A 55,993-nucleotide genomic window follows, 5' to 3' on the forward strand; every position below is an offset into this window, starting at 1 on the left:
GCCGGTGCCGTTCTGGCCCTGGCCCTGGGTGGTGCCGTTGCCGCCCTGCTGGTTCTGGCCGAAGCCGCCACCGCCCATACCGCCGCCGAAGCCGCCGGTGCCGCCCGGGAAGCCGCCGGTGCCGTTCTGGCCCTGGCCCTGGGTGGTGCCGTTGCCGCCCTGCTGGTTCTGGCCGAAGCCGCCACCGCCCATACCGCCGCCGAAGCCGCCCCGGCCACCACCGGGACCGCCACCGCCGCCGAAGCCCATCATGCTGGCACCGGCGGGACCGGCCGTCGGGATGGAACCGGTGTGCGCGGAGTTCACCGTGCTCAGGGTGTACGCCGTCGGACCCGCGAGCGCGGCCAGCAGGCCCACCGCGGCCGCGCCGAGGGCGAGCTGCCGCGAGATCCGGCCCGCGAAGACCAGGCCGAGCGCGGCGGCCAGACCGCCGATCAGGACCAGGTACTTCAGCCAGGGCAGGTAGGTGGAGGTGCGGTTGAGAAGGACGTAACCCCAGACCGCGGCCGAGACCACGGCGGCGGCGAGGGTGATCGACGCCCACAGTTCGGCGCGCTTCTCCCACAGCAGCCCCGCACCCATGCCGACCACGGCGGCGATGTAGGGGGCGAGGGCGACCGTGTAGTACTGGTGGAAGATGCCCGCCATGTAGCTGAACACGATCATGGTCATCAGCAGCGAGCCGCCCCAGACCAGGAACGAGGCCCGGGTCACCGAGGTCCGCTGCAGCCTGCGGGTCGCCACCAGACCGGCGACCAGGAGGATCAGCGCGGCCGGGATCAGCCAGGAGATCTGGCTGCCGATCTCGGAGTTGAACATCCGGTCCCAGCCGGTCTCGCCCCACTGGCCCGAGCCGGTGCCGCCGCCACCGCCGCCGACGCTGCCGGTCTCGTCGCCGCTGATGCGGCCGAGGCCGTTGTAGCCGAAGGTCAGCGACAGGAAGCTGTTGTCCTGGGAGCCGCCGATGTAGGGGCGGGAGGACGCCGGCCACAGCTCGACGATCGCCACCCACCAGCCGCCGGAGACGACCAGCGCGCCGGTCGCCAGGGCCAGCTGCCCGAGCCGCTTCCTCCACGTGTGCGGGCCGACGGCCGCGTACACGAACGCCAGCGCCGGCAGGATCAGGAAGGCCTGGAGCGTCTTGGCGAGGAAGGCGAAGCCGATCGCCACGCCCGCCCACACCAGCCACCTGGTACGCCCGTCCTCGACGGCGCGGACCACGAAGTAGCAGGCCAGCGCCATCAGCAGGGCCAGCATCGCGTCCGGGTTGTTGAACCGGAACATCAGCGCCGCGACGGGGGTGAGCGCGAGCACGGCGCCCGCGATCAGGCCGGCCGCGGGGCTGAACCGGCGGCGCACGGAGGCGTAGACGACCGCGACCGTGCCGACGCCCATGAGGACCTCGGGGCCGAGGATCGTCCAGGAGTTCAGGCCGAAGATCCGGGCCGCGATCTCCATCGGCCACATGAACGCCGAGGGCTTGTCGACGGTGATCGCGTTGCCCGCGTCCAGCGAGCCGAAGAACATCGCCTTCCAGCTCTTGGTGCCGGCCTGGACGGCGGCCGAGTAGAAGGAGTTGGAGTAGCCGTTGACGCTCAGGTTGTAGAAGTACAGCACCGCGGTGGCGACCAGCAGGCCGAGGAAGGCCGGGCGCACCCAGCGGGGGTCCTCGGGGCGGCCGCGCCACAGTCTCCGTACGAAGGGCTGCTTCGGTTCACCGGAGCCGGGGGCGGGCGCCACCGGGACGTCGGGGGCCTGCTGCGGCTGCGGGGGAGCCGTGGGGGGCGCGGTCGGGGGTGGGCCCCACTGGGCCGGATGCTCGGTGTCGGTGCTCATCGGGGTTCCCCCGGCTCGGTGTCGTGGGGGCGCACCGGCTGCAACTGCATGGTGGCGTCCCTCCAGGTGCCGTCCGCGGCTTCACCGGCGCGGAACTGAGTGGTCGTGGCGCCGTTCTGGGCGTACGGCGGGTGCGCCGGGCGCTGCGGGAGCGGGCCCTGCGGCTGGAACGGCGGCTGGTACGGCTGGTGTCCGCCGGTCGTGTAGGTCGGGGACGACGGGTTGTGCTGGGCCACCACCGTCGACTCCTGCCGGTCGGTGCCGTCGCGGTCCGGGAAGACCCAGGCGCGGAAGAGCAGGAAGCGCAGCACGGTCGCCGCGAGGTTGGCGGCGATCAGCACCGCCAGCTCGGTGGAGTGCGAGGGGTCGCTGCTCGCCGCGTTCAGGGCGGCGAGGGAGCCACTGGTGAGTGCGAGGCCGATACCGAAGACGACCAGGCCCTGCGCCTGGTGCCGGACCGCCCCGCCCCGGCCGCGCACCCCGAAGGTGAGACGCCGGTTGGCGGCCGTGTTCGCCACCGCCGACACCAGCAGCGCGAGCGCGTTGGCGATCTGCGAGCCGGAGAACTCCCGGAAGAGGCTGTAGAGGACCAGGTAGAAGAGGGTCGACAGGCCGCCGACCACGCAGAACCCGACGAGCTGCTGGGCCAGGCCCTTCGGCACGTCCTGGATGTCGCGGTCACGCGGGTCGTCACCGAACGGGCGGGTGATGCGGTCCAGCGGCAGCGAACCGGTGGCCAGCGCCTTGCCGACCCGCCACACGCCCTTGAGGTCCTCGGTGGCCGTCTTCACGATGTGCACGGTCGAGTTCGGGTCGTCGACCCAGTCGACGGGCACCTCGTGGATGCGCAGCCCCGCGCGCTCGGCGATCACCAGCATCTCGGTGTCGAAGAACCAGCCGGTGTCCTCGACCATCGGCAGCAGCACCTGCGCGACATCGCGCCGGATCGCCTTGAAGCCGCACTGCGCGTCCGAGAAGCGGGCCTGCAGCGAGCCGCGCAGGATCAGGTTGTAGGAGCGGCTGATGAACTCCCGCTTGGCGCCGCGCACCACGCGCGACGAGCGGGCCAGCCGGGAACCGATCGCCAGGTCGGAGTGGCCGGAGATGAGCGGCGCCACCAGCGGCAGCAGCGCGTTCAGGTCGGTCGACAGGTCCACGTCCATGTACGCGAGGATCGGCGCGTCCGAGGCCGACCAGACGGTCCGCAGCGCACGGCCGCGGCCCTTCTGCTCCAGCCGGAACGACTTGACCTCGGCGATCTCCGCCTCCAGCTGCTTGGCCACCTGGGGCGTGGTGTCCGTGGACGCGTTGTCCGCGATGGTGATGCGGTACGCGTACGGGAACGTGCGCTTGAGGTGGTCATGCAGTCTGAGGACGCATGGGCCGAGGTCCTTCTCCTCGTTGTAGACGGGGATCACTACGTCCAGGACAGGCGTACCGGCGTTACCGGCCGGGAGGTGCTCCCGCGCCGGCAGGGTGCCGGGAGAAGAGTCGGTTCGCATGGCATCGACTCTCGTCAAGCGCCCTGTCGCACCCATGTGGTGGCACTGTGCTGTGCCTGTGAGTGCGATTGCCAGTTGGTTTCGGGGTCCGGCTGGGGAGCGGCCGGGGCCAGCGCGGGCAGATACAGGGTGAACACCGTGCGGCCGGGAACACTGTCCACGGTGACGGCACCGCCGTGCGCGGACGCCACCGCCTGCACGATGGCGAGCCCCAGACCTGTGGATCCCGTGGACCGCGACCGCGCCGAGTCGCCGCGCGCGAACCGCTCGAAGACGTGCGGCAGCAGATCCGGCGGAATGCCCTGCCCGTTGTCCTCCACGTCGACGCACATCCACGGACCGCGGCGCTGGATGCGAGCGGTGACGGTGGTCCCGGCCGGGGTGTGCTTGCGCGCGTTGCCGAGCAGGTTGATCAGCACCTGCTGGATCCGGGCCGCGTCGGCGGCGACCAGCGCCGGCTCGTCGGGCAGGTCGAGGCGCCAGTTGTGGTCCATGCCGGCGGCACGCGTGTCGCTGATCGTGTCGACGACGAGCGGGATGAGGTCGGTGTGCTCGAACTGCAGCGGGCGCCCCGCGTCCAGCCGGGCGAGCAGCAGCAGGTCCTCCACGAGGAGGGTCATCCGCCCGGCCTCGGACTCGATACGGCCGAGGGCGTGCCGGGTGTCGGGCCCGACCTGCTCCCTGCCCCGCCGGGTCAGCTCGGCGTAGCCGCGGATGGAGGCGAGCGGGGTCCTGAGCTCGTGACTGGCGTCGGCGACGAACTGCCGTACCCGCATCTCGCTCTGCTGGCGGGCGTGCAGGGCGCCGTGCACGTGGTTGAGCATCCGGTTGAGCGCGGAGCCGACCTGGCCGACCTCGGTGTGCGGGTCGCACTCGGTGTCCGGCACCCGCTCGCTGAGGTTCACCTCGCCGGTGTGCAGCGGAAGCTCGGAGACCCGGGTGGCGGTGGCGGCGACCCGGCGCAGGGGGCGGGTGGCGACGTTGACCATCACGGTGCCGGCCAGGGTGGCGGCGATGAGACCGGAGGCGGTGAGGCTGATCTCGACGATGATCAGGGTGTTGATGGTGCCGTCGACGTCGGCGGTCGGGATACCGACGTAGTAGCCGGTGGTCCCGTCGGTCGCGTACTTGACGAGGTACGTGCCGAGGCCCGGCATCTCCACGCTGTGGATCCTCTGGTCCTGGGAGACGGAGTTGAGCACCTTGAGCTGGGCGTCCGTGAGCGCCTTGGCACTCATCGAGAAGTCGTCGCTGGACTTCACGCCCCGCTTGGAGTCGGTGATGCTGCCGTTCTGGACCGTGGCCGCGATGGTGCCGTCCGGCTGCGGGCCCGTCACGAACTTGGAGAGGTCGGTGGTGCCGTCGGCGTTCTGATCCTGATTGGGCCCGGCGCTGCCGGTGGCGGAGCCGGTCCCGGTGCCGTTGGTCTTGAGCCGGTTGCCGAGCGGGCCGCCGAAGTCGCGAGGCGCCACACGCGCCGCGACCTCGCCCAGCTTGCCTTCCAGCTGCCCGTACAGGTGGTCCCGCAGAACGAGGGTGGTGACCGTCCCGATCACCGCGCAGACCACGGCGATCAGGGTCACGGACACGACGACGAGCCGGGTCCGCAGGGTGCGCGGTTTTCCCGCTAGTCGCTTCTGCGTACGCGGCCGTCGTCGCCCGCTCATGAGGCGGCGGGCTTGATGAGGTACCCGGCGCCACGCCGGGTGTGGATCATCGGCTCCCGGCCGGCGTCGATCTTCCGTCGCAGGTACGAGATGTAGAGCTCGACCACGTTGGCCTGGCCGCCGAAGTCGTACGACCACACGCGGTCGAGGATCTGGGCCTTGCTGAGCACCCGCCGCGGGTTGCGCATCAGGAAGCGCAGCAGCTCGAACTCGGTGGCGGTGAGGTGGATCGACTCCCCGGCCCGCGAGACCTCGTGGCTGTCCTCGTCCAGGGTGAGGTCACCGACGACGAGCACGGAGTCGGACCGCCGGTCGGCCGCGCCGGAGCGGCGGATGAGCCCGCGCAGCCGGGCCACGACCTCTTCGAGGCTGAAGGGCTTGGTGACGTAGTCGTCACCGCCGGCCGTGAGACCCGCGATCCGGTCCTCGACCGCGTCCTTCGCGGTCAGGAACAGCACCGGCACGTCCGGCAGTTCGCGCCGCAGGCGCCCCAGCACGGTGAGGCCGTCCATGTCGGGCAGCATCATGTCGAGGACGACGGCGTCGGGGCGGAACTCCCGGGCGGTCTGTATGGCGCCCTGGCCGTCGCCCGCACTCCTGATCTGCCAGCCCTCGTAGCGAAGGGCCATGGAAAGGAGTTCGGTGATCGACAGCTCGTCGTCCACCACAAGCACTCGGACGGGGCTCCCGTCCGGCCTCAGCAGTTCGGTGCGCCCCTGGGGCGAGGTCGTGGTCATGGTGGACACCTTGTCGGTGTCCTCTGAGAACACGCTTTCACTAATCTGTGATTTCCCTAAGAAACACACAGGCGCCTCTCAGGGAACGCCTGGGAATCCCATCGCGTGTGCATGAACTCGTGACCGCGCTCGTGCCGGGCTGTGCGGATCATGTACGTCCGGGCCACGTCCCGGACCGTTGATGAGGTGCCGATGAGCCGTTGATGAGAGCGTACCGAGCCGGGGCGGGTTCCGCGCGGCGAGGCTTCCGGGGTACTGCCGGCGCTCAGAAGAGCCCGTCCTGGGGGACCTCGAACTCCCGGACCGGCACCTGCAGTTGGCCTTCCTCCCCGACCCGGGCGGCGGTCAGTTCCCACCCGGGCAGCAAGCGCGTGTCCAGGACGACGACACCGCGCCGGGTCGCGAGGTGCAGATCCGGCCCGGCCGCCGCGACCAGCTCACCGCTCACCACGCCGCCCGGCACCAGCTCGGCCACCTCACCGACGGCGGCGGCCACCCCGTCCAGTCCGAACACCCCCATGTGATCGACGACTTGGCACGGCTCGGGGACGAGCGACTCGGGCCAGCCGCCGAGCGCGACAGCAAGCGCGTGCAGTCCCTCGACCTCGGCCGCCCGCTCGGCCGGGGCGGTCGGCAGCAGGGCGCGTACGACGCGCTTGTCGCCGTACGGGATCCGGTCCGGCACCCGGAGCGCGGCCCGCAACAGCTCCTCGGCCCGCCGGGCTGCCATCAGGGGCCCGGCGCCCAGCCAGCTGAAGCACACGGCCCCCTGCTCCAGCAGCCGGGCCGGCCCCCTCTCGACCGCCGTGATCCCCACCTTGACCATGCCGGGCCCGAACCACGCCAGATACACGTGGTACGGCCGGGGATCGTCGGCGACGGTGTCGGCGGCCACGGAGTGCGCCCGGTCCAGCCGCGCACACTCCTCGCACCGGGCACCGGTACTCCTGCCGGACACGGGTGCCCGGGTCGGACAGGCGTGCCCGCGCGCTCCCACGCACTCCCGCACACCCCCTTCGGCCACCCCGAAGGCCACCCGCTTCCCCCGGGTGAGCGGACTGCGCCGCCCGCCGCTCCACCTCAGCACGGGTCCGTCGTCCGACCACCGCAGCCCCGAGCATTTCCACACCTGTGCCATCACCCGCGAGGGTAGAGGGCGGCACTGACAACGGCCCGGGGCGGCCGAGTTGTGGTCCTCGGTCCCTCCGGGTCAGCCGCCGGCCTCCGCGGTCGCCGGCTCCGCCTCACCGACGGCGGACACCGGCCGGAGCTCCGACGCGGTACGCCGTCCCCGGCCCGCCAGCCGGCACGAGACGCATCCGGGGTGGCCGTCGCGGGCGCCGGTGTCCCGCACCCGGAGGGGCCACTGCGCCCGGGGCCGCGGACCCGGCGGCTTGCCCCACCCCGCGAGATGCAGATACCAGGTGACCAGGACGCTCACGGCACACACCGCGAGCCCCGCGACCAGGGCGGCGGCCGAGACCGTACACACCCCCAGCCCCAGCAGACCGCTTCCGACGGTCGCGATCGCGGTACCGGTCCACCCTGCCATCGTGTGGCCTTCGTCGTGCTGACTCACGTACCCGTCTCCCCTTCATAGGCAGCGGAACACCCAGTCCGACGCGAGGGCGACTAGAATCCCTCACCGAGTGAGAAATTTACCCCCCATACCTCTCACACGCTAAGGGAATCTTCGGATCTCCACGGAAACGGGAACGACCATGCACGGCAAGCCGCGACCGCCCGCGAACCCGGCCCTGGCGCTGGCCGCCATGGACCACCTCATCGCGGCCCATGTGATCGGCCAGCAGGAGCTGGCCCGGCGGCTCGGGGTGAACGTCACGGACCTCACCTGCTTCGCCTTCGTCCTGGAGGCGGGCGACGACCTGCTGACCGCGGGCGACCTGGCCGCTCGCGCCCACGTGACGACCGGCGCGGTGACGGGCATCCTCAACCGCCTGGAACGCGCGGGCTACGTCACCCGCCGCCCCGACCCCGACGACCGCCGCCGGGTCCGCGTCGCCGCGGTACCGGAAGCCGTCAGCCGCGTCGAGGCGGTCTACGCCGGCCACTACGCCCGCCTCACCGAACTGTTCGCCGACTACACCCCCGACGAACTCGCCATCCTCACCGACTGGTTCACCCGCGCGACCGCCCTCGCCCACGAATATCTGGAGAAGCTCAACGGGAACGACTCGGCGGAGCCCTGCTGATTCAGCCGGGCTCCGGCAGGAATTCTGGGGCTGTACGGGGGAAAAGGGGGGCGCTGCAGCGCGCCTAGTATTCGTCCGACACTGGCCGTTCGTCATCCTGTCCGTTAAAGCCCGAGATTCGGCACCAGGGACGACGAAAGGTCGGTCGATTGAAGCTCGCCAAGCGTTTTGCCACGATCAGCGCCGCCGTGACGGCGGCGATTCTCTTCAGCGCCGGCGGCGCCCAGGCCCAGAGCGGCGGGGGCCTCCTCTCACTCCTGAGCGACATTCCGCTCCTGGGGACGTCCTACCCGCTGGGACTGGCCGGAGAGGGCGGTACCTCGACCGGAGCCCAGACCACCAATAACAACAACAATAACAACAACGGGGGTGGTCCGAACAATAATAATAACAACAACGGGGGTGGCACGAACAACAACAATAACAACAACAACGGCGACAGCCAGACCCAGACCGGCGGGGCAGGCGTCCTCCCGATTCTGGGCAAGTCACTCATCAACTTCCAGATCTGCTTGCCGAAGGGGCAGGTCGGGTCGAGCAACACCCTGACGGGAAACCAGAACATCAACTGCCACCAGAGCTGAGGCGCCACCCCACACAACAGCCCGGCGACCGAGTGACCATTCACCGGCCGCCGAGCTGCGAAGTTCAGCCGTTGTTGTTATTGTTGTTGTTGTTCGCGCCCCCGCCGTTGTTGTTGTTATTGTTGTTGTTGTTCGCACCTCCGCCGTTGTTGTTGTTATTGTTGTTGTTGTTCGCACCTCCGCCGTTGTTGTTGTTATTGTTGTTGTTGTTCGCGCCCCCGCCGTTGTTGTTGTTATTGTTGTTGTTGTTCGCGCCCCCGCCGTTGTTGTTGTTGTTGTTGTTCGCGCCCCCGCCGTTGTTGTTGTTATTGTTGTTGTTGTTGTGGCGCCCACCCTTGTGGTGACCGCTGTTGTTATTGTTGTTATTGTTGTTGTTTCCACCTCCGCCGTTGTTGTTGTTATTGTTGTTGTTGTTCCCGCCTCCGGTGTCATCCGGCGCCACCACGTGCGCGACTGTCGGCGTCGGGGCCGCGAAGGCGGCGGTGGGGGCCAGAGCGCCTCCTGCGGCCAGTGCGGCCGATGCCGTCAGCACCGCTGTACGCTTTGCGATCTTCTTGAGCATGGTGATCCCTTTTCGATGAGTACGGATCGGGCCGGTTTTCCAGTCGGTTCGACCTGAGGACTCGATTGGGCCGCGCCAATTCGGCCTCGAAGACGCCGGTTTGAGCCGCGTAAACCGGGAAATCCGGTAGCGGGACTCTTTCGCCAGCATGCCCCTGCCGTACTCGGGGCACATCGGGTGGACACCCCAAGTTCCAGCAGGCACACCCCACATCCCAGTCCGGAATTCCCCACATCACCCCACCTGCCGACCCGTCCTGATCGGTCTGGATCTTTTGCGCGGCTCCGGCCACGGAGGGAAAATGGCTGGTGATGGACCTGCTAGAGCGAGAGGCCGTACTCCAGGACCTCACCGGTCACCTGCAGGAAGCGGTGACCGGCCCTGGACGACTGGCCCTTGTGCGCGGCGAGGCCGGCATCGGCAAGACCAGCGTCGTCAACCGCCTGGCCCAACTGGCCGATCCCCGGATCCGGATCCTGGTCGGCGCCTGCGACCCGCTGGCCACACCCCGCCCCCTGGGTCCGCTGACGGACCTGGCCCCGCGCCTGGGCCAGGCGGTGCGCACCGCCCTGAGCAGGGCGCTGGCCGGCACCTGCCGGTCCGACGAGGTCTTCGACTGTCTGCTCGCCGATCTGAGCTCCTACCCCAGCCTGCTGGTCGTGGAGGACGTCCACTGGGCCGACGAGGCCACGACGGACCTGCTGCGTTACCTGGCCCGGCGCCTGCCGAGCGTTCCCGCGCTGGTGGTGGCCACCTACCGCGACGACGAGATCGGCCGTACCCACAACGTGACCGCGCTCCTGGGCACCCTGGCCGGCTATCCGTGGGTGCACCGCCACGACCTGGCCCCGTTGAGCCGCCGGGCCGTGGCCCGGCTGGCCGGCGGACACACCGTCGACACCGAACAGCTCTACCACGTCTCCGCCGGCAACCCGTTCATCGTCACCGAGATCCTGGCCGCCCCCGGGGAGTCCATCCCCGCCACGGTGCGCGAAGCCGCCGCCGGCCGCCTGGCCGGCCTGTCGGCCGCGGCCCGCAGGGTCGTCGACGTGCTGGCGGTCCTGGGGCGCCGGGTCCCGCTTCCGCTGCTGGCCGGCATGGTGCCGGCCCCGGAGGAGGCGCTCGACGAGGCCGTGGCCGGTGGAATCGTGCGGACCGACGGGCAGGTGGCCGAGTTCCGCCACGAGCTGACCCGGCTGGCGGTGCTGGAGTCCGTCCCGGCCGCCCACCGGCTGCGGACGCACCAGCAGGTGCTGGCGGCGATGCGGTCCCGCCCGGTCGTCGCGGACGATCTGTCGCTGCTGGCCGATCATGCCGAGGGTGCCGGGGATCCGATCGCCGTGCTGGAGTACGCGCCCGCCGCGGCCGCCCATGCCGCCGCGCTGGGCGCGCACCGGGAGGCGGCCGCCCAGTACGCCCGCGCCCTGCGGTATGCCGACCTCCTGCCGCTCGACCGGAGGACCTCCCTGCTGGAGGGCCACTCGCAGGCCTGTCTGCTGTCCAGCTGGCTGGACGAGGGGATCGCCTCCCGCCGTAAGGCGGTGAAGCTGCGCCGCGCCCTGGGCGACCGGCGGCGCGAAGGCGAGGACCTGCGCTGGCTGTCGTGCTGGCTGTGGCCGTTCGGGCGGACCGTCGAGGCCGGACGGACCGGCCTGGACGCGGTGCGGGTGCTCGAAGGGCTGGGGCCGAGCCGGGAGTTGGCCCGGGCGTACCTGAACCTCTGCCAGCTGGCCTGCTACGAGCACGAGGAGGTGCGGGTGACCGCCGCCTACGCCGAGCAGGCGATCGCTCTCGGCGAGCGCTTCGGCGACGCGGGGGTGGTCGTCCAGGCCCGTTTCCATGCGGCGGCGGCAGCCATGTTGAGCGGGGGGTCCGGCTGGGAGGAGTGCGAACAGGCGGTGGCCAGCGCGATGGCGCAGGATCTGCCGGAGGACGCGGGCTTCCTGGCGCTCATCATGTGCTGGTTCGCGGCCCTGCAACGCGATGCCGCCCGGACAGCCGAGGCCGTGAACCGGTCGGAGGCCTATTGCCTCGACCACGATCTGCTGTCCTACCTGCTGTGCACGAGGGCCTGGGGCAGCTGGGGGCTGCTGAGCCGGGGCTCGTGGGCCCAGGCCGCCGAGGCCGCGCAGGAGGTCCTCTCCCATCCCAGCTCGCCACCGGTCGTCGAGGCCCTGGCCCTGACCGTCCTGGGTCTGGTGCGGGCTCGCCAGGGCAGGGCCCAGGGGTGGCCGCTGCTGGAGCAGGCGGCGGGCCTGGTCGACCCGGGCTGCCTGCTGGACACGGGACTGGGGTGGGAGGCCCGGGTCGAGACGGCCTGGCTGGCCGGCGACCACGAGCTGGTGCGGACGGAGGCGCAACGCGGCCTGGACGCCCTGGCGGAGCGCAGCCATCCCTGGCTGTCCGGCCCCCTGGCCTGCTGGATCGGCCGCGTCGGAGGAACACCCCCGCAGGTGCCCGGGGCCGGACCCTACGCGCTGGAACTCGCCGGCGACTGGGCCGGTGCCGCGGCCCAGTGGGACAGACTCGGCTGCCCGTACCAGGCCGCGCTGGCCCGCATGTCCGGCGACGCCCCGGCGCTGCGCCAGGCTCTGGCCGCCTTCGAGGCCCTCGACGCCCGGCCGGTCGTGGCACGTACCCGCGCCGTGATGCGGGCCCGCGGTGTCCGCCCGGTCCGGCGCGGCCCGCGGGCGGCCACCCGGGCCAATCCGTACGGGCTGACCATCCGGGAGATGGACGTCCTCAAGCTGCTGAACGAGGGCCTGTCGGATGCGGAGATCGCCGCCCGCCTCTACATCACGCCCAAGACCGCCGGGCACCACGTGGGTGCGGTACTGGCCAAGCTCGGCGTCCACTCCCGTCAGGAGGCCGCCCGTAAACTCCACGACTCGAAATGCTGACAAACCTCCTCGAAAGGTGCGGCCGAGAATGCGGAGAGCAACTCTTCCGAACGTCTGCCTCGTGGTCGCGGTCTGCTGCTGTACCGCGCTTCTCCCGGCACCGGAATCGCGGGCCGAACGGTGTTATGCGGCACACCGCAGTCCGGACGTGGTCGTCTGTTACCGCAATTCGTGGAAGGCCGAGTACAGACACGGCGACGTGGTCTATGTGCCCATACTCGTCCAGGTGCCCACGCCCGCACATCCGTCCTCCGTGACGATCGTCGACAGCCTGGACGACATCCATCCGTCGGCAGCCTGACCCCGGACGCCGGGGACCGGCCCGGCCGACGGCGCCCCGGGGCCGGGTCGGCCTACTCGCCGGGAGGGCGGAAGCCGACCTGCCGGCGGGCGGCCTCGTCGATCTCGTCGAGGGTGAGGAGGGGAGTGGCCCGGGTGCGGAGCACGCCGCTGGCCTTGACGCTCAGGCTGACGGCGGCCATGGAGACCGCGTCGGGGAAGTCGAGGATGCACACGAAATCGTCCTCTCCGAAGGCGAAATACATGGCCTCGACAGTCCCGCCGAGGCCCGCGACGACCTGCTCGACGGCTGCGCGGCGGCCACTCGCGCCTTCCTTGAGCAAGCCCTTCGTCCCCTCGGGCGTGTAGGTGGCCTGGATGAGGAACTTCGGCATGGGGCGCTCCCTGCCCGTGCGGGGTCCGGTACGCACCATGGCCTTCCCGCCACCACGGCACGGGCCGATCAGCGAGCGGCTGGATTCACCCGTAAGGCACACAACGCGAAAGGCCCCGGATCTCTCCGGGGCCTTTCGTCTGTGTGCACTCGGCAGGATTCGAACCTGCAACCTTCTGATCCGTAGGCGTGTTCACCCTGGATGAGCGACCCGCCAACCAGCCTTTGAGCGCGCACAATCCACGGGGGTCAGCCCGCGTCGGTCCACCGTTGTACGCCGACGTCCGTGGCTGTTGATGTCAGCGGCTGATGTCAGAGCGTCGCACCGTTTTCCCTGGTCACGTCGCGGTTCGGCCCACTTGAGTCGGCACTTCGATGCGTGCACTATCGGCGCCCACCGGCAAGAGGTCTTCCGGCATGGCCAACTCTCCTGCCGGGCGTTGGGCAAGCCACCCTGAGAGCCTGTGCGGCGGCGCCTCGGTACGCACGTGCTCGAACCCCAACCGCTCGTAGTAGGCGTGCAGCCCGGTATTCGTCCGCCAGGTGTCGATGCGCACCCAAGAACGTCCCTCAAGCGCTGCCAGCCGGGACATCCAGTCGATGACGCGCGTGCCGAGGTGCCGGCCAGACGCGTCACGGGCAACGATCAGCTTGTACAGATAGAGCGCTGATTCGGGGTGATCCGCGTCCGTCCAGAAGTCCCGGTCAACGGGGCCGCGACTGACTGTCGCGAGCACCCGTTCGCCCTCGTCGACCACGACCCACGCGCGCCCCTCATCTATGCTGGCGCGCCATTTGCCGATGGCCCGTTCGCCCGTTTCCGGGTCGCTCCACTGATCCGTGCCTTTGGTGCGCAACCACCCCTCAGCCTCTGTTCGCAGAGTCAAGAGGGCGGGTACATCCTTTGCCGCTGCGGGGCGGAGGTACTCAGTCTGTGCCGACTTCATAGAGGATCTTGTGCCTGTCTCCGGGGAGGATTGTGACCATGCAGCGGAGGGGCCGACCGTCCGCGTCATAGCCCGTTCGGGTGTGCTCTGCGATCGGTGTTGCCGCAGGTAGAGCAAGTAGTTCGGCCTCCTGGCGAGTCGGCATGCGCACTGAGATTTCGTCCACGTACTTGTTCTGGATGAGCCCAACGGAAGCCAGGATGCCGCCAGGTGCGGAGACGTCTCGCGGCTCCATCAGGGGTGTACCAGTGACGAGTTCCTGAGGGAAGTACGAGTCAGCAAGGGCGTAAGGCCGGTTGTCTATGAACCGGACACGCTTGCGAGCCACAGCCAGCCCGTTTGGGGGCAGTTCAAGGCGCTCGCGGACGTGGGGTGGGGGCTCCACGATCGACACGGAGATGTCCTGCCGGGGGGCGTTCCCGTTCTCCGAAATCGCGCTCGCCCACTGGTCACCTGCGGTCCGTCCTTCAACCGCGTTGGCGTGGCGACTCCGGCTCTCCAGCGTCGTCCAGTTCCACACGACGGGCGGGTAGTCCTCGCGGACGTACTTGCCCTGGCCCTGGCCCGTGACGACTAGGCCTTCCTCGACCAGTTGACGGACGCCGGCGCGAACAGTCTCGCGGCTGTAGCCGTACTGGCTCATCATCTGCGTCTCGCTCGGGAGCGCATCGCCCCCGGCCAAGGCACCGGACTGGATCTGTTCGCGCAGGTCGTAGGCAATTTCCTGCGCCTTGGTCATACCGCGTCGCACCGGCAACGTCTCTCCTCCTCCGACTCCTCCGTACAAGTTAGACCAGGGGGCTTGACTATCCAAGCTCAACTGATGCAATCTCATGTCCAGGCACTCCTCCAGACAAGCTAGACGGGGTGTCACGTACGGTTCAACCGTACAGGTACGCCCGGAGGGCCCCGTGAAACGGGCTCGAAGGAAGCGAGAGCTGTTTGAGAACTCAACAGAGAGCTGATGAGGAAGACCGCCCCGCCTCTGCGAGCAAGAGGGCGGCGCCCGCGGGTTCTGTTCCTGCGTGCGAGTACAGCGCAATCCGACCTTTCCGCAGCTCACCGCTGCGGCCGGTTGCCTCCGCTGCACGTCTCGCACGTGCAGCGCTGAGGGGAGCCGCGAGGGCTTCACCGACAGTCGGGAGGACTGTTTATGGACCGCCTGAAGAAAGCCGCCGCCGACCACCGCCGCGCCGCCGCCGTGGTGCGCTCGCGCGGCAACGAAGCCAAGGCCAAGCGCATGGAGAACCGCGCGGACGAACTGGAGTCCGGCCGCGTCATCGACGTCACCGACCAGCTCAGCGCGCTCACCCGCTGGGCCTTCCGCCGCTAACCACTGCACCGCTCCAACCCTCAAACGGCGCGCGGCCCCGGTGCTGGAACACCGGGGCCGCTGTTCGGGCCGTTCCACTACGAAGGAGAACACGACCCTATGAGCACCATCGTGACTGTTCAGGACGCTGTTACCGCGTTCGCCGACTGGATCGAGCCGACGGACGCGGAACTGGACGCGATCGAGAACGAGATGCCCGTCATCCTGGCGGACGTCGACCTGTTGGACGCGCAGATCATCACCCTGGACCGCACCCCGACCGAGCTGGACGCCCGCCGGATCCGTCGGGCCCGCCGCCGGGCGCTCGCCGCCCGCGTCGCCCTGATCAACCGCACGGCCAGCGAGACCCTGCCCGGCGGTGCGGCATGAGGCACCTCAACGCCAAGCGCCTGTTGACCGTGCTGCCGGCGGTGGCGATGACCGGCGTGTCCATGGTCCTCACCCTGGCCGTGGTCATGATGTGGCTGGGTGCGGCCGTCCCCTGGTACGTCGCCCTGGTCGTCGGTCTGGGCATCGACGGCGGATGGCTCGCCACCCTCGCCTACGAGCGTCGGCTGGCCGCGCAGGGCGACCACAGCAACGCCGTTACCGCCGTCGGCTGGTCCTTCGGCGCGCTCGCCTCGGGTGTACTGGTCACCCACGCCGTGACCGCAGAGACGTCGATGGGGGCGTGGCTGGCGGTGGCGTGGCTGCCGATCGCCGCCAAGATGCTGTGGCTGGTCCACGGCCTGTGGGAGCGCACGGCGCTCACCCCGGCGGCGCTGGACATGATCCGGGGCATTCAGCAGGAAGCCCGCGACGACGCGGCCGTAGCCCGCGCCCGCCTGCGAGCGGAAGCGTCCACCGAGGAGACGCGGCTGACGGCCGTGACCGAGGCCGGTGCGCGCGTCGCACGCGTCCAGGCCAAGACCGCTGAGACCCTCGCTGGGGCGTGGTCGACGCTGGAGACGGCTCGCAAGGGCGAGAGCACCGGACGGGCCCTGACCAGCGTGACGAGCCGCGTCACACCCGACGTCACACCCTCGTGGGACCTGCCCGTGTGGGGTCCCTCCGAGTCGGTTGCGGCGCTGGAGCCGGCGCCCGCGCTCAGTGACGCGGCCCTGGACACGCTGGTCGATGAGATCCGGACCAGCGAGCAACCGCCCTTGTCGTACCGGGAGATGGCCACCCGCTTCCGCACGTCCGGCCACTCCGCCTCCGAAGTCCGCCTCAGGGCCGCCTGGAAGCGCGTCATCTGATGGCCGCGCTGCCGGTGTTCCGGTGGCACCTGGCACCGGACGGCTACGCCACCCGCCGCCAACTCCGGGCCCGCAACCTGCGCCCCGGTGGTCAGCAGGTGGCCGCGCAGCTCGAACGCCCCCGCCGCCGGCGGCCCCCGCTGGTCGCCTACCTGTACCGGGTCGACCTGGCCAAGCCGGTCCGGCCGATGACGGCGGCGCGGTGGGCGGCGCTCGCCAAGGCCAATGCCGCCCGCCGCACCTGCCCCGCCTGCCGGCGTGACGCCGGATACGTCATCCCCCCGTCGCTCGGCACCTGCGCGCCGTGCGCCTACCCCGACCCGCATGGGTCCGAAGGGACTGCCTGACATGGCCAGTTCTGAGATTCGCCGTATCGACCGTGAGATCCGCAAGACCACGAACAAGCTGGAAGCGGTCCGCCGGGGTGAGTGGTGGCCGCTGACCGGCCGCGAGCGCCGGGACATGCTCCGTGCGATGGCCGGCGGCGCCCGCAGCGTCTACAAGGGCCGCAGCACGGGCGGCGCGGACGACCGGATGGACTCCATCGGCACCGCCGCCGAGACCCGGCTGAACGCAGAGCTGCAGGCCCTGTACATCGAGCGGCGCCAACTGCTCACCGAGGCCAAGCGCGACAAGGCCGCGAAGAAGTCGTCGGGGTGGTGGTGAGCATGGACCGCCGTTGCCCCGCCGCTCACCCCGAGGACCCGACCGGCTGTGTCGGTCCGGTCGTGGTGACCGTGCTGGACGCGCACAACTCCGGCGCGAACGGGTGCGAGCACCACGGCGCCCGACTCCTGGCCAGCCTGGACGGGGCCCGCGTCTACGCCCTGCCCGACGCCCCGGCCGGCAGCGCCATCCGCGTCTTCACCGCCGCCGACACGATCCGCCCGTTCTGCTGGGTCGACGGCCCCCGCACCCGCCCGTCCCAGCTCAGCCGTGCCGAGAACCGTGCCCGGTGCGCCGATCTGCCCTCTCTCGCCTCCCGCACTGGAGACCTGCCGTCATGACCGAGAACGTCATCAACCTCCACAAGCCCACCGACCCGCCGACCGGCGCCAACGCCCCGACCGTCCTCACGGTCGTCCCCGACCCGGCGCCCGCCCCGCGGCTGCCGCTGTGGGTGCGCTCCGGCCGCGCCGTGAAGGCCGCTGCGACCGACGAGAGCACGAAGACCGTGGTCCGGGCGGTTGCCCGGCACGGCCTGTACACGTTCAACGGCGGGCGGATCGTGGCCCGCCGCACCTGGGACGGCCGTACCGGCGCCCGCTACGAGCGCATGATCCGGGCCGCCGAAGCCACCGGGAACCTGGAAGTTGCCGAGGAGTGGGAGGAGCGTCTCCAGCGCTTCCGCCAGGCACGCCACCACCGCCGCATGGACCTGCTCCACTCCCCGGTGGAAGCGGCCAAGGGAGTCGCCGTCGGCACCGGGATGAGCCTCGGGGTGCTGGTCGCGCTCGGGGTCGTGATGGCCATCAACACGAAGCACCCCGCGGACGTCATCACCCCGCTCGCCGCCACCATCGACTTCATCGCCACCCTGATCCGCATCGTGCAGATCGTGTGGGGCCCGGCGCTCACGATCGCCCCGTTCCTCGCTCTGCTGGCGCTGTGGTCGGTCGGCGCGCATCAGAAGGCGGCGCCGTCGTGGTCGATGCCGGAGCACCAGCGATCGAGCGAGGGTGAGCCGATCACCCCGTCCATCGTGGTCAAGGCCCTGCGCGACCTCGGAGTGCCCGCGCTGCGCAACGCCATCAAGGAGATGGGCGACGCCGGCGCGTCGATGCTCGGTCCAATCCGGATCGCCGGATGCGGCGTAGAGGTCGACGTCACGCTTCCGTCGGGGGTGTCCACGATCGAAGTGCAGCAGCGCCGGCGGAAGCTGGCGGAGAACCTGACCCGGCACGAGCACGAGGTGTTCATCACGATCCCCGAGGCCGCGCGCACGGTCCGCCTGTGGGTCGCCGACTCCGGGGCGCTGGATGAGCCGATCGGCCCGTCGCCGCTGGTCACTGACGAGACGGCGACCGCCGACTACAAGAAGGGCAAGGCCCCGTGGGGTCAGGACCTGCGCGGGGACGCGGCGCAGCTCAGCCTGTTCCAGCGTCACCTCCTGGTCACCGGTCTCTCCAACCAGGGCAAGACCGCCTCTCTGCGTGCGCTCGCGCTGTGGGCGGCGCTGGACAAGACGGTTGAGTTCCGGATCGCCGACCTCAAGGGCGTCGGGGACTGGGGCATGTTCGACGGGCTCGCCTCCGTCCTGATCCAGGGTCCGACCGATGACGACGTGGTCGAGGCGACGTGGATGGTTGAGGACGCCCTGGACGAGATGAACCGGCGGATCGGGGTCCGGCAGCAGGACCCCAAGGCCGTGTTCAACCCGCTGGTGGTCATCGTCGATGAAGCGCAGGTGGCGTTCATGTGCCCGGTCAAGGACGACCAGAAGAACCCCTACGGCGGCTCCAAGGCCACCAGCCGGTACTTCATGGCCGTGCGCCGCATCCACAACCAGGGCCGTGCCGTGGACGTGCTGATGTGGCAGGGCACCCAGGACCCCACCGACCAGAACCTTCCCAAGCTGGTCCGCGAGGGCGCCCACACCCGCGCCTCCCTCGCACTCGGCACCGAGCAGCAGGCCCGCATGGCGCTGGGGGACAAGGCCGTAGACGGCGGCGCCGCCCCGCACCTGCTCCGGCAGGGGCTGGACAAGGGAACGCTGGTCGTCGCCTCCGACGGGATCACGGTCCCGGCTGGCCAGGCGTCCATCACCGTGCGCACCCACTACATCGACGACGACGCGGCCAAGGCCATCTGCGAGCGGGCCAAGGCCCTGCGCAACGGTGTCACCACGCTGCGCGCCGTCGACCAGCGCGAGGAGCGCGACGCGCTCGCCGACATCCTCAGCGTGCTCGGGGACGCGCCGCGTCTGGTCACCCAGGACGTCCTCAAGCGGCTCGCCGTGCTCAGCGAGGACGCCTACGGGGCGTGGACGTTCGGCAACCTCAAGGGCGCGATGGAGGCCTACGGCGAGGAGCCTCGCAAGTCCCACGGGCGCATGGCCGTCCACCGCGATCACGTCCTGCGCGCCATCGCGATGCGCGACAACGAGGATTCCGCTTCTGCTTCCGAGTAGCGGGGAGGCAACCCTCCCGCGTCCGGGGAGGCGGGGAGAACTCCCCAACCGCCTCCCCACCCCGCCTCCCCCGCGTTGATCAGCGAAAACATCGCTTTGGGGAGGCGGGGAGGCGCCCAGCTCAGAGCCCCGAAACCCCCCTCTCAGCGCCCCCGGCAGGGGGTGTGCCCGCCTCCCCCGACCCGTACCGGAAGGGATTCCGCATGTACCCCGAGACCACCCCCGAAGCGCTCAACAAGGGCGTCCGGATGAGCGACGACGTGGCCGCCGCCGAAGCGCGCCGGATCATCGCCGACGCCTACCGGCCCGCCCCCGACACCCCGACCTCCTACCGCGACGACAGCCCGCTTCCCGCCTACGGCGACACGCCCCCGGTCATGCAGCCGGACCGGCGGATCGTGCCCGCGTGGGCCGCCGGGACCGCCGTCGCCGGCATCGGCGTCGGAGCCGCGTTCGTCGGCGTCGGGTGCGGTGTCTGGCTCGCGTGCCAGGGATTCGCTGCCGTCTCTCTGACCAGCGTTCTGTTCGTGACCCTCCCGATCGCCGCCGTCGCCGGCGTCTTCGCCGCCATCGGGACCGCACTGCGCTCGCTCAAGGGCGTCCACACCGAGACCCACCACCACTACCGGGGCCCGGTCAGCCAGCACCACACCACCAGCAAGACCTACGGACTGTCCGCCCGCACCCGCAACCAGCACACCAGCTAGCCACGCCAAGGGCGGCCCCCGTCTCGCCAAAGTCCGGGGCCGCCCTTGCTCAACCAGGACCAACCAAGGAACTGGAGACATCCAGAATGACGCAACCGACCGATATTCGGCGAGTGCCCGCCTCACTCGGTGGCGGCGTGAGCGAGCACCTGCGCACCGCGCTGCGCCTCGCGGCCGATGGCCTGCCGGTGCTGCCGCTGCGCCGGGGGAAGCTGCCGTTCGGGAACTGCCTGGCCTGCGCCCGGAACGCGTGCGGCGGGCGGCCGAACATGAAGGCGGCGGGCACCTGCAAGTGCGGGGCGCCGTGCCACGCGTGGGCCGCCGCGACCACCGACCCCGCCGTCATCGCCTCGCCCGCGTGGGCGCCGGCATGGCGGCACGCGGCGGCCGTGGCCTACCACCCCGGCGGCGCCGGCGTGACCGTGGTCGACCTGGACGACCCCGCCGCCATCGCATGGGCCCGCGCCACGCTTCCCGTCACCCGCACCGTTGCGACGACGCGGGGAGAGCACTGGATCTACCAGGGCACGATGCCGTCCGCCAACGCCGTCCGGCCCGGTGTCGACCTCAAGTCCCATGCCGCGTACGCTCGTTGGCTCGGAGAGGGCGTCGGCGTCACGGCGCCTCTGCCGGACTCTGTGCGCGCTCTGGCAGTAAAGGAGCCGCCCGCGCCCCGCAGGGCGGCACAGAGCCTCACAGGGCCCCTGGGGGCCCGTGGGGGTGTATGCCCGCACCGCACACCGACCTACTTGGACCGTGGCGTGTCCATGGCCGTACAGCGGATCACCGAGGCTCGCAGCGCGGTCCACGCGACCGTGTACCGCACGTTCCTCGCGGTGCTGTCCACGCACGGCCGGTGCGGCTGCCTCACCGACGCTCATGTCGGCCGGCTGTTCACCGCCGCGCAGGCCAAGGGCGAATCCCCGCGGCACTGCACCGACGCGTGGACCAACGCCCTGACCACGCTGGGACTGTGACCATGTCCGACGACGACAAGAGCCCGGCCCGCGAAATCATCACCGACTACGCGCAAGCGCACTTCCGGTACTTCCGCACCGCCGACGGGACCGTGTACGCGCAGCGCAACGGCCACCCCGTCGCCCGCCCCATCCGCTCCCAGGGCACCACCGGCAGCCACCGGCAGGAACTCATGGTGGGGCTGTTCCGGGACGGGATCGGCGTCTTCAACGGGACCGCGATGAAGGAGGCATTGGACCTGATCGAAGCACTCGCGCTCACCGAGGAGACGCAGGCCGTCTACATCCGCGTCGCTCCGGGGTTCGACGGAGCAACGTGGCTGGACCTGGGACGCGCCGACGGACAGTCCGTGCGCATCCACCCCACCGGGTGGGACATCGCCGTCCCCGACCCGCGTGAGGTGTGCTGGCGGCGCACCCAGCTCACCGGGGAACTCCCCATGCCGGTCAAGAACACCGACGGCAAGGGCATCGACCTGCTGATGCGGCTGTGCAACTTCGCCACCGCCGAAACCGAGTGCCTGGCCATCGCGTGGCTGGTCGGCTGCCTCGGTCCGTCCGTTCCCGTCCCCGCACCGTTCCTCACCGGCCCGCAGGGCGCCGGCAAGTCCACCGGCGGCCGGATGCTCGTACGGATCATCGAAGGCATGAGCGGTGACCTACGCCGGGCCCCGAAGGACGAGGAGAACCTGATCACCGCCGTGGCGGCCGGGTGGGTGACCGCGCTCGACAACCTCTCCCACATGAGCCCGGACCTGTCCGACGCCATGTGCTGCATCGTCACAGGGGCCGAGAACGTCAAGCGCTCGCTGTTCACCGACGGGGACGTCTTCCGCCTCGGCTACCGCCGCCCCCTGCTCCTGACCGGCATCGACGTCGGAGTCATCCGCCCCGACCTCGCCGAACGGCTCCTACCGCTTCGGCTGGAACGGCCCCGCGTGCGGCGCACCGAGCACGAGCTGTGGACGGAGTTCGCGGACGTCCTGCCCGTCATCCTCGGCTCCCTCCTGGACCTGACCGTGCAGGTCCGAGCAGTGGACGCGGAAACCCCGACCGACCTGCGCATGGCGGACTTCGCCCACCTGTGCGCGCAACTCGACGCGGCCACCGGCCTGGGAGCTCTCGCCGCCTACCGGGCCAGCCTGGACGACCTCAACGACGACGTGATCGAGGGCGACCTGATGGCACAGACCGTGCTCGCGCACGCCGCGACCATCGAACCGGGCACCGGACAGCGGATGACGTCCACGGAATGGCTGCACTGCCTCAGCCGCGTCTACACCGGCGACGACTTCCGCTCCCTGCCCAAGGGGTGGCCGACCACGGGCAAGGTGCTCTCCGACCGGCTCAAGCGGCTACAGCCCACCCTCGCCGCCCGGGGCGTGCTCATCGACTCCGGCCGCACCAAAACGGGCCGCTACATCGAGATGACCCGCACGCAGGCCGCGCCGCCGCACGAACAGCAGACGCTCTGACCGGCGTCACCGCTGTTCAAGCAAGAGGAGCACCACCGGCCCCGCGTGCTCCTCTTGCTGTTCGGCGCTCGCGCCGCCCAAAGGTCGCGCCGCGCAGCGGCCCCTCATTCACGCGCTGAGCCGCACCCAACCACCACAGACACCCCCCTCTTTTTCCTAAGTAGGGAAGGTCTGCGTCACCTGCGTCACCAGACCCCGGAAAGCGCGCCCTGAGCTGCGCGGACGGCGGTGACGCAGACGGCGAATTCTGCGTCACCCCTGCGTCATCTGCGTCACCGATGACGGAGAGCCTGCGTCACCGGTGACGCACCCCCAACCCTCTGCGTCACCCCAAACCCGCAGGTCAGAGGCACTAGATGACGCAGGTGACGCGGTGACGCAGAAATCCCCACCTCGGACACACGCAGGCTCCAACCACGGCCCGCCTCTCCTCACCCCAGGGAGATCAACGCATGACCACCGCCATGCCCCCGAGCCCCGAGGCGTTCAAGGTCCCCGAAGTCATGTCCGCGCTGCGCCTCAGCCGCAGCAAGGTCTACGACCTCATTCGCACCAAACAGCTCGAAAGCTTCACGTCCGGGCGCGCCCGTCGCGTCCCGGTCGACGCCGTACGCCGGTACATGCAGACCCGCATTGAGGAGACCGACTGATGCCCAAGCGCCGCGCCAACGGTGAAGGAACGATCACGAGCCGTTCGGACGGCCGGTACCAGGCCGCCGCCTACGTCTACCGCCCCGACGGGACCCGCACCCGAAAGTTCGTCTACGGCCAGACGCGGCGAGAGGTCGCCGACAAGCTCACGGAGTTGCAGGAGAAGACCCGTCGGGGCATCCCGGCGGCAGAGTCCACGATGGCGTTCGGCGACTACCTGACCTACTGGCTCGCCGCCATCGCGTCGGGGCGGCTCAAGCCGTCCACGCTCAACAGCTACGAGGGTCTGACCCGTCTGTACATCCGGCCCGCGCTCGGAAAGAAGCGTCTGAACCGGCTGTCGCCGGCCGACGTGCGCCGGTTCCTGTCGGAGTTCAAGGCCTCTTGCCTGTGCTGCCTCCGGGGCGCGGACCAGGAACGCCCGGAGGAGAAGCGCTCTTGCTGCGCGGTGGGACGTTGCTGCGAGCGCCGTCCGTCGGCCCGCACGGTCCAGTACGTCCACGCCGTTCTCCGGTCCGCGCTCCAGCAGGCGATGCGCGAGGAACTGATCGCACGGAACGTCGCCCGGATCGTGGAAACCCCGACAGTCACCCCGAAGGAGGTGCGTCCACTGGACGCCGCCGAAGTCCGCCTGTTGCTCAAGACCGCCCGACCCCACCGTCTCTACGCCCTGTGGTTGCTGCTCGTGTCGACGGGCCTGCGACGCGGCGAAGCTCTCGCACTCACCTGGGAGGACATCGACCTGAAGAACGGCCAACTCCGCGTCCGCCGGAACGTGCAGCGCATCCGGCGTGAGCTGATCTTCGGCACCCCCAAGACGACACGATCGGTCCGCAAGGTGTCGCTCCCGAAGGCCTGCGCGCGGGCACTCGCACAGCACCAGGCGCAGCAGGAGCGGGAACGCAAGGTCGCGGGCAAGAAGTGGCAGCCCATGACGGGCCAGCCCGCTGGACTGATCTTCACCACGACCACCGGCCGCGTCACCGACCCCCGCAGTCTGAACCGGATGCTCACCATCCTGTGCCGCGACGCCGGCGTACCGCGCGTGCGCGTGCACGACCTCCGACACACGTGCGCCTCGCTGCTGCTCGCCCAAGGCGTTGACGCTCGCACGATCATGGAAACGCTCGGACACAGCACGATCACCATGACGCTCGACACCTACGCTCACGTCATGAACACAACGCTCAGGGCCGCCGCCGATCGGATGGACGACGCTCTTGGGCTGGATGAGCCGACGGAAGATTCACAGGAAGAGCAGGAGCCTGACACCGAGGAGTGAGCAGCACTTTCACCCGCGTTGATGTCAGCGGTTGATGTCAAAGGCCCCCTGGGATGATCCCAGGGGGGCCTTTGACCTGTGTGCACTCGGCAGGATTCGAACCTGCAACCTTCTGATCCGTAGTCAGATGCTCTATCCGTTAAGCTACGAGTGCTTGTTGTTTTGTTTTCCTGCCCCCGCTCCCGGCCCTTCCGGCCCGCTCGCGGCGACAGGAAGAACATTACATGACTGCCGCCGCCATGTGAAATCCGTTAGGCGCACCCCTTGTGAGCTGCGAAAACGCCGTATCGGGCGGGTTCCGGAGGCATCGGCGGGGTGGGGGGCGCGGGAGGCGTGTGCCGTCCGGCCGGTGGGTGGGTTCGTGGTGGCGGGGGCCGTGAACGCGAATCAGGGAGCCCAGACCGAAACGGTTGGACTCCCTGAGTCAGGTGCGGAGGCGGAGGGATTTGAACCCTCGATGGGCTTTAAGGCCCAAACCGCATTAGCAGTGCGGCGCCATAGACCGGACTAGGCGACGCCTCCAGCACAGCCGCTCGCGTGAGCGCGAGTGGTGCGTGCAGATGATGACACAGTCGAGCGTGCTGTCACCAATCGGCTCCCACGGTACTAGGCAGCCGGGCCGCAGGGCAAAGCCCTTCCCTCCGGCGGGGGCGCCGCGCAACGTCCGGGCGGGGCGCGCGTTGGGCAGGGTATGTCGCACTTCGCCGTGCGGGGCGCCTTCGGGGCCGTCGCCGCCGTCCTCGGGTCCGTGCCCGCCCTGCCCGCCTCCGCCGCCGTCGCGGCCGACCACCTCACCGTCACCGTGCTCCACGTCGGGGGCGGGCGGGACGGCACGTACGAGCTGTCCTGTCACCCCGGCGCCGGCAGTCACCCGGACGTGGCGGGGGCCTGCCAGGTGCTGGACCGGAACACCCGCTGGGGCCGGGACACCTTCGCGCCGGTCGCCCCGGGCACCGCCTGCACCATGCTCTACGGCGGCCCGGCCACCGCCCATGTCACCGGGACCTGGGCCGGCCGCCCGGTCGACGCGACGTACGACCGCAGCAACGGCTGCGAGATCGGGCGCTGGGACCGGATGGTGCCCCTGCTGCCCGGTGTCGGCGCGCCAAGTGATCTCGGCTGAGGGACGGACCTCGGCCCAAAGGGCATGCACAGGCGTCTCAGGGGCACGGCCCCGCTTCCGTAAAAGCCCCGCGAAGGTATGGCGGAGGTGAGGCGTGTCGGTCACATGTTCGCCGTCACTTCGTCGTGCGACCTCCCTCTCATCCGGCGTCGCGAGCGCAATCGGTGCCTTTAGACTCCCTCGCGTGACACGCCGCGGGCCGGTTGGCAAGATGGCCCGAGCGGTCGGCAAGGTGCGGTAACAGGGAGGAAGCGTCTCGTGAGCAGCAGGCCATCCCGAGGCGCTGCTCGCCTCGCAGCCATACTGGACGCGCTGCCGGATGCGTTGGTGCTGGTCAACGCCAACGGCACCGTCGTCAACGCGAACACCATCGCCCTGGAGGCCTTCGAGGCCCCGGGCACCGCGCTGGTGGGGCGCGGGCTGCTCGACCTGCTCCCGCAGTTCGACTCCCGGCTGATCCCGGGCTCGATGCGGCGGCCCGACCACATGGATCCCCGCGGCCGGACGAAGCCGACGCGGATGATCGCGCGGCGCACCGACGGGACCGAGTTCCCGGTCGAGGTCACCAGCGCCAACCTGGAGAACGGGCAGCAGGCCTACGACGGTTACGGCTACAGCGGCGACGAGCTGCTGATGCTCGTCGTCCGCGACCTGACCGGCACCGTGGACACCGAGGCCGAGCTGGCCCGCTCGCAGCGGCAGACCGAGATGATCCTGCGGGCGGCGAGCGAGGGCGTCGTAGGGACGGACACCGACGGACGGATCGTCCTCGTGAACCCGGCCGCCGCCCAGATACTGGGGTACCGGGCCGGTGAGCTCGGCGGCAAGGAGCTGCACAACCTCGTGCTGCACTCGCGCGCCGACGGCTCCCCCTTCCCGTACGCCGAGTCGCCGCTCGCCGACACCCTGCGCTCCGGGCGCAAGCACCGGGTGCGCGGCCAGGTGCTGTGGGCCAAGGGCGACAAGAAGGTGCCGGTCGACCTGACGACGGCACCGGTGCGCGACGGCGACCAGCTGGTCGGCGCCGTGATGACGTTCACCGACCGGCGGCCGTACGACTCCGTCGTCGACGAGAAGACGGCCCAGGAGAAGGCGCACGCCGACGAGCTGGAGCGGCTCTCCGAGGAGCATGCCTCCGACCTGACCGCACTGCGCCAGAAGCACGTCACCGAGGTCGAGGAGCTGCTCGAACGGCACGCCGAGGAACTGGCGGCCGGCGAGGACCGGTACGCGGCCCTCGGCGAGCGCGAGAAGGACCGGTACGAGGCCCTCTCCGGGCGCCACGAGCAGCTGCTGACGCTGCTCGCGCAGTCGCTGCGCGGCCCCCTCGACGAGCTGCGCCGGGAACTCGCCGCGCTCGCCGCCGACGACGCCGGGCAGCTGTGGCCCGAGGCCAACCAGGTGCTCCACCATCTCTCGGCCGGGTACTCGCGGATCACCCAGCTCATCGACAACGTGCTCGGGTACCAGCGGCTGGACGCGGGGTCGGAGGACATCAACCGCACGAAGGTCATGCTCGACGCCGTCGTCGCCGCCGGCGTGGAAGGGGCGGTGGAGCTGATCGGGCCCGGCCGGGTGCAGTTCGCCGTGCACGCGCCGCCCATCGAGGCCGAGGTCGACCCGCAGCGGCTCGCCGTCGCGCTCGCGCACCTCATCGCGGATGTCGCGGGGGTCGACGCGACCGGCAACGCGCCCGTCTCCGCGGGCGGCTACATGGACAACACGGTCGTGGTCGCGGCGGCGCAGCGTGGCGAGGTCGTCCGTATCGAGGTGCGCGGGCCCTACGCCGGGGGAGACCCGGTGCACGAGCCGATCGTGCGCGGGATCGTCCGGGCCCACGGCGGGGTGCTGCAGACCCACGAGGTGCCGGGCATGAGCGGCAGCGCGTTCGTGCTGGAGGTGCCGATCGGGGGCGGCGCCGGAGCGGTGCCCCCGCCGCCCGGTACCGAGGTGGCCGTCGTCCCGGCCGCCGACGAGACCGGTGCCGGTGGGCGGCGGCGGGCCCGGCGGTCCTCCGTGGACGCCTTCCTGGAGAGCGACGTTCCCGGCGAGGCGGGCGGCGAGGGCGACGCCCCGGCCGCGCCGACCGGACGGCGGCGCCGACGCACCGCCGAGGCGGCGGACCCGGAGAGCGGGCCCGCGGCGATCGAGAGCGCGGAGTCGGCGTCCGGCGGTACCGGACGGCGGCGCGGGCGCCCGGCCGACGGTGGCGCGGGCGCGGGGGTCGCCGAGGGCGCCGTGATGACGGCGGCCGAGCAGGGTGCCGGGGCGGCCGCCTCGGGTACGGGACTGGGCGGCACCGTTCCGCCGCAGGGCGTGCCCGTGCCGGCGCCGGGACGGCGCGCCCGGCGCGAGCCCGACGAGCGGCAGGCGCTGCCGCCCGCGCTGCCCTCGGCGCCGTCCGAGCCGGCAGCCGAGCCGGCGTTCGACGAGAGCCAGCCCGGCGGTCGGCGGCGGCGTGCGCTGGCCGCCGCGGCCGAGCGGGCGGAGCAGCAGCAGGCGGGGCCCCGCCCGGTCTTCGCGCTGCCGCCCGCCGAGGCCGACCGCGCCCCCGAACCGGTCCAGGCGACGGAGGCGGCGGCCGACGAGGGCCGGCACGACGCCGTGGCGCACGACCAGGCCGAGGACCACACCCCGCCGCAACCGCACCCCACCAGCGCGCCGACCGGCCGTCGGCGGCGGGCGGTGAGCCAGCCGCCGGCCGAGAACACCCCGGCCGCCGCGGCCGTCCCGACGGTGCCCGCGCAGGCGGCCGCTCCCGGACAGCCGGTGCAGCCTCAGGGCGTCCCCGTCCAGGCCGGGCAGACCGTCCAGGCCGGGCAGCCTCAGGGCATCCCGGCGCAGGTCGGGCCGACGGCGGCCCAGGTCGCCGCGCCGGCCGGTGTCCCCGTCGCCCCGGCGGCAGGCGGGCAGCAGCCCGTGCCGGCGGGCCAGGGCCAGCCCGGTCTTCCGGTCCCGCAGGCGCTGCCGGGCGCGGCCGTACCGGCGCAGAACCAGCCGCAGCCGCAGAGTGCGGCTCCGGTGGCCCCGGGGCAGCCCGTCCCGGCCGCCGACGCCGCGCCGGTTCCCGCCCAGCCGCTGCCGCTTCCGGCGGAGGCCGCGCCGGTGGCACCCGTACCGCAGCAGTGGCCGGGCGCCGACGACGCTCCCCCCGCCGCCCAACCGGCGCGTGCCGCCCAGCCGTTGCCCGCCGAGGCGGCCGCGGCGACTCCGGCACCGGTCGACCCGGACTCCACGCAGGGCCGGGCGTTCAGTGTGCGGACGCTGGGGCAGGGGGTGCCGTTCTCACGGCAGGCCGCGCAGGTGCAGCAGCCGACGCCGACCCCGCCCCCGCACCAGGCGGGTGGCAACGGGCGGCGCCGCAAGCTGGGCACGCGCCCCGATCCGGGTGCCGCTGCCGAGCAGCCGGGGGCCGAGCAGCCCGCGCAGTCCGCCCGCCCGCATCCGCCGGCCGAGCAGCCGGTCGCCGCCCAGCCGTTGCCGCAGCCGTCGCTGGCCGGGCAGTCCCGGCTGGTGGGGGCCACCGAGGGCGGTGGACGGTCGTACGCGATAGGCGCACCGGACGTGAACGCCGCCGAGGGTCCGGAGCCGCTGGACGGTCCGGGCGGGGCGGTCGAGGTCGCGGACCCGCCGCGCCCGCAGCCGATGGACGACGAGCTGCCCCCGGAGCCGCTGGACAACCCGCGCCGGCTGCTGGTGTGGCCCGCGCCGGACGTGACCACCCAGCAGGCGCTGAGCGACCGCGGCTACCGGCCGGTGATCGTGAACTCCCGGGACGAGGTCGACGCGCAGATCGCCGCGTTCCCGGCGGCGCTGTTCGTGGACCCGCTGACCGGGCCGATCACCCGGACCGCGCTGCAGTCGCTGCGGCAGGCGGCGGTGGCGGCCGAGGTGCCGGTGATGGTCACGGCCGGGCTGGGACAGGCGACGCGGGAGGCGGCGTACGGCGCCGATCCCGCCGTACTGCTCAAGGCGCTCGCGCCCCGGGACAGCGAGCAGCATCCGCCGCGGGTGCTGCTGATCGAGGAGCACGCGGAGATCGCGCTCGCCCTGACCTCGACGCTGGAGCGGCGCGGGATGCAGGTGGCGCGGGCGGCGAGCGACGCGGACGCGGTGACGCTGGCCGGGCAGCTGCGGCCGAACCTGGTGGTGATGGACCTGATGCAGGTGCACCGCCGGCAGGCCGGGATCATCGACTGGCTGCGGGCGAACGGGCAGCTGAACCGGACGCCGCTGGTCGTCTACACGGCGGCCGTCGACCAGGCGGACCTGCCGAGGCTGGCGTCCGGGGAGACGGTGCTGTTCTTGGCCGAGCGGTCGACGAGCAACGAGGTGCAGAGCCGGATCGTGGATCTGCTGGCGCGGATCGGTACGAACTGAGAGCGCCGTTCGGGGAACTGCCGACCTTCGGCCGCGGGTTGTCGTGGCTGGTCGCGCAGTTCCCCGCGCCCCTTACGGGGCGCTCACAGGCTGGTGACGTCCAGCTGACCGTCGGCGTACTGCCTCCGCAACACCTTCTTGTCGAACTTGCCGACGCTTGTCTTCGGCACCTCCTCGATCACCGTCCAGCGCTCGGGGAGCTGCCACCTGGCGATCTTGCCCTCCTCGGCGAGGAAGACGCGCAGGGTCTCGAAGGTGGCCGTGGAGCCTTCCCGCAGGACGACCGTGGCCAGCGGGCGCTCGCCCCACTTCTCGTCCGGTACGGCCACCACCGCGGCCTCGGCGACGTCCGGGTGGGACATCAGCGCGTTCTCCAGCTGCACCGAGGAGATCCACTCGCCGCCGGACTTGATGACGTCCTTCGCCCGGTCGGTGAGGGTGAGGAAGCCGTCGGGGGAGATGGTGCCGACGTCGCCGGTCTTCAGCCAGCCGTCCTCGCTGAACTTGTCCTCGGGACGCAGGGGTTCGGCGTCGGGGCCGTTGTAGTAGGCGCCCGCGATCCACGGGCCGCGCACCTCCAGCTCGCCCGCCGACTGGCCGTCCCAGGGGAGGCGTTCGCCGCCGGGGCCGCTGAGCCGGGCCTCGACACTCGACGGGAACCGGCCCTGGGTGATGCGGTACGCGAACTCCTCCTCGGTGCCCACCGCGTGGGCCGGCGGGCGGGCGAGCGTGCCGACCGGGGAGGTCTCGGTCATGCCCCAGCCGTGGCAGACCCGCATGCCCAGCTCGTCGAAGGCCTTCATGAGGGAGGGCGGGCAGGCGGCGCCGCCGATGGTGACCTGGGTGAGGGAGGAGACGTCCCGGGGGCGGGCGGTGAGCTCGCCGAGCAGGCCCTGCCAGATGGTGGGGACCGCGGCCGCGTACGTCGGGCGCTCACGCTCGATCATCTCGGCGAGCGGGCCGGGCTGCAGGAAACGGTCCGGCATCAGCAGGTTGACGCCGGTCATGAAGGAGGCGTGCGGCACGCCCCAGGCGTTGACGTGGAACTGCGGGACGACGATCAGGGCGGTGTCCTGGTCGGTCAGGCTCATCGACTGGGCCATGTTGACCTGCATGGAGTGCAGGTAGATCGAACGGTGGCTGTACACCACGCCCTTGGGGTCGCCGGTGGTGCCGGAGGTGTAGCACATGGCGGCGGCCTGGCGTTCGTCGAGCTCCGGCCAGTCGTAGCCGGTCGGCTTGCCCGCGATGAGCTCCTCGTACTCGTGCACGGCCGCGGCCGCGCCGTCGAGGAGGGAACGGTCGCCCGGGCCGGAGACCACGACGTGCTCGACGGTCGGCAGCCTGGACAGCAGGGGCGCGATCATCGGGATCAGCGAGCCGTTGACGAGGACGACCTTGTCCGCCGCGTGGTTGACGATCCAGACCAGCTGCTCGGCGGGCAGGCGGAGGTTGAGGGTGTGCAGGACCGCGCCCATGGAGGGAATCGCGAAGTACGCCTCGGTGTGCTCCGCGTTGTTCCACATGAGGGTGGCCACCCGGTCGTCGCCCCGGACCCCGAGGTCGTCCCGCAGGGCGTGCGCCAACTGGGCGGCGCGGCCGCCGGTCTCGGCGAAGCTGCGGCGGTTCGGCTCGCCCTCGCCGGTCCAGGTGCTCACCTGTGACGCGCCGTGAACCCTCGACCCGTGGGTCAGGATCCTCGAGATCAGCAGCGGTACGTCCTGCATGGTGCTCAGCACGGCGTCCTCCCGGGGGCAACATTGCCTACTCGGTGGTAAAGGGGCTGCGCTGATTCTGCTCACATACCGGACGGTATGTCACTAGGGGAAAGCCAACAAAGCCCGTCCGGACGCCCCGGACACAACCGACGCTGCGGACCCCGTGGCTGCCCCGGCCGCTATCGGGCGAGGTCCAGTTCGGGGTCCTCGCGCAGCTTCCCCAGCGCACGCGACACGGCCGACTTCACCGTGCCCACCGACACCCCGAGCACCTCGGCCGTCTGCACCTCGCTCAGGTCCTCGTAGTAGCGCAACACCACCATCGCCCGCTGCCGCGCGGGGAGTTTCATGATCGCCCGCCACATCGCGTCGTGCAGCGCCTGCCGTTCGGCCGGGTCGTCCTCGCCGGGCACCGGCTCGGGCTCGGGCATCTCGTCGCACACGAACTCGTCGACCCGGCGCTTGCGCCACTGCGAGGTCCGGGTGTTGAGCAGCGCCCGGCGCACATAGCCGTCGAGGGCCCGGTGGTCCTCGATCCGCTCCCAGGCCACGTAGGTCTTGGCGAGCGCGGTCTGGAGAAGGTCCTCGGCATCGCTCGGGTTCGCGGTCAGCGACCGGGCGGTGCGCAGCAGGACGGGCTGGCGGGCCCTCACGTACGACGCGAACGAGGGATAAGAGGGGCGGGTGTGTGCGCGGGTCTGCCTCGCCGAGACAGCGGCGTCCGAAGCGCTGGTGCAGACGGGTGTGGTCATGGCTCCACGCTATGAGCGAGCGGTGTCACGGCGGATCGGCCGCAGGTCCCGAAGCCGAATCCCCCTCAGGTTGTAGGGGTGGGGCTGCCTACACCTCCTGAAGGTGGAGTACGGGCGCGGAACTCCTGCGGGTTTACTCCTGAGGGAGGAGTACGGCGAGGGCTGTGGCCTCACCCGTCCGAGGTCAGGACCAGCCCGGACGTCGGTACGCCCGTGCCGGCCGTCACCAGGACCCGGCCCGCCCCCGGTATCTGGTTCACGGCGGTGCCGCGCAGCTGGCGCACGCCCTCCGCCACCCCGTTCATCCCGTGCAGGTACGCCTCCCCGAGCTGTCCCCCGTGGGTGTTCAGCGGCAGCCGCGCCTCGGCCACGAAGTCCGCCGCCTCTCCCCGCCCGCAGAACCCGAACTCCTCCAGCTGCATCAGCACGAACGGGGTGAAGTGGTCGTACAGGATCCCCACGTCGATGTCGGCCGGGGCGAGTCCGCTGGTGCGCCAGAGCTGGCGGGCCACCACGCCCATCTCCGGCAGCCCGGTCAGGTCGTCCCGGTAGAAGCTGGTCATCTGCTCCTGGGCCCGGCCGGCACCCTGCGCGGCCGCCGCGATCACCGCCGGCGGATGCGCCAGGTCGCGCGCCCGCTCCACCGACGTGACGACGAGGGCCTGGCCGCCGTCCGTCTCCTGGCAGCAGTCCAGCAGGCGGAGCGGCTCGACTATCCAGCGGGAGGCCGCGTGGTCCGCGAGGGTGATGGGGCGGCCGTGGAAGTAGGCGGCCGGGTTGGTCGCCGCGTACCTGCGGTCGGTCACCGCCACGTGCCCGAACGCGTCCGGGGTCAGCCCGTACGTGTGCAGGTAGCGCTGCGCCGCCATCGCCACCCAGGACGCCGGGGTGAGCAGCCCGAACGGCAGCACCCAGCCGAGCGCCGCTCCCTCCGCCGACGGCTCCCGGTGCTGCACGCCCGAGCCGAAGCGGCGGCCCGACCGCTCGTTGAAGGCGCGGTAGCAGACCACCACCTCGGCGACCCCGGCCGCGACGGCCAGCGCCGCCTGCTGGACGGTCGCGCAGGCCGCGCCGCCCCCGTAGTGGACGCGGGAGAAGAAGGACAGCTCGCCGATCCCGCAGGCCTGCGCCACGGTGATCTCCGGGCTGGTGTCCATCGTGAACGTCACCATGCCGTCCACGTCCGCCGGGGCCAGCCCCGCGTCGTCCAGCGCGGCCCGCACCGCCTCCGCCGCCAGCCGCAGCTCGCTGCGCCCCGAGTCCTTGGAGAACTCGGTGGCCCCGATGCCGACGACCGCCGCCCGCCCGCCGAGCGAGTCCCGGCCCCGCACGCTCACGAGTCCGCCTCGTCGGTGACGGTGACGGTCACCATGGCTTCGGCGAAGGTCAGGGTCACCGTGCCGGTCACGTGGTTGCCGAGGCCGTTGGCGCCGACCACCCGGACCGTCGCCGTCCCCTGCTCGCCGTCCAGCTCCTCGATCCTGCCGGTCAGCACCATCGTGTCCCCCGGGTAGTTGGGCGCGCCGAGCCGGATGGCGACCTGGCGGAGCTCCGCCGTCGGGCCGAAGTAGTCGGTGATGTACCGGCCGACCAGGCCGTTCGTCGTCAGGATGTTCATGAAGATGTCCGGGGAGCCCTTCTGCCGGGCCAGTTCGGCGTCGTGGTGCACGTCCTGGTAGTCCCGGGACGCGATCGCCCCCGCCACGATCAGCGTCCGCGTGATCGGGATCTCCAGCGGCGGCAGCTCGGTGCCCACCCCCGGACGGGTCGTCTCAACTCCCATGCGCGATCAACTCCCCCAGTTCCTGGAGCACTTCGCTCCCGCTGCCCAGATACACGTCCAGTTGCCGGCCCCACAGGAAGTGCCGGTGCACGGGGTGGCCGACGTCGGCGCCCGCACCGCCGTGCAGGTGCTGGCCCGTGTGCACGACCCGCTGCCCGGCCTCGGACGCCCACCAGGCCGCGGTCAGCGCGTGCGTGGCGTACGGCAGTCCGGCGTCCCGCCGCCAGGCCGCCTCGTACGCCGTCACCCGTATCGCCTCGGTGTCCATGTGGGCGTCGGCGGCACGGAGCTGGACGCCCTGCCGGGTGGCGAGCGGGCGCCCGAACTGCTCGCGGGTGTTGGTGTGGGCCACGGCCCGGGCGAGGGAGCCCGCGCAGACGCCCGCCTGGAGACCGGCGAAGGCGGTACGGGCGGTGGCCAGGACGTCGGTGTAGGCGTCGGTGTAGGCGTCGGTGCCGGTGCCGGGACCGGGACCGGGACCTGCACCGGGACCGAGGGGCTCCGCGGGGGCCTCGTCGAGCGTGAGCCGCCCCGCCGACCAGGGCGCCGTCAGCTCGACCTCCTCGGTGCCGGTGCCCTCGCCGAGCGGCGCCAGCCACAGCCGCCGGCCGGCGTCCGCGACCAGGACATGCGTGGCGTCCCGCAGCCACGGGACGACGGGGACGGTGCCGCTCAGCCCGCCCCGCGCGGAGGGCCGTACCCCCTGCTGGGCGGGGAACGCCCCGGCCACCACCACCGACCCGTCCCCGATCCCGGGCAGCAGCCGCGCCCGCTGTTCGTCCGTGCCGTGCGCGGCGATCGCCAGCTGCCCGTACACACAGGTCGCCGCGTACGGCACCTGGGCCGTGGTACGCCCCTGTTCCTCCAGCAGGAGCACCAGTCCCAGCAGGCCCAGCTCCTCGGCCGCGGCCACCAGTCCGGCCGCGCACAGGGCCTTCCACAGCTCCGGGTCGCTGCCGGTGCCGGCCGACCGCAGCCGCTCGTGGGTGGCGAGGTCGGCGAAGATCCTGGCGGCCAGGCCACGGGCCTCGGCCTGTGCCTCGGTGGGCGTGAAGTCCATGTCAGGCCTCCCCGCCGAGGCCCCGGAAGACGGGCAGGGTCAGTGCCCCGCCCTCATCGTCGTACCGGCGGAACTCCACCCGCACCGGCAGCCCGATCCGCACCTTGTCGTACGGCACCCCCACCACGTTGCCCACCATCCGCACGCCCTCGGCGAGTTCGATCAGGCCGACCGCGTAGGGAGGGTCGAAGGCCGGGAAGGGCGGGTGGTGCATCACGACGTACGAGAAGACCGTGCCCTCGCCGGACGGCTCGACCGTGTCCCAGTCGAGGGAGCCGCAGGCGTTGCAGCCCGGCAGCCAGGGATGGCGCAGGGTGCCGCAGTCCGCGCACCGCTGGACGAGGAGACGCTCCTCGGCCACGCCCTCCCAGAAGCCGGCGTTGTCCCGGTTGACCACCGGGCGGGGGCGCGGCGGAGCCTTGGCCGGCTTCCCCGCGGGCGCGTACTTGAGGACGCGGAGGCGGTGGACGCCCACCAGCTCCTCGCCGACCCGGATGTCCGTGCGCGTGGTGACGAAGTAGCCTGTGCCCAGCTTCGTCGTCTTCCGCCCGGACACCGTCTCGATCACCGTGTCGAAGACCAGCTCGTCGCCCGGCCGCAGCGGGCGCAGGTACTCCTGCTCGCAGTCGGTGGCGACGATCGAGACACAGCCCGCCGCGTCGAGCAGGGCGGACATCTCGTCGTAGGCGCCGGTGCGTGCCGTGTTCCCGGAGAGGCCGCCCATCGTCCAGGCCTGGAGCATGGTGGGCGGGGCGACCGCATCGGCCCCCCGGTACGCCGGGTTCGCGTCGCCCATCGCCTCGCACCAGTGCCGGATCATGGGCAGGTTGACCGGGTCCTTGCCGGTGCCCTCCCGGGACGCCGGCTGCCCCTCGTACGCCTTGAGCCACGCCCCCAGCTCGTCAGTCCCCCCGGCCACGGCCACCCCTCCGCATCCCGAGCCGCATCGTCGCGACGATCTCCCGCTGCACCTCGCTCACCCCGCCCCCGAACGTGTTGATCTGCGCCGCCCTGTTGAGCCGCTCCAGCCCGCCGTCCCCGAACACCCCCGGCGAGCCGGACCGGACCGATGCCGCCTCGCCGACGATCTCCTGACACATGCGATACGTCGCGACTGCCGATTCCGTTCCCGTGAACTTCACCCCGCTGGCCTCCGCGGGGGCCACCCGGCCCGCCCCCGTGTCCCCCACCAGACGCCAGCTGAGCAGGCGGTTCGCCGCCAGCCGGGCATGCGCCTCGGCCAGCCGGAAACGCACCCAGGGCTCGTCAACGCGGCGCCGCCCGGTCACCGGATCGGGGGTGCGGGCGGCGGTGAGCGCGGCCTCGTAGAAGTCCTCGGCCTGCATGCCGGTCGCGGCGAGGGCGACCCGCTCGTGGTTGAGCTGGTTGGTGATCAGCGACCATCCGTCGTGCTCGGCGCCGACCAGGTTGCCCGCGGGGACGCGGACACCGTCGTAGTAGGTCGCCGTCGTGATCTGGCCGCCCACCGTCTCGATCGGCGTCCAGGAGAACCCGGGCGCGTCCGTGGGGACCAGGAGGATCGAGATGCCGCGGTGTCTGGGCGCCTCGGGGTCGGTGCGGCACGCCAGCCAGATCCAGTCGGCGTGCTGGGCGCCCGAGGTGAAGATCTTCTGTCCGTCGATCCGCCAGCCGTCGCCGTCCCGTACCGCCCGGGTGCTCAGCGCGGCCAGGTCGGTGCCGGCGGAGGGTTCGCTGTAGCCGATGGCGAAGACGAGTTCGCCGCGGAGGATGCCGGGCAGGAAGCGGGCCTTCTGCTCCGCGCTGCCGTACTTCATCAGCGTCGGCCCGACCGTGTTCAGGGTGACCATCGAGACGGGGGCGCCGGCCCGGTACGCCTCGTCGAAGAACACGAACTGCTCGTCGGCGCCCCGTCCTTGACCGCCGTACTCGACGGGCCAGCCGAGGCCGAGCAGGCCGTCCGCGCCGATGCGGCGCAGCAGGGCACGGCGTTCGGCGGGGTCCTCGGGGGCCGGGGACGGGATCAAGGACCGGAAGTAGGCACGGAGTTCGGCACGGAGCCGCTGCTGGCGTTCGGTGGGGGCCAGATGCATGGTTTCTGACTGTCCGTCAGATATGGCTCGCTGTCAAGGTCGAGAGAGAGCGTCGAAGGGGCGGAGAGGGGGTGGCAGGAGGAGCCGGAAACGCCTGCGCGGCGGCGCCGAAGCACCGCCGCGCGGACGCACTGCCCATCCCCCACAGACCACACCCCACCAGGGCTCAGGCGGGGCTTACCACAGCTGGGTGAAGTGGACGGCGACGTTGTCGTTGCCCTGCTGGATCGCGGTCCACGCGGAGCCCTTGACCTGAGCGGTGTTGCTCTGGTTCGAGGCGTGGTTGCCCACCGCGTTCTGCTGGGTGGTGGAGGAGTTGCCGTTGTTGTTGTGACCGACCCCGCTGCCGATGATGCCCGCCGAGCCGGCGTTGGCGCTCGATCCGTTGTCCGCGAACGCACCGTTGTCCGCGGCCGCGACACCGGCGAAGAGGGCGGCGGCGAGCGGGAGGGCGGAGACGGCGGCGAGAACGCGGGCGGTACGGATGCTTGCCATGTTGTTTCCTCTCAGAGCCCGGCTGTGCCGGAAGTACGTCAAGTAAGGCTTTTTCCGGGGCAGTTGGCCGACCGCCTCGGCGGGTGTCATCGACGTCGCGAGACCAGAGTTGCCCACCGAATCCCCGGCGAACCATCCCGGAAGCCGTTATTCGCCCTCAAGCGTGATGACAAGTCGATAAACCCCTTTCACCATCTTTAGTCGACTTCCGCACCAGTCATGACCAGTCAGGACATCAGCATCCATCAGTCACCCCAAGGGAAAAACCGTTCCGGCCCCGATCCGCGCCCAGGCCCCCGCCCTCGGCGTGTCACACCGGCACCCCCTTCCCTTTTTCGAACGTACGTACGAACATGGAGGCATGGCCACCACCGACCGGCAGGCCACGACGCTGGCCCTCGCACACGCCCTGTCAGCCGCCGAGCGCGGCCTGGCCGTCATCCCCCTGTCCCGCACGAAACTCCCGGCCCTGCGCTCCCCGCACCGCCACGACCCCGAACCCGCGCTGCCGCCCTGCCACGGCGAGTGCGGCCGCCCCGGCCACGGGGTGTACGACGCCACCACCGACCCGTCCCGCATCCGCGAACTGTTCGCCGCGGCGCCCTGGGCGACCGGCTACGGCATCGCCTGCGGCCTGCCCCCGCACCGCCTCATCGGCGTCGACCTCGACGTGAAGGGCGGTACGGACTCCACGGCCGCCCTGCGCGAGCTGGCCCTGCGGCACCTGTTCACCATCCCGCCGACGGTCGTCGTCCTCACCCCGAGCGGCGGCCGCCACCTCTGGCTGACCGGACCGCCGGACGCCGTGATCCCCAACTCGGCCGGCCGGCTGGCCCCCGGCATCGACATCCGCGGTGCAGGCGGCTACCTGGTCGGCCCGGGCTCCCGCACCGACCACGGCGTCTACGCCACCGCCCCCGGCACCGAACACCTGGTCCCCGCGCCCTGCCCCCCGTCCCTCCTCCGCCTCCTGCTCCCGCCCCCGCGCGCACCCCACCCCGCGACCCACCCCTCGGTCGGCAACCGTGGCCAGGGCCTGGTCCAGTTCGTGCTCTCCGCCCACGAGGGCCAGCGCAACACCCGCCTCTTCTGGGCGGCCTGCCGCGCCTACGAGAACGGCATCGGCCGGGCCCTGCGGGCTCCGCTGATCGACGCGGCGGTCCACACGGGCCTGACGGAACAGGAGGCCCGCGCGACCATCGCATCAGCGGCCCGCATGACCGGCCACCGGCCTTGAGAGGCCCCGAAAACCGAACGCCGTTACCTGTGCGGCCTCCTCACCGCACGGCTGCCGAGAAGTCGTACCCGACCCATTCGCTGAGCCGGACATATCCGAGGCGCTGGTAGAGGGCGTTGCTGGTGGGGTTGGACAGGTCCGCGAACAGGACGACGTCCTGCGCGCCCGCGGTCAGCGCGGCCCGGCTCACCTCCGCCGTCACGGCTGCCGCGTAGCCGCGTCCGCGCAGGTGGGAGGGGGTGTAGACGACGTCCACCTGGATCTGGCCGCCGATCAGCGGGTTCATGCCCGCGACGGAGACGGGAGCGCCGTCCGGGGTCTCCCAGAGCGTGTAGGTCTTGTCGGCGAAGCGCGTGCCGGACCAGGTGCCGGCGTCGATGACGACGTCCTCCCCGACGGCCTTGGCGAACTCGGCGCACCAGAACACGGTCTGCTCCAGGTCCTGCTCGCCCAGGACGCGGCCCCGGCCTGCCGGCAGCGGGTCCGGCGGGGTGAGCGTGCCGAGGCGGTACAGGGACAGCCGCGTGTCACGGAGCCTCGGCGTCGCGCCGGTGCGCCGCTGCCAGGCCTCGGCGAAAGCGGTGGCCGTGGCGTGGTCCGCGCTGACGGAGGGCAGGGCGTCCCCGAGGCCGGCCAGGTGAGCGGCGAGGGAGTCGGCCTGCTCGGGCGTGAGCGGGGAGAGGCCGAACCCGCGAGGCGGGAGGCGGTAGCAGGTGGCCTGGACCTCGCCACCCCGCTCCAGCATCCCGAAGACGGGAACGTCGGCGCCGAACGCCGCGGCCCCCCGCGCCCGCACTCGCTCGGCCCACGTCGACTGCATGACGTGAGGGCCGGGACGCGAACGCAGGAACTCCCCGGCGCGGGCGAGGAATTCGTCGACGTCGTGGGTCAGGTACCAGTCGGATGAACGCATGCCCGCTGCTTTACCACTCCGGCCGTGCGGGCAACCGGAGGCCGCCGAGCGGAGTGACACGCGAACGCCCGTTTCAGCCAACCGAGATGGTGCGCTCCTCGGCGGGGACGCCGGCGAGTTCACACGCGGCGGCGGCCTCCTCGCCCTGGGTTCGGTGCTGCCGCAGATACGCCGCCGTCGCGCGCGTCCCCGCGCCGGAACATGTCGGATTCTGGTCCACGACCGGACAGAGCCGAGCAGACGCGGCCCATGGCGTCCAGGTCGTTCGTACAGTGGCGCGCTCCACTGGACGCCATGAACCACGCCTGCTCCACGGTGTGTGGGCCGACGGCAGACGGGATGGGAGCTGAGGAGGGTGGTGGGTTGAGGTGGGTTGCCGACGTGCGCTAATTACGGGTGGACAAGGAGGCGAGCAGCCCTGCCCCGACTCCCAGGACAACTAACTGCACGACGCCTGGTATACGCCATCGCAGGGCAAGAAGACCACCACCTGTGACGACTGCTCCGCCGATCAGGAGCCACATCCCCCGTAACGCTTCCTTGGGCGCACTGGGCGGATTGTTGCTGTCGTAGCTGTCGGCCCAGCCCGTCATCCCGTAGCGGATGAGCACCAACCAAGCGATGACCATCAGGTCGACGACGAGTAGCGCCACGCTGACACCGATCTGCGGGCCAATCGACGGCTCACTTCCGTGCCTCATGCCGACCACCGTTCCGTTTTCGGGTGACACCCTGTTAATCGCATGTCACTCAGCATGCTGTCGTGGTAGGCACTGCACATGAGCACGGATACTCAGATGCGCCCGCTCTCGTCAGGAGGGGCAGGGATGCAATCGAGTTCTCACCGGCCGGGTTGATGTGGAGCGGTATCCATCAACGTCTGAAAATTAGGCAGGCATTTCAATACTGCTTCAGATAATTGAGATTAAGTCCGGTTGAGCATTTATCGCCTTCGATCCTCCTTGCGCGACGAACAACCTCAGGGTTCTTGCCTAGGTTCTTGAAGTCCTCGCGGGCCATATCTACACGACGTTTCACTTCGCTGCATTGCGCTGTAGTGGGTGTCCCCAGATCATCAACAAGCATCATTGCATTCAAGGCCCAGTACATCTGTGTAAAGTGACGTGCCTCTATTCTGATGTATCGGTTTCTCTTTCCTTCCGTGTCGGTGATATCGAGCGCTGCTTGGTATTCTTTGGTCATGGTGGGGAAGTCCAGATTCTGTGCAGCCACATCGGCGAGTACTCGATGCGCCTGTAGGGCCTCCAAAGGGTCTGCCATGCGTAGGCCGCCTGCTCCGTCAGATTGCCTTTGTTCGGCCAGTTGCAGCGCTTTCTTGGCCATGTGCTCTGCGAGCTCAAGATCTGTGGTTGAAAGTGACAGGAATAGCCCGATCATTCGATAGGTTGAAGCGCTAAGATTGAGCCTCTTCTGGCCATACTGAGTTATCAAGCTGTCTGCTTGCCTGCCTAGCGTAACAATCTCATTGAGGCGGGCGGATCCGCCCGTGCGGTCGAGTTCGCTCATTTGTACTACGTATTGAGTTATCTCGTTCCGAGCTGAATCCTGCCGCTGGGCATTAGCCAGGTCTCTGGACGCATCTACACCGTAGACCGCTGAAACCGTCGCAGTGATGGCGGAGATAGCTGCGATGAAAACACTTGCGACTGCGGCCCGCGCGGACAGCCGTTCAGTACCAGGGGTGGGCATGCGAGTCCGGCGAAACCGTCGAGCAAAACGAGGCATGTCCCTCCCCTGGCGTCCGACTCCTGCGCTGCTGTGGTTTTCGCTTCCAACGGTGGGACGCAGGAGCGGACGGGGCCAGCCATAGACGGCCATGAGAGGGTCGGCGGCAGTAGGCCTTGGACTGCGCGAATGTCTCTGACCCCTGTGGTCGGCCGGGCCGTGTGTGGGCCGTCCGAGGGAGGCCAACAACGACCGTCAACGACCACCCCAGGGGCCGACGACCGCAGGTCACCCGATTCGATCTGCGACACTGGTACAGCCATGCCTAATCCCGGAGAACTGAGCTGATGTACGTTAGCTCAGCAGGCGAAGTGGCAGGTGACTGGCCGGATGCCCCACCCTCTCTCTCCTAAAGCGGTGCTCTCCGCGTCAAAGCGAGGCTGTGAAGCCGGCGGACTGGTCGAGGTGGAACGCGGAGCCCGGAGCCGTCGGAGTCCAACCCTCACGCAGGGCAACCCACACAGCCGCGGCAACGCGGGACGGCAATACCGGCTCAGCCTCGCGACCGATCCAGTTGCTCGGATGCGGCTGATCGGTGGTGACCACGAGCGTCGCTCCACGGGTGTCCGCATGCTCGACCGCGAACGTGCACGGCGACCAGGCCAGCCCCTGGGAGTACGTCGGCCTGCCTCGCAGCCGCCAGCGGTAGGGCGTGCCGTCAACAGCGATCCGTCGTGATCCCTTGCGGACCAGTGCCATGTCTCCCCCTTCAGCAGCAACGATGCTAACGAGCCCGGCCCCGCCCTCCGTCTCAGTTTCCGTCTCATTCAGCGCCGTTCACGGCCGTTCAGACGAGACCGTAGCCCGTAGCCGCTCCCGCAACCGACCGGCCATGAACGCAGGTGAACGGACCCGTACGCGGCCACGTGAGGCACCACCACAGTTGGAAAGCGTGCACCCAGAAGAGCACTCCCGACGTACTGACCGGCGTGCGCCTGCATCATCTGACGCCGCCGATCGTCCGCCCTGCCCCGTGCCGGCTACGTGCCACACGCTGGATGCCCGAAGGCGCAGCGAACCGACGGAGGGCAACAGACCGAGGGTGAGTGGAAGCAGGGGAAGTGCGGGTGGCCGACGGCGACCGGCGGTCAGGGATAGTCACTGCAGGGCCGCTACAGCCTGGTGGCCGGCTTCCAGGACGACCTGTCCCAGTGCCGTGCCTGCGGCGGGAGCAAGGCTCGCCAATAGGGAGTCCACGAGTCGGCGGAGTCGACTGCGGTCCGGTGCTCCGCTGGTCGCCTCAGCGTGGAGTGCCTCAGCCTGATCAGCCGCCGCAGCTTCAGCCTCAACGCCAAGGGCAAGCGCAGGCAGGCTCTGACGTGCCAGTCCAGCAAAGTGGGTCAACTGAGCAACATCGAGGCCGGCCGTATTGTTTTGAGTAAAGCCTGTCTGTGTTCCGATGATCACCCCCTGTGCGTCGGTCATGTGCACATGAAAGGTAGGACCGGCCGACCTGTCGTCAGCTGCGAGAAACTCAGACACCGTGAGACCCTTTTCAGCGCAGTCAATACCACGCGATGTTAGTTCCGGATTTCGTAGCGGAGGACCGAATTCATCCAATGCCACGATGAGGCCCTTGTCCATCAGGTACCGCGCCGCACGCTCAACTTCGCCCGGCCTTAGAGGAGTACCGGCGTAGAAAGCCGACCTCGTCTGACAGAAAAGTTCCGTCGTGACAGGGGTCTGGCCCTTTAGATAGTAGCGATAGAGCCAGCGCACCAGCGCTGTGCGAGTGAAGTTGCTTCGTGCTGGTGCATCAGTTCTGCGCTTCATGGCTTCGGACACCGTGTCCAAGCCAGTCAGGGTCATGGAGCACTCCAGCTCCGCCATGCTGTCGTCACGGTCGATGCAGTGCTCTGCTTCAAGCCGCTCCAGGGCCAGGCGGAGCACGTCCTCGCCTTTACCCATCTCACCGCACCAGGGCGCCGCGTCAACGATCATGGTTGTCTGGCCTTCTACCTGCTCGTAGATCCAACAGAGTAGGGCCAAGTCGAACGTTCGCAACGCCATGACGATGGAGCATACGACCTAAAGCAGGAGCATGCGGAGAACTCGCTTGCTGGAATGGCTACTTAGTGCGCTCCCCCACCTAGTCCGGCGAGGACGGTCGTTCGCCCAGGTCAGCACCCGAATTAGCCCAAGTGAACCCAACTTCCCAAGCTGAGGGCTCCGGCAGCGCTGCCACGGGCCAGTAGTCAAGACTTGCTCTGGTCGACGGCACCAGGAGTGTGGCGGAGCCCGGCTGGGGCGTAGCGAGACATACGCGCGCGTGGTCGGTCGATGCTCTCGCTGTCGTGGCTGGCTGTCGTCTGCTGAGGTTCAGACGTGGGTCCGCCGCACGCCGGTGCACGCGATCAGCCTGCTGCCGTCTTCGGTGAGAAACAGCATGAACACCCAGGAGTCATCGGCAGCCCTGATCTGCCCCAGGCGAACCGGTTGCCGATGCCGGCCGAGGAGCTCAACCGTGCGTTCGAGGCTCGTGGTCTCGATGCCCTTCCGGCGAGTGTGCCGGAGCCGACGTCCATAGATGTGGGCGAGCGACTCAGGAGACGTACTCCCGTCCCAGACGACGTGAGAACCGCCGCTGCGGAGCGCAGCCCGGGCGGCCACGGACACGTCGTCCTTGCCAACCAGCAGCCGTTCGAGCGACTCACGCTCCATGCCATCACCCCCGCCAGAACCCTGCTGTACAGCAGCCGAGTACAGCAACCCCAGCAACCACCCCCAACCCGTAGCGTCCCCTTGGGGTCGAAGCGCGACTTGTATGACCCTCTCCGACCGATCTCTGTAGAGCTACGGATCAGAAGATGTGCTGAGTGAGACGACCCGCCTGGTCTCCAGCGGGTCGTCTCACCTAACTCTCGGTTCCATGTGCCTGGTCAGCAACAGGAATTCTGCGCTGCGGTGTTACAGGCCGGAGTCTGCATTCGTGTCCGAACCCTCCGCGTGACATCGTCCGCGGCTGGTAGCCACACGGAGCACGTCCCGCAATGCGCCGGCCAACTGCGCGGCGAGAGGGCGCAACTCCTCCCCGTTCGCGGTCTCGTCATCGAGTGCCGAAGTCGCCTGCTCCAGAAGTTCGGACGCCATGCCGAGCTGAATCGACTCGATATGGTCCGCGAGGCGGGACATGAAGCCTTCCGGGTCATCGGTGTTCAGGTAGCACGGCTTGCCCCCCGGCCCCGCCCACGGGAGAAGCCTCAGCCCGCTGTGTGCCGTCATCCCTGCGCCTGCCTCTCGATAATCGGTGTTGGCTGCCAGCCGACCGCCGGAGTCTCTGACGCTCACCGCTTCAACGCCCCGAGAGCCGCGGGGGCCGACGCCGAGTGGCACGAGCAGTCACACGCTTCGTTGATCAGCGGGACGTCGACGGGTGCCGAAGCCGGAGAGGACTCCGCGCACTCGTGGTGCGTGCCGACGCGGCAGGCAGTCGAGCGGTATGGGGTGGCCGACGTATCCAGGTCGCCCGGCTGCTGTTGTGGGGACATCAGACGACCCCCAGAAGCAAGGACCTCGCGTCGGCCGGCGCGTCACCGGCCACGACATCCACCGAGTGCCGTCGTACGCGCTTCTCCCAAGCCAGCAAGTACGGGCGGACAAGCGGGGTGTCCTCGCCCCTGAGCAAGTCGCGGTGGCCCGTCCGGCCGGAGACCACTCCCAGAGCGACCGTCGGCCCGTCAACAGGCGCGGAGGACACACAGGCAGCTGGCAGCCGAGGCGGCGGTAAGCAGCGGCGGTGCCTGCCTTTGGGGACGTACCGCGCACTGGTGCGGGCGACGGCGCGGCGGATACGGTTGAGCACGCTGAATCAGCTCCTATCGCTGATGGCTCGGTCCCCCGGCATCGCCCGCCGTGGGGACCGCTTTGCGTACGACCGCCCAGAGGGTGCGGCCGCTCAGGCTGGTGGCGTGGAGCCCGAACCGGTCGGCTTCGGCGACCACCTCCAGGACCTCCCTCCACGACTCGGTGGAGAGCGATTCCGGTAACTCCGCTTCGACCGACGTGAAGCAGGCGCGTTCCTCCACGCGCGTGGGGAGCCCGACGGCGGACAGCCGGGCGGCGATGGCCGCCGCGCTAACTCCCGAAGCGGGCATAGGGCAGCCTCCGTCACCAGCGATCACTTTCGGTGAAGCTAGTTAACTAGATTAGAGCTAGTGGACTAGATTTTCCACATGTCTGAGCAGCCGCCTTACCTCCGCATCGCCGACGAACTCCGGCGGCGGATCGCGGAGCACGTGTGGGAGCCGGGGGACCGCCTACCGTCCCGCGCGCAGATCGGCCAGGAGTGCGGCGTGGGCGAGAACGTCGTCCGCCGGGCGCAGGAACTGCTGATCTCTCAGGGCGTTCTGGAAGGGCGAGCCGGATCGGGTACGTACGTCGCCGAGCCACGGCAACGCGTTCGGGTCGTCCGGTCCTCGGCGCGCGAGCAACCCCACGGGTCGCCGTTCCACTCGGACATGAAGGCCCTCGGCAAGCAGGGCGACTGGGAGAGCCGAACTGACGCCAAGGTCCCTGCCCCCGCCGACATCGCCGCGCGGCTGGGCATCACCGAAGGCGACCTGTGCGTCCGGACCGCGTACGAGTTCCTGGCCGACGGCAGGCCCGTGCAGCTGTCCACCAGTTGGGAGCCGTACGACCTCACCGCCGGCACCCTCGTCGTCCTCCCAGAGGGAGGCCCGCACGCCGGAACCGGCGTCGTGAACCGCATGGCCGCCATCGGGATCACCGTCAGCCACGCCGTCGAGCAGCCGGAGCCCAGGCAGGCGACCGCCGAGGAGGCATCGCTCCTCGGCATCCAGAAGGCCGCTCTCGTCACCCACATCCGGCGGACCTACTACAGCGACCAGGGACGGCCCGTCGAGACCGCGGACATCATCGTGCCCGCCGCCCATTGCGAGATCGTCTACGAGATTCCCATCAACCGGTAGGCGACAGCCCCCTCAGGCCATGATCCAAGGCCCACCCGCCGTGCCCCGGTCGTGCCCCTCGCGTGCCCGATAGAGCGGGAAACCAGGGGGAACAGCGGTGTCCCACGGGCAGCACACACGCCAACGACCCCCGACCGTCTTGCCTGGTCAGGGGCCGTTCACGTCAAGCGGTGGGTGTGGGATTTGAACCCACGGTGACTCGCGCCACGACGGTTTTCAAGACCGTTCCCTTAGGCCGCTCGGGCAACCCACCCCGCGCCGACGGAGATCGGCGCGGAGAACAGGGTAACCGGTTCCCGCGGGCGGGTGGGGGTCAGTTGTCGCCGACGCGGGAGCCGAGGGTGAGGGTGACCGTGTGTTCGCTGCCGTCCCGCTTGTAGGTGATCTGGACCTTGTCGCCGGGCTTGTGGGTCCAGATCTCCCCGATCAGGGTCGGGCCGCTGTCGATCACCCTGTCGTCCAGCTTGGTGATGACGTCGCCGGGCTTGAGGCCGGCCTTGTCCGCGGGGCCGCCCGACTCCACCGCGGCGGAGCCGCCCGAGCCGGAGTCGGTGATCTGCGCGCCGGAGGTGCCGTCCTCCAGCGACACCGATGCGCCGATCTTCGCGTAGACCGGCTTGCCGGTCTTGATCAGCTGCTGGGCCACGTACTTGGCCTGGTTGATCGGGATGGCGAAGCCGAGGCCGATCGAGCCCGACTGCCCGGTGCTGCCCAGGCCTCCGCTGGACGCGGACTGGATCGCGGAGTTGATGCCGATCACCGCGCCGGAGGCGTCGAGCAGCGGGCCCCCGGAGTTGCCCGGGTTGATGGAGGCGTCGGTCTGCAGGGCGCTCATGTACGACGCCTTGCTGGTGGAGCTGCCGTCGCTGGAGGCGACCGGGCGGTTCTTGGCGCTGATGATGCCCGTGGTGACCGTGTTGGACAGGCCGAAGGGGGCGCCGATCGCGATCGTCTCGTCGCCGACGGCCACCTTGTCGGAGTCGCCCAGGGCGAGCGGCTTCAGGTCCGACGGCGGGTTCTTGAGCTTGATCACCGCGACGTCGTAGCCCTGTGCGTGGCCGACGACCTCGGCGTCGTACTTCTTGCCGTCCGGGAACGTCGCGGTCAGCTTGCCGCCGTCGAGGGAGTCCGCGACCACGTGGTTGTTGGTGATGATGTGGCCCTGCTTGTCGAAGACGAAGCCGGTGCCGGTGCCGCCCTCTCCGTTGGTGCCCTCGGACTCGATGGTGACCGTGCTGGGCAGCGCGTTCTGGGCGACCGCCGCGACGGTGCCGGCGGCGCGCTTGACCTGGGTGGCGCCGCCGCTGGAGGTCGAGGAGATGGTCGTGGAGCCGCCGTCGTCGTTGTTCTTGGCCAGCGTGTAGCCGATGCCGCCGCCGAGGCCGCCCGCGACCAGTGCGGCCACCAGGACGGCGGCGATCAGACCGCCGCGCCCGCTGCCCTTCTTCGGCGCGTGCTGCGGCTGCTGGAACGGCTGCTGCTGGTACTGCTGGTGCTGCTGGTCGTACGACGAGCCCCAGCCGGCACCGGCGCCCGCGCCCGGGTCCGCGTAGGCGGGGGTCGCGGGGGGCGGGGGCGGCCAGGAGGCGTCGGGGGCCTGCGGTGCGGTCGCGTAAGGGTCGCCCGCGGGCGCGCCGGGCACGCTCTGGGGCGTCGGCGGGATCGGGGCGGTCGGGGCTTCCCCGCCGTCGGACGCGGCTGCCTGCGGCGAGGCAGCGGGAGACGACGGCGGCACGGGAGGTGCGGACGGGGCCGGGGGTACCGGGTTGCCCTCGTTCTCGGTGCTCACAGCTTCTCTCCTCGGTCCACGGCTTTTCTTCTCGGTCGCACTCGGTCACGCTCTTTCACGCTTGCTGTCGGTCCGGCGCGATTCAGCTGTGCAGGTGCTTTTGTATGCCGTCAGCTTTTCCCACAGGCCGTCAGAGCACCATAAGCGGTGGCTGTGGGTACACGGACAACCTTTATATAGTGCTTGTCCGACAAAAGTTCTCTTTACCGGCATCCGTGATGCCCCCAGGTACCCCCGCTCGGTGGCACCATGTCGCGGTGACCCACGCACCACAGCATCGCATCCAGGTCGTCGCGCACCGCGGGGCCTCCGAGTACGCCCCCGAGCACACGCTGGCCGCGTACCGGAAGGCCATCGAGGACGGCGCCGACGCCCTGGAGTGCGACGTACGCCTGACCGCCGACGGCCACCTGGTGTGCGTCCACGACCGCCGGGTCAACCGTACGTCCAACGGGCGGGGGGCGGTCTCGGCGCTGGAGCTCGCGGACCTGGCCGCTCTGGACTTCGGCTCGTGGCGGAGGGGGCCGGCCTGGCGCGGGCGGGACGAGGAGCCCGACTGGGAGTTCCGGCCCGAGGACCGCGCGGACACCTCCGTACTGACGCTGGAGCGGCTGCTCGAGCTGGTCGCGGACGCCGGGCGGCGGGTGGAGCTGGCGATCGAGACCAAGCACCCCACGCGGTGGGCGGGGCAGGTCGAGGAGCGGCTGCTGGTCCTGCTCAAGCGGTTCGGGCTGGACGCTCCGGCCTCCCCCGCCGAGTCGCCGGTGCGGGTCATGAGCTTCTCCGCGCGGTCGCTGGCCCGGGTGCGGGCGGCCTCGCCGACGCTGCCGACGGTCTATCTGCTGCAGTTCCTCTCGCCCCGGCTGCGCGACGGGCGGCTGCCGGCCGGGGTGGGGATCGCGGGTCCCTCGATCCGGATCGTGCGCAATCACCCGGCCTACGTCGAACGGTTGCAGCGCAACGGCCACCGGGTGCACGTCTGGACGGTGAACGAGCCGGAGGACGTGGACCTGTGCGTGGAGCTCGGCATCGACGCGATCATCACCAACCGGCCGGCGGCCGTGCTGGGCCGGCTGGGGCGCTGAGCGCGCCGGTCGATGGTGCAGCCCGGGGGACGGTGCACGGGGACCCGTCCTGACCAGGGCTCAGATAAAGAGTCACGTAAGGACACCTCGTACCTCTTGACCCGAAAGCCCGCTCACAGCATCCTCACTTCTCGGCCACACCATCGAAATTCAGCCACACGTGGCCCTATCCGGGGGATAGGGCGACGGCCCGTCACAGGGAGTGCTCCGGCGCGTTCGGCGCGTATTCGTTCGTTGCGAATGCGTCACCGGGCATTCATTGGCCGGTTTCCGGTTCAGGCCAATGGGGCATCCACACCGTGGCGTGGGGCAGAGGAGGTCTCGGGGGTGGCGTTGGTGGTGGCACAGGAGGTGCCCACGTCGTCGAGCATGGCCGTACCCCATGGCCCTGCGGGCGTGGGGAAGGCGAGGCACCGCATGCGCGATCAGTTGCGCTCGGGCGGCCTGTCAGAAGCGGTCATCGACGATGCCGTACTGATCCTTTCCGAACTTTTGAGCAATGCCTGCAAACACGGGCGCCCCCTCGGGGACGCACTGGCCGGGGACGGCGACGTCCGGGCCGCCTGGCAGGTGGACACGCGCGGCCGGCTGATCGTCGAGGTGACGGACGGCGGCGGCCCGACCCGCCCGGCCCCGATGACCCCGTCGGTCACGGCGCACGGCGGCCGCGGGCTGAACATCATCACGGCCCTGGCCGACGACTGGGGCGTGAGGGACGACGCCCGGGGCGAGGTGACCGTCTGGGTCGTGGTCCACAAGGACGTGCTCGGTCCTGGCCCCCGGGACCGCCGCGACGCCTTCGCTACGCGCGTCATGGCGCCGCCGGTCGCGGAGCTGGGTGACCTGGACTTCGCGGACGCGTTCGACGACCTGGACTGAGTCCTCGGCGGCGCCTCCGCCCGCAGGACCCATGGGCCGTACGGGCCGTGTCGGCGCCGTTGTCCACAGGTTCCCGTGGTCCAGGGCATGAACGGCTAGGCTCCCGCCCGTACGAGACGAGCCGTAACCGGGAGACACCCAGATGGCCAAGAAGCGACCCCAGACGACGGCCACGCGGCCGCAGCTCGGCGATGCCGCCCGCGCCGGAGGCGCTGATGGAGACATTCCGGTCGTCGGCGCCCGTGAGCCCTGCCCCTGCGGCAGCGGCCGCCGCTACAAGGCCTGCCACGGCCGGGCGGCGGCGCACGCGGCGACCGAGCTGGTGCACCGCCCGTTCGAGGGGCTGGCCGGCGAGGGCGACTGGGTGGCGCTGCGTGAACTGGTCCCCGCCGCCACCGTCGAGCTGGCCCTGAAGGACGGTCTGCCCGAGGGCGTCCCCTCGGTCACGCTCGCCACGGTGCTGCCGATGGCCTGGCCGGCGCTGCGCCGCGACGACGGCACGGTCCTGCTCGGCCTGCAGAACGACACGGCCTCCGGCGACATCAGCCGCGACCTCGCCGACACCCTCCAGCGCGCCCTCGTCGCCGAGCCGGGCACCCCGGTTCAGGGCCGCCGCGCCCCCGCCGACAGTCCCCGGCTGCAGGACCTGCTCGACCCGAAGGGCCCGTTCGAGCCAGTTGTGCACGACGGCTTCGAGTTCTGGGTGCAGGACGCGGAGAACGCCACCCCGGACGTCACCGCCTCCCTGGAGCGGGCCAACGCGGCGGCCATCCCGACGGTGAAGCTGACCGGCGTGGACTCCGCCTACTGGTGCGAGACGCCCGAGAAGAACCATCTGCGGTGGGTCATGCCGTACCCCGAGGAGCAGCTTCTGGACGCTCTCGCGCGGCTGCACGCGGCGGGCCGGTCCAGCCTCGGCGAGGGGACCCGGCTGGTCGGTTCCTTCCGCGCCCACGGCCTCACCGTGCCGGTCTGGGACCTGCCGAGCGGGGTCGGCGCGGAGGACGTGGAGAAGCCTGCCGCCGAGTTCGCCGAGCGGCTCGCGGCCGCCCTGGCCTCGGAGGCACCGCTCACCGCGGACGAGCGGCGGGCCCGCGGCGGACTCACCAACCGACAGGTCACGCTCAGCTGACGATCAGCCGGCGAGCAGCACGGGCACAGGGTTGCGGCTGACCGGTCGGTCAGCCGCAACCAGGCCCGTCGACTCGGGTGACTCCTGTCACAACTTCCCTACACGGCAAGCAAATACGTGTCCGAATAGCCGAGATCGAATTTGCGAACCGCCGATCTCTTGTTACCGTCTCAGTAGCCCGGTTGCTGGTGCATCCCCCGTCGCCAGCAACCGGGCCTTTTCATGCCCGCGTCCAGTGTACGGACCGCGCCGATTCGTCAACTCCCGTTCGAACGCAGGGAGTTGACCGCGGAGGGGTCCCCGGGACCGGCGTCCCCCGAGTTGCTCGCGGAGCGCAGCAGCAGTGGGCCGTCGCCGTCGCGTGCCGCGAACTCAGTGACGGCCGTGTAGGCGTCCAGCGCGCCGCGGGTGTGCTCCCGGGGCGTCTCACAGGTGGCGGGCTCGTCGTCGGCCGCGGCGTCGGCGGCGCAGTGCGTCTGCACGGTGCGGCCGTGCGGGCCCAGGAGGCTCAGCACGCCCTCCAGGGCCGCCCCGGTGGCGTTGCGGTAGTAGGTCCGCGCCCAGGTGTCCGCGCCCTGGGCCATCACACAGGTCTGCGCCTCGACGCCGTCCGGCGAGGTGAGTTCGGGACCGCAGCGGGCGGCCGTGGCCAGGCCCAGGCCGAGCACCAGCGGGGACCGGACGGGCAACGGCAGCTTCTCGTCGTCGTGCCGGGCGGGGTGTGCGGCGGAGTCGCCCACCTGTCCTGCGGACGCCACGGCCAGCGGCAGCGCTACCGCGCACACCATGACGCCCGCGAGGGCGAGGAGACGCACGTTCATGTGCGGAGGGTAACCAGGCGGACGCGACAAGCCGGGTTCGCGCGCCCGACACCCCCTACAACTCGGGTGCGCTCACACCCGTACGGGTGAGGGCGTCGACCACGGCGTCCACCACGGCCTCCACATCGGGCACCCAGGGCTTGGCCGAACCGGGCAGCGGGGCCCGCTCCCAGCGGATGGCGCCCTGGCCGGTCTCGGAGGGCGGCAGGGCGAGATAACCGCCCTCGCCGTGGAAGCGGAGCGAGCCGGGGACGAAGTCCTTGGCGTAGAGCAGCTCGCCCAGCTGCTCCATGGAGTACGGCTTGACGAGCAGCGCCCAGCGGGTGGGCGCGGCGACCACCGGACCGAGGCGCATGCCGCGGCGGTCGAGGAGGGCGAGGGCGCGGGAGGCGGCGAGGGCCGGCAGGCTGACCGCGCAGGGTGCCGTGCCGCCGGCGGCTCCGGTGGCGAGGACGATCGGGGCCGTCGGCCGGTTCCCCCACCACCAGCGGACCATGCGCTCGTCGGTGGTGGCGGCGAGCAGGCCGGGGTCGAAGGGGTGTGCACCGGGCACCGTGCACTCGGGGTCGGGACACGCGCACCGGGCCCGTCCCTGAGGGTCGGGAGCCACGCCCGGGAGTACGGGCCACTGCCATTCCGTCGCGAAGGTCAGGGCCGCGCCGAGAAGCTCAGGTCCCTTGTCGTTCCGCCTGGACAGGAGCCTGCGTCGCCTTCCGAGGATCTCGCGCATGAGCGCTCGTTCCTTTCCGTTGCACCGCTGGCAACACCGTGGACCACATCACACCATGTGTCGATCACTTCACTGTGCGTACCTGTTGGCGCATCACACCCCTGCGCTGGGCAAGGGGAACCCCATCGGGGTCGAGCGGGGGCCGCGCCCGCGTTCACAAGAACTGCGTCGTACTGCTCGTACCGCGTACTGCTCGTACTGCGTCTCGTACTGCGTCTATCAAAAGCACGGCCACGGCGTGGGGGTGGCGAAGTCTGGCGTTTTGCCGTTCCGAGTGTTTCTCTCCGCCTCCGCCACGGGAGGATGGGGCACGGTCGTCGGTGGTTAAGACGCCCGGGTCCGTCGCCAGGTTCCGGGTGGTCCCCAACCGCCCCTGGCCTTCTCCGAGTACGTACCCATCACGACCGCTGTGACGCTCCGTGGAGCAAGGCCAGTCGACCGCAGTGAGCCGTTGCCCGAGTCAGTTTTAAGCCAACTTTGCTTTTGTGCAAGCGGTCCGGGAGAACCCCTCGAGAGCACCTCAAGAGGCCCACGGACACCAGGAATCCCGGCAGGACAATGCTGGACATCCCCTCACGAGTGCGTGTACATGTGGAGACACTGCCAGCGGTGCAGAAGGACATGGGGGTTTGCGATGCTTTTGAGCAATACGCACAGGTCTGAAAGCCGGACGCGATGAACGCCCCGCACCCTCCGAAAGTGGCTGGAATCGATTCAACGGTCCCCGCTCCCGCACACACTGTCGCGCCGGTTCCCCCCGCCCCGGCCGCACCGCCCGTCCCGAAGGCCCCCACCGCCCCGGCGCCCGGCACCGTCCTCCAGGACCGGCTGGCCGGCTGGGTCTCCGACCTCACCACCCTCCACGAACTGACCGAACGGCTCGCCCGGACCAGCGCGCTGGAGCCGGCCCTCCAGGAACTGCTGCGCGCCGGTGCCGCCCTGGTGGGCGCCCGGCGCGGTCTGGTCTCGCTGGAGCCCGCAGACGGACTGGGCCCGCACACCACGCTCGGCCTCGGCCTCGGCCGCGCGGACCTGGGCCACCTGGAGACCGTCCCGCACGGCGCGCTGCCGTACGACAGCGGTACGGCCGAGACCGTGCACGCCGACCTGTTCGCGGAGGACGGCCTCGACCCGCGCCACCGCGAGGTCGCCGCCCGCCTCGGTTACGCCGCCAGCTACGCGCTCCCCCTCGTCACCGACACCGCCGACCGCCTCGGCGCGGTCGCCTGGCTGTACGACGAGCCGGCCCAGCCCGACGAGCGCCGGCGCCACCTCGCCGGCCTGTACGTCAGGCACGCGGCCGAGCACCTGGCCCGGCTGCTGGAGGTCGAGCGCACGCGCGCGTGCATGGCGACCATCGCCGAGGAACTGCTCCCCTCCCGGCTGCCCCGGGTGGCCGGCGTCCAGCTCGCCGCCCGGCACCGCACCGGCCCGCGCGGCGGCGGCGACTGGTACGACGCGCTGCCGCTGCCCGACGCGGCTCTGGGCCTGGCCGTCGGCTCGGTCACCGGCTCCGGGCCGAGCGCGGTCGCCGCGATGGGCCGGCTGCGCGCCTCGCTGCGGGCGTACGCCGTGATGGAGGGCGAGGACCCGGTGGCGGTCCTCTCCGACCTGGAACTGCTGCTGCGGCTGACCGAGCCGGCCCGCTCCGCCACCGCCCTGTTCGCCTACTGCGAGCCCGTGCTGCGCAAGGTCACCCTCGCCGGGGCCGGCCACAGCCCGCCGCTGCTGATCGGGGAGCACCGCACGCAGTTCGCGGAGACCTCGGTGTCCGCACCGCTGGGCATGCTCGCCTGCTGGGAGGCGCCCAGCGTGGAGATCGAGGCGGAGGCCGGCGAGACCGTGCTCCTCTACACCGACGGACTGCTGCACCGCACCGGCGACCCCATGGACCGCGCCTTCGCCCGGCTGCACACGGCCGCCGCGAGCATCCCGCGCGCGCTGCGACGCGACCCCGGGGCGATCGCCGACCACGTCCTGCGCACGGTGCTGCCGGGCGGCCTGGACGAGGCCGACAGCGAGGAGGACGTGGTCCTGCTGGCGGCCCGCTTCGACTGATCGGTCAGTCAGGAGAAGCACAGGGGGAGCACAGGAGGACGGAGGCGGAGACACCTCACACGGCTGCGGGCCCCGAGTCCCTGGGACGCCGTTCGGTACGACCGTACGATGGACGGGATCCACTGCAGTGTCGAGGAGGATAACCGTGTCCGACGAGCTCACCCCGGAAAATCCGGAGACCCCGGAGACCGAGTCGGAAGAGCCGATCAAGCAGCGCAAGAACGGCCTGTACCCGGGCGTGTCCGACGAGCTCGCCGAGAGCATGAAGTCCGGCTGGGCCGACACGGAGCTGCGCGATCTCAAGCCCATCGAGCAGGCCGGGCACACCGCCCGCCGCCGTGCCGAGCTGTCCGCCCGCTTCCCGGGCGAGCGCCTGGTGATCCCGGCCGGCAACCTGAAGACCCGCTCCAACGACACGGACTACCCCTTCCGGGCGTCCGTCGAGTACGTCTACCTCACCGGCAACCAGACCGAGGACGGCGTACTCGTCCTGGAGCCGAAGGACGACGGCCACGTGGCCACCGTCTACCTGCTGCCCCGCTCCGACCGCGAGAACGGCGAGTTCTGGCTCTCCGGACAGGGCGAGCTGTGGGTCGGCCGCCGCCACTCGCTGACCGAGTCCGAGGCGCTCTACGGCATCCCCGCCGCCGACGTGCGCGAGCTGGCCGACAAGCTGCGCGAGGCCACCGGCCCGGTGCGGGTCGTCCGCGGGTACGACGCCGGCATCCAGGCCGCGCTGACCGACAAGGTCACCGCCGAGCGGGACGAGGAGCTGCGGGTCTTCCTCTCCGAGGCGCGGCTGGTCAAGGACGAGTGGGAGGTCGGCGAGCTGCAGAAGGCCGTCGACTCCACGGTCCGCGGCTTCGAGGACGTCGTGA

At 70.6% G+C, this 55,993-nt stretch carries 53 protein-coding genes and 3 tRNA genes (1 of these 56 only partly in view); 24 read left to right on the plus strand and 32 right to left on the minus strand.

All coding sequences use genetic code 11. The annotated features are described in order from the left end of the window. The 6 genes from ACFY6U_RS31815 to ACFY6U_RS31840 all read right to left on the minus strand — a co-directional run. Positions 1-1,836 (minus strand): glycosyltransferase family 39 protein (locus ACFY6U_RS31815; RefSeq protein WP_390043708.1); only part of this gene is annotated, 1,836 nt, incomplete at its 3' end. After that, a complete protein-coding gene (locus ACFY6U_RS31820; RefSeq protein ID WP_390043710.1) occupies positions 1,833-3,338 on the minus strand; it encodes a glycosyltransferase in 1,506 nt (501 codons plus the stop codon). The genes ACFY6U_RS31815 and ACFY6U_RS31820, both read right to left, overlap by 4 nt. Positions 3,339-3,352: 14 nt before the next feature. After that, positions 3,353-5,005 (minus strand): ATP-binding protein, encoded by a 1,653-nt coding sequence (locus tag ACFY6U_RS31825; RefSeq protein WP_390043712.1) that lies wholly within the window; start codon positions 5,003-5,005, stop codon positions 3,353-3,355. Next, entirely contained in the window at positions 5,002-5,742 is a 741-nt protein-coding gene (locus tag ACFY6U_RS31830; protein ID WP_150134013.1) for a response regulator transcription factor, read from the minus strand. Before ACFY6U_RS31830 ends, ACFY6U_RS31825 begins: the two co-directional genes overlap by 4 nt. 265 nt (positions 5,743-6,007) lie before the next feature. Beyond that, the gene (locus tag ACFY6U_RS31835) at positions 6,008-6,880 is read right to left on the minus strand and encodes a DUF2797 domain-containing protein (RefSeq protein ID WP_390043714.1); all 873 of its coding nucleotides are present in this window, start codon (positions 6,878-6,880) and stop codon (positions 6,008-6,010) included. Positions 6,881-6,952: 72 nt separating this feature from the next. Continuing rightward, a complete protein-coding gene (locus ACFY6U_RS31840; protein WP_390043978.1) occupies positions 6,953-7,294 on the minus strand; it encodes an HGxxPAAW family protein in 342 nt (113 codons plus the stop codon). Positions 7,295-7,463: 169 nt separating this feature from the next. On the opposite strand from ACFY6U_RS31840, the gene ACFY6U_RS31845 reads away from it, so the two are divergent. Both ACFY6U_RS31845 and ACFY6U_RS31850 read left to right on the plus strand, forming a co-directional pair. Beyond that, on the plus strand, positions 7,464-7,955 hold the full coding sequence (locus tag ACFY6U_RS31845; protein WP_390043716.1) for a MarR family winged helix-turn-helix transcriptional regulator: 492 nt from the start codon (positions 7,464-7,466) through the stop codon (positions 7,953-7,955). A gap of 188 nt (positions 7,956-8,143) precedes the next feature. After that, positions 8,144-8,539 (plus strand): hypothetical protein, encoded by a 396-nt coding sequence (locus tag ACFY6U_RS31850; protein ID WP_390043718.1) that lies wholly within the window; start codon positions 8,144-8,146, stop codon positions 8,537-8,539. Positions 8,540-8,603: 64 nt separating this feature from the next. Here ACFY6U_RS31850 and ACFY6U_RS31855 read toward each other — a convergent pair whose 3' ends face one another. Further along, a complete protein-coding gene (locus ACFY6U_RS31855; RefSeq protein WP_390043720.1) occupies positions 8,604-9,101 on the minus strand; it encodes a hypothetical protein in 498 nt (165 codons plus the stop codon). A gap of 311 nt (positions 9,102-9,412) precedes the next feature. Between ACFY6U_RS31855 and ACFY6U_RS31860 the strand changes: the two genes are divergently transcribed. Then, positions 9,413-12,001, plus strand: coding sequence for an ATP-binding protein (locus tag ACFY6U_RS31860; protein WP_390043722.1), 2,589 nt, complete (start codon positions 9,413-9,415; stop codon positions 11,999-12,001). A 353-nt stretch (positions 12,002-12,354) separates the two neighbouring features. Here the strand turns inward: ACFY6U_RS31860 and ACFY6U_RS31865 are convergent, their stop codons facing one another. From ACFY6U_RS31865 to ACFY6U_RS31875, 3 genes are all read right to left on the minus strand, one after another. Continuing rightward, positions 12,355-12,675, minus strand: a complete 321-nt coding sequence (locus ACFY6U_RS31865; protein ID WP_390043723.1) for a GYD domain-containing protein — start codon at positions 12,673-12,675, stop codon at positions 12,355-12,357. A 337-nt stretch (positions 12,676-13,012) separates the two neighbouring features. Then, on the minus strand, positions 13,013-13,621 hold the full coding sequence (locus tag ACFY6U_RS31870) for a GNAT family N-acetyltransferase (RefSeq protein ID WP_390043725.1): 609 nt from the start codon (positions 13,619-13,621) through the stop codon (positions 13,013-13,015). Next, positions 13,602-14,360, minus strand: coding sequence for a GntR family transcriptional regulator (locus tag ACFY6U_RS31875; protein WP_390043727.1), 759 nt, complete (start codon positions 14,358-14,360; stop codon positions 13,602-13,604). Before ACFY6U_RS31875 ends, ACFY6U_RS31870 begins: the two co-directional genes overlap by 20 nt. Positions 14,361-14,774: 414 nt before the next feature. On the opposite strand from ACFY6U_RS31875, the gene ACFY6U_RS31880 reads away from it, so the two are divergent. The 12 genes from ACFY6U_RS31880 (at position 14,775) to ACFY6U_RS31935 (ending at position 24,414) form a co-directional block, all read left to right on the plus strand. Further along, the gene (locus tag ACFY6U_RS31880) at positions 14,775-14,954 is read left to right on the plus strand and encodes a hypothetical protein (protein WP_390043729.1); all 180 of its coding nucleotides are present in this window, start codon (positions 14,775-14,777) and stop codon (positions 14,952-14,954) included. 99 nt (positions 14,955-15,053) lie between these two features. Further along, positions 15,054-15,323: a DUF6284 family protein gene (locus ACFY6U_RS31885; protein WP_390043731.1), complete on the plus strand. Its 270-nt coding sequence runs from the start codon at positions 15,054-15,056 to the stop codon at positions 15,321-15,323. Next, a complete protein-coding gene (locus tag ACFY6U_RS31890) occupies positions 15,320-16,192 on the plus strand; it encodes a protein spdB (protein ID WP_390043733.1) in 873 nt (290 codons plus the stop codon). Before ACFY6U_RS31885 ends, ACFY6U_RS31890 begins: the two co-directional genes overlap by 4 nt. Beyond that, complete coding sequence (locus ACFY6U_RS31895) at positions 16,192-16,539, plus strand: RRQRL motif-containing zinc-binding protein (RefSeq protein ID WP_390043735.1); 348 nt, start codon at positions 16,192-16,194, stop codon at positions 16,537-16,539. The genes ACFY6U_RS31890 and ACFY6U_RS31895 overlap by 1 nt, the downstream gene beginning before the upstream one ends. A 1-nt stretch (position 16,540) precedes the next feature. Further along, complete coding sequence (locus ACFY6U_RS31900; RefSeq protein ID WP_390043737.1) at positions 16,541-16,858, plus strand: hypothetical protein; 318 nt, start codon at positions 16,541-16,543, stop codon at positions 16,856-16,858. A gap of 2 nt (positions 16,859-16,860) precedes the next feature. After that, entirely contained in the window at positions 16,861-17,199 is a 339-nt protein-coding gene (locus ACFY6U_RS31905; RefSeq protein WP_390043738.1) for a hypothetical protein, read from the plus strand. After that, positions 17,196-19,322 (plus strand): ATP-binding protein, encoded by a 2,127-nt coding sequence (locus ACFY6U_RS31910; RefSeq protein ID WP_390043740.1) that lies wholly within the window; start codon positions 17,196-17,198, stop codon positions 19,320-19,322. The genes ACFY6U_RS31905 and ACFY6U_RS31910 overlap by 4 nt, the downstream gene beginning before the upstream one ends. Positions 19,323-19,525: 203 nt before the next feature. Next, a complete protein-coding gene (locus tag ACFY6U_RS31915; protein WP_390043742.1) occupies positions 19,526-20,029 on the plus strand; it encodes a hypothetical protein in 504 nt (167 codons plus the stop codon). A gap of 86 nt (positions 20,030-20,115) precedes the next feature. Next, positions 20,116-21,006, plus strand: a complete 891-nt coding sequence (locus ACFY6U_RS31920; protein ID WP_390043744.1) for a bifunctional DNA primase/polymerase — start codon at positions 20,116-20,118, stop codon at positions 21,004-21,006. Positions 21,007-21,008: 2 nt separating this feature from the next. Then, the gene (locus ACFY6U_RS31925; RefSeq protein ID WP_390043980.1) at positions 21,009-22,481 is read left to right on the plus strand and encodes an ATP-binding protein; all 1,473 of its coding nucleotides are present in this window, start codon (positions 21,009-21,011) and stop codon (positions 22,479-22,481) included. Positions 22,482-22,933: 452 nt separating this feature from the next. Beyond that, positions 22,934-23,131 (plus strand): helix-turn-helix domain-containing protein, encoded by a 198-nt coding sequence (locus tag ACFY6U_RS31930; protein WP_390043745.1) that lies wholly within the window; start codon positions 22,934-22,936, stop codon positions 23,129-23,131. Positions 23,132-23,286: 155 nt separating this feature from the next. Next, the gene (locus tag ACFY6U_RS31935; protein WP_390043747.1) at positions 23,287-24,414 is read left to right on the plus strand and encodes a tyrosine-type recombinase/integrase; all 1,128 of its coding nucleotides are present in this window, start codon (positions 23,287-23,289) and stop codon (positions 24,412-24,414) included. A gap of 81 nt (positions 24,415-24,495) precedes the next feature. Here ACFY6U_RS31935 and ACFY6U_RS31940 read toward each other — a convergent pair. After that, a tRNA-Arg gene (locus tag ACFY6U_RS31940) sits at positions 24,496-24,568 on the minus strand. A gap of 277 nt (positions 24,569-24,845) precedes the next feature. Beyond that, positions 24,846-24,936 (minus strand) — tRNA-Ser (locus ACFY6U_RS31945). Between the two features lie 169 nt (positions 24,937-25,105). Here ACFY6U_RS31945 and ACFY6U_RS31950 point away from each other — a divergent pair. Continuing rightward, positions 25,106-25,537, plus strand: coding sequence for an SSI family serine proteinase inhibitor (locus ACFY6U_RS31950; RefSeq protein WP_390043749.1), 432 nt, complete (start codon positions 25,106-25,108; stop codon positions 25,535-25,537). Positions 25,538-25,795: 258 nt separating this feature from the next. After that, complete coding sequence (locus ACFY6U_RS31955; protein WP_390043751.1) at positions 25,796-29,917, plus strand: PAS domain-containing protein; 4,122 nt, start codon at positions 25,796-25,798, stop codon at positions 29,915-29,917. A gap of 83 nt (positions 29,918-30,000) precedes the next feature. On the opposite strand, the gene ACFY6U_RS31960 is transcribed toward ACFY6U_RS31955, so the two are convergent. The 8 genes from ACFY6U_RS31960 to ACFY6U_RS31995 form a co-directional block, all read right to left on the minus strand. Beyond that, the gene (locus ACFY6U_RS31960) at positions 30,001-31,644 is read right to left on the minus strand and encodes a long-chain fatty acid--CoA ligase (RefSeq protein WP_390043982.1); all 1,644 of its coding nucleotides are present in this window, start codon (positions 31,642-31,644) and stop codon (positions 30,001-30,003) included. 170 nt (positions 31,645-31,814) lie between these two features. After that, complete coding sequence (locus tag ACFY6U_RS31965) at positions 31,815-32,387, minus strand: SigE family RNA polymerase sigma factor (RefSeq protein WP_390043752.1); 573 nt, start codon at positions 32,385-32,387, stop codon at positions 31,815-31,817. A 170-nt stretch (positions 32,388-32,557) separates the two neighbouring features. Next, positions 32,558-33,724, minus strand: a complete 1,167-nt coding sequence (locus tag ACFY6U_RS31970; protein ID WP_390043754.1) for a lipid-transfer protein — start codon at positions 33,722-33,724, stop codon at positions 32,558-32,560. Further along, positions 33,721-34,170, minus strand: coding sequence for a MaoC family dehydratase (locus ACFY6U_RS31975; protein WP_390043755.1), 450 nt, complete (start codon positions 34,168-34,170; stop codon positions 33,721-33,723). The genes ACFY6U_RS31970 and ACFY6U_RS31975 overlap by 4 nt, the downstream gene beginning before the upstream one ends. Then, positions 34,160-35,230, minus strand: coding sequence for an acyl-CoA dehydrogenase family protein (locus ACFY6U_RS31980; RefSeq protein WP_390043756.1), 1,071 nt, complete (start codon positions 35,228-35,230; stop codon positions 34,160-34,162). Before ACFY6U_RS31980 ends, ACFY6U_RS31975 begins: the two co-directional genes overlap by 11 nt. A gap of 1 nt (position 35,231) precedes the next feature. Further along, entirely contained in the window at positions 35,232-36,149 is a 918-nt protein-coding gene (locus ACFY6U_RS31985) for a bifunctional MaoC family dehydratase N-terminal/OB-fold nucleic acid binding domain-containing protein (protein WP_390043758.1), read from the minus strand. Beyond that, positions 36,133-37,302, minus strand: a complete 1,170-nt coding sequence (locus ACFY6U_RS31990; protein ID WP_390043760.1) for an acyl-CoA dehydrogenase family protein — start codon at positions 37,300-37,302, stop codon at positions 36,133-36,135. The genes ACFY6U_RS31985 and ACFY6U_RS31990 overlap by 17 nt, the downstream gene beginning before the upstream one ends. A gap of 177 nt (positions 37,303-37,479) precedes the next feature. Further along, positions 37,480-37,797: a hypothetical protein gene (locus ACFY6U_RS31995; protein WP_390043762.1), complete on the minus strand. Its 318-nt coding sequence runs from the start codon at positions 37,795-37,797 to the stop codon at positions 37,480-37,482. Between the two features lie 361 nt (positions 37,798-38,158). Between ACFY6U_RS31995 and ACFY6U_RS32000 the strand changes: the two genes are divergently transcribed. Continuing rightward, positions 38,159-39,034, plus strand: coding sequence for a bifunctional DNA primase/polymerase (locus ACFY6U_RS32000; RefSeq protein ID WP_390043764.1), 876 nt, complete (start codon positions 38,159-38,161; stop codon positions 39,032-39,034). 40 nt (positions 39,035-39,074) lie between these two features. On the opposite strand, the gene ACFY6U_RS32005 is transcribed toward ACFY6U_RS32000, so the two are convergent. From ACFY6U_RS32005 to ACFY6U_RS32040, 8 genes are all read right to left on the minus strand, one after another. Next, positions 39,075-39,947 carry a GNAT family N-acetyltransferase gene (locus tag ACFY6U_RS32005; RefSeq protein WP_390043766.1) on the minus strand — a complete coding sequence of 291 codons (873 nt, stop codon included), beginning with the start codon at positions 39,945-39,947 and terminating at the stop codon, positions 39,075-39,077. 386 nt (positions 39,948-40,333) lie between these two features. Further along, complete coding sequence (locus ACFY6U_RS32010; RefSeq protein ID WP_390043767.1) at positions 40,334-40,648, minus strand: DUF6234 family protein; 315 nt, start codon at positions 40,646-40,648, stop codon at positions 40,334-40,336. 199 nt (positions 40,649-40,847) lie between these two features. Next, positions 40,848-41,474: a hypothetical protein gene (locus ACFY6U_RS32015; RefSeq protein ID WP_390043769.1), complete on the minus strand. Its 627-nt coding sequence runs from the start codon at positions 41,472-41,474 to the stop codon at positions 40,848-40,850. Between the two features lie 588 nt (positions 41,475-42,062). Next, positions 42,063-42,392 carry a hypothetical protein gene (locus ACFY6U_RS32020; protein ID WP_390043770.1) on the minus strand — a complete coding sequence of 110 codons (330 nt, stop codon included), beginning with the start codon at positions 42,390-42,392 and terminating at the stop codon, positions 42,063-42,065. A 399-nt stretch (positions 42,393-42,791) separates the two neighbouring features. Further along, positions 42,792-43,703, minus strand: coding sequence for a hypothetical protein (locus ACFY6U_RS32025; protein WP_390043772.1), 912 nt, complete (start codon positions 43,701-43,703; stop codon positions 42,792-42,794). A gap of 309 nt (positions 43,704-44,012) precedes the next feature. Continuing rightward, the gene (locus tag ACFY6U_RS32030; protein WP_390043774.1) at positions 44,013-44,354 is read right to left on the minus strand and encodes a hypothetical protein; all 342 of its coding nucleotides are present in this window, start codon (positions 44,352-44,354) and stop codon (positions 44,013-44,015) included. A gap of 246 nt (positions 44,355-44,600) precedes the next feature. Next, the gene (locus ACFY6U_RS32035) at positions 44,601-44,915 is read right to left on the minus strand and encodes a hypothetical protein (RefSeq protein WP_390043776.1); all 315 of its coding nucleotides are present in this window, start codon (positions 44,913-44,915) and stop codon (positions 44,601-44,603) included. A gap of 593 nt (positions 44,916-45,508) precedes the next feature. After that, a complete protein-coding gene (locus ACFY6U_RS32040) occupies positions 45,509-45,787 on the minus strand; it encodes a hypothetical protein (protein WP_390043778.1) in 279 nt (92 codons plus the stop codon). 78 nt (positions 45,788-45,865) lie between these two features. On the opposite strand from ACFY6U_RS32040, the gene ACFY6U_RS32045 reads away from it, so the two are divergent. Continuing rightward, positions 45,866-46,621 (plus strand): GntR family transcriptional regulator, encoded by a 756-nt coding sequence (locus ACFY6U_RS32045; protein WP_390043780.1) that lies wholly within the window; start codon positions 45,866-45,868, stop codon positions 46,619-46,621. A 168-nt stretch (positions 46,622-46,789) separates the two neighbouring features. Here ACFY6U_RS32045 and ACFY6U_RS32050 read toward each other — a convergent pair. Both ACFY6U_RS32050 and ACFY6U_RS32055 read right to left on the minus strand, forming a co-directional pair. Further along, positions 46,790-46,874: transfer RNA gene (locus ACFY6U_RS32050), tRNA-Ser, on the minus strand. Between the two features lie 60 nt (positions 46,875-46,934). Beyond that, complete coding sequence (locus ACFY6U_RS32055; RefSeq protein ID WP_390043782.1) at positions 46,935-48,410, minus strand: S1C family serine protease; 1,476 nt, start codon at positions 48,408-48,410, stop codon at positions 46,935-46,937. Positions 48,411-48,667: 257 nt separating this feature from the next. On the opposite strand from ACFY6U_RS32055, the gene ACFY6U_RS32060 reads away from it, so the two are divergent. From ACFY6U_RS32060 to ACFY6U_RS32070, 3 genes are all read left to right on the plus strand, one after another. Continuing rightward, positions 48,668-49,495 carry a glycerophosphodiester phosphodiesterase gene (locus ACFY6U_RS32060; RefSeq protein WP_390043784.1) on the plus strand — a complete coding sequence of 276 codons (828 nt, stop codon included), beginning with the start codon at positions 48,668-48,670 and terminating at the stop codon, positions 49,493-49,495. A 240-nt stretch (positions 49,496-49,735) separates the two neighbouring features. Further along, positions 49,736-50,374, plus strand: coding sequence for an ATP-binding protein (locus ACFY6U_RS32065; RefSeq protein ID WP_390043786.1), 639 nt, complete (start codon positions 49,736-49,738; stop codon positions 50,372-50,374). A gap of 142 nt (positions 50,375-50,516) precedes the next feature. Beyond that, a complete protein-coding gene (locus ACFY6U_RS32070; RefSeq protein WP_390043788.1) occupies positions 50,517-51,506 on the plus strand; it encodes a DUF5926 family protein in 990 nt (329 codons plus the stop codon). 257 nt (positions 51,507-51,763) lie between these two features. Here ACFY6U_RS32070 and ACFY6U_RS32075 read toward each other — a convergent pair whose 3' ends face one another. Continuing rightward, positions 51,764-52,327, minus strand: a complete 564-nt coding sequence (locus tag ACFY6U_RS32075) for a hypothetical protein (RefSeq protein WP_390043790.1) — start codon at positions 52,325-52,327, stop codon at positions 51,764-51,766. A gap of 55 nt (positions 52,328-52,382) precedes the next feature. Beyond that, positions 52,383-53,057 (minus strand): bifunctional DNA primase/polymerase, encoded by a 675-nt coding sequence (locus ACFY6U_RS32080; RefSeq protein ID WP_384042932.1) that lies wholly within the window; start codon positions 53,055-53,057, stop codon positions 52,383-52,385. 675 nt (positions 53,058-53,732) lie between these two features. On the opposite strand from ACFY6U_RS32080, the gene ACFY6U_RS32085 reads away from it, so the two are divergent. After that, a complete protein-coding gene (locus ACFY6U_RS32085; protein WP_390043792.1) occupies positions 53,733-55,115 on the plus strand; it encodes a PP2C family protein-serine/threonine phosphatase in 1,383 nt (460 codons plus the stop codon). Between the two features lie 145 nt (positions 55,116-55,260). Further along, positions 55,261-55,993, plus strand: partial view of an aminopeptidase P family protein gene (locus ACFY6U_RS32090; protein WP_390043794.1) — the start only. It continues 737 nt past the right edge of the window; only the first 733 of its 1,470 coding nucleotides appear in the window; it begins with the start codon at positions 55,261-55,263; its stop codon lies off the right edge, out of view.

This window comes from Streptomyces sp. NPDC013157 (assembly GCF_042899865.1).
Lineage (GTDB): Bacteria > Actinomycetota > Actinomycetes > Streptomycetales > Streptomycetaceae > Streptomyces.

Coding starts and splice junctions, on each gene's coding strand:
- ACFY6U_RS31860 (WP_390043722.1), top strand. CDS start 9,413: ATGGACCTGCTAGAGCGAGAGGCCGTACTCCAGGACCTCACCGGTCAC.
- ACFY6U_RS31995 (WP_390043762.1), bottom strand. CDS start 37,797: ATGGCAAGCATCCGTACCGCCCGCGTTCTCGCCGCCGTCTCCGCCCTC.
- ACFY6U_RS31885 (WP_390043731.1), top strand. CDS start 15,054: ATGAGCACCATCGTGACTGTTCAGGACGCTGTTACCGCGTTCGCCGAC.
- ACFY6U_RS31930 (WP_390043745.1), top strand. CDS start 22,934: ATGACCACCGCCATGCCCCCGAGCCCCGAGGCGTTCAAGGTCCCCGAA.
- ACFY6U_RS32035 (WP_390043776.1), bottom strand. CDS start 44,915: ATGACGGCACACAGCGGGCTGAGGCTTCTCCCGTGGGCGGGGCCGGGG.
- ACFY6U_RS32010 (WP_390043767.1), bottom strand. CDS start 40,648: ATGAGGCACGGAAGTGAGCCGTCGATTGGCCCGCAGATCGGTGTCAGC.
- ACFY6U_RS31875 (WP_390043727.1), bottom strand. CDS start 14,360: ATGACCAAGGCGCAGGAAATTGCCTACGACCTGCGCGAACAGATCCAG.
- ACFY6U_RS32065 (WP_390043786.1), top strand. CDS start 49,736: ATGCGTCACCGGGCATTCATTGGCCGGTTTCCGGTTCAGGCCAATGGG.
- ACFY6U_RS31910 (WP_390043740.1), top strand. CDS start 17,196: ATGACCGAGAACGTCATCAACCTCCACAAGCCCACCGACCCGCCGACC.
- ACFY6U_RS32040 (WP_390043778.1), bottom strand. CDS start 45,787: ATGCCCGCTTCGGGAGTTAGCGCGGCGGCCATCGCCGCCCGGCTGTCC.
- ACFY6U_RS32085 (WP_390043792.1), top strand. CDS start 53,733: ATGAACGCCCCGCACCCTCCGAAAGTGGCTGGAATCGATTCAACGGTC.
- ACFY6U_RS31820 (WP_390043710.1), bottom strand. CDS start 3,338: ATGCGAACCGACTCTTCTCCCGGCACCCTGCCGGCGCGGGAGCACCTC.
- ACFY6U_RS31965 (WP_390043752.1), bottom strand. CDS start 32,387: ATGACCACACCCGTCTGCACCAGCGCTTCGGACGCCGCTGTCTCGGCG.
- ACFY6U_RS31880 (WP_390043729.1), top strand. CDS start 14,775: ATGGACCGCCTGAAGAAAGCCGCCGCCGACCACCGCCGCGCCGCCGCC.
- ACFY6U_RS31975 (WP_390043755.1), bottom strand. CDS start 34,170: ATGGGAGTTGAGACGACCCGTCCGGGGGTGGGCACCGAGCTGCCGCCG.
- ACFY6U_RS32075 (WP_390043790.1), bottom strand. CDS start 52,327: ATGAACGTGCGTCTCCTCGCCCTCGCGGGCGTCATGGTGTGCGCGGTA.
- ACFY6U_RS31835 (WP_390043714.1), bottom strand. CDS start 6,880: ATGGCACAGGTGTGGAAATGCTCGGGGCTGCGGTGGTCGGACGACGGA.
- ACFY6U_RS32015 (WP_390043769.1), bottom strand. CDS start 41,474: ATGAGCGAACTCGACCGCACGGGCGGATCCGCCCGCCTCAATGAGATT.
- ACFY6U_RS31990 (WP_390043760.1), bottom strand. CDS start 37,302: ATGCATCTGGCCCCCACCGAACGCCAGCAGCGGCTCCGTGCCGAACTC.
- ACFY6U_RS31895 (WP_390043735.1), top strand. CDS start 16,192: ATGGCCGCGCTGCCGGTGTTCCGGTGGCACCTGGCACCGGACGGCTAC.
- ACFY6U_RS32005 (WP_390043766.1), bottom strand. CDS start 39,947: ATGCGTTCATCCGACTGGTACCTGACCCACGACGTCGACGAATTCCTC.
- ACFY6U_RS31855 (WP_390043720.1), bottom strand. CDS start 9,101: ATGCTCAAGAAGATCGCAAAGCGTACAGCGGTGCTGACGGCATCGGCC.
- ACFY6U_RS31900 (WP_390043737.1), top strand. CDS start 16,541: ATGGCCAGTTCTGAGATTCGCCGTATCGACCGTGAGATCCGCAAGACC.
- ACFY6U_RS32030 (WP_390043774.1), bottom strand. CDS start 44,354: ATGGAGCGTGAGTCGCTCGAACGGCTGCTGGTTGGCAAGGACGACGTG.
- ACFY6U_RS31865 (WP_390043723.1), bottom strand. CDS start 12,675: ATGCCGAAGTTCCTCATCCAGGCCACCTACACGCCCGAGGGGACGAAG.
- ACFY6U_RS32070 (WP_390043788.1), top strand. CDS start 50,517: ATGGCCAAGAAGCGACCCCAGACGACGGCCACGCGGCCGCAGCTCGGC.
- ACFY6U_RS31925 (WP_390043980.1), top strand. CDS start 21,009: ATGTCCGACGACGACAAGAGCCCGGCCCGCGAAATCATCACCGACTAC.
- ACFY6U_RS32020 (WP_390043770.1), bottom strand. CDS start 42,392: ATGGCACTGGTCCGCAAGGGATCACGACGGATCGCTGTTGACGGCACG.
- ACFY6U_RS31890 (WP_390043733.1), top strand. CDS start 15,320: ATGAGGCACCTCAACGCCAAGCGCCTGTTGACCGTGCTGCCGGCGGTG.
- ACFY6U_RS32080 (WP_384042932.1), bottom strand. CDS start 53,057: ATGCGCGAGATCCTCGGAAGGCGACGCAGGCTCCTGTCCAGGCGGAAC.
- ACFY6U_RS32045 (WP_390043780.1), top strand. CDS start 45,866: ATGTCTGAGCAGCCGCCTTACCTCCGCATCGCCGACGAACTCCGGCGG.
- ACFY6U_RS32000 (WP_390043764.1), top strand. CDS start 38,159: ATGGCCACCACCGACCGGCAGGCCACGACGCTGGCCCTCGCACACGCC.
- ACFY6U_RS31905 (WP_390043738.1), top strand. CDS start 16,861: ATGGACCGCCGTTGCCCCGCCGCTCACCCCGAGGACCCGACCGGCTGT.
- ACFY6U_RS31980 (WP_390043756.1), bottom strand. CDS start 35,230: ATGGACTTCACGCCCACCGAGGCACAGGCCGAGGCCCGTGGCCTGGCC.
- ACFY6U_RS31830 (WP_150134013.1), bottom strand. CDS start 5,742: ATGACCACGACCTCGCCCCAGGGGCGCACCGAACTGCTGAGGCCGGAC.
- ACFY6U_RS31960 (WP_390043982.1), bottom strand. CDS start 31,644: ATGCAGGACGTACCGCTGCTGATCTCGAGGATCCTGACCCACGGGTCG.
- ACFY6U_RS31950 (WP_390043749.1), top strand. CDS start 25,106: ATGTCGCACTTCGCCGTGCGGGGCGCCTTCGGGGCCGTCGCCGCCGTC.
- ACFY6U_RS32025 (WP_390043772.1), bottom strand. CDS start 43,703: ATGGCGTTGCGAACGTTCGACTTGGCCCTACTCTGTTGGATCTACGAG.
- ACFY6U_RS31870 (WP_390043725.1), bottom strand. CDS start 13,621: ATGAAGTCGGCACAGACTGAGTACCTCCGCCCCGCAGCGGCAAAGGAT.
- ACFY6U_RS31840 (WP_390043978.1), bottom strand. CDS start 7,294: ATGGCAGGGTGGACCGGTACCGCGATCGCGACCGTCGGAAGCGGTCTG.
- ACFY6U_RS31915 (WP_390043742.1), top strand. CDS start 19,526: ATGTACCCCGAGACCACCCCCGAAGCGCTCAACAAGGGCGTCCGGATG.
- ACFY6U_RS31920 (WP_390043744.1), top strand. CDS start 20,116: ATGACGCAACCGACCGATATTCGGCGAGTGCCCGCCTCACTCGGTGGC.
- ACFY6U_RS31845 (WP_390043716.1), top strand. CDS start 7,464: ATGCACGGCAAGCCGCGACCGCCCGCGAACCCGGCCCTGGCGCTGGCC.
- ACFY6U_RS31825 (WP_390043712.1), bottom strand. CDS start 5,005: ATGAGCGGGCGACGACGGCCGCGTACGCAGAAGCGACTAGCGGGAAAA.